Genomic DNA, 44,819 nt, shown 5'->3' with positions numbered 1-44,819 from the left:
TAGAAATTCCAGTTGGTGATGGTCGGGTTGTAGAGCTCAAATTCACAACTGATGAGGGTGCAATGAAACACCATAAAAACAGGCGCGGTAGTAAATGTATCCTTAGGGATAGGTATCATCTTGCTGGCGCTGAGGTGATCAAAGATCAATTCGATCCATATTATATATCTCGAGTTTGGGCCAATCCCAGAACCGGAGCTGAACCTGAGTTAGTTTTGCCTGGTTCGATGAGATCAAATAGTTCTTATGGAACAACAATTTTAGATGCGGCAATTATCACAAAAACACTCAATGAAGATGATTATAGGTTTATAGTGACAAAGCTTTTAGATATAATAATTAATCGCCGTACATAAAGGGCTATTGACATGAAGCTAGCAGATAAAAATTCTATCATGGAGCATGCTAAAATTTGGCATGATAAGCCTGTGCATATGTCTGCTGCTTCCCAAATACTCGCTCATCTGGTTGAGCAGCCATTATATAATTTACAACATATAAGTTTCTCTTCAATAAGAAGGATTACTAGCTCAGAGTTAAACGACTACGACCTTATGTCTATCGCAATGTCAATAGCTCTCTTTTCTGGACTTTTAGATATAAAGCATGAACTGATTTTTGATGATGACCAAATTGACATTGATGTCGACGATATAAAGTTGGCAGAGACGTCTGGTTATTTAGTTCATCCTGTTACTGGAAGGGAGGTTAAAGACTACAAAAGTCATATTTTCATTTATTTTGAATGTAGTCGTATGCTATATGAAATGAAAGAGAGTGGCCCTCATGAAAGTGGTAGTGTGGAGACGCTCATATGAATTGCAACATGTCTCTACAAGATATAGAGAGAATGGCACAGCATCCACAATATAAAAGTATGATATTTGAGTGGCGATACAAGACTATGGGCATTGAGCAAAGCTACTCTGATTTTGCGGACAGGATAGAATGTGAAATTGAAAATATAGTATTGGATATTGAGTCTAATAGACCATATTACACAGGAAGTGAGGAGGACCAAATATCTTCCCATATCGTCAGTATGCTTAAGCAAAAGTGCATAGATGCCACTCATGGCACTTTTTATGCGGGGTCTACAGACATTTTGGTAAAACATGGGAGTTGTCAGTGGATCGGTGAGGCAAAGTGGCACAGAAGCGATGACAATATTCAAGAAGGTATGAGACAACTATCTACAAGATATAGTAGTGGTTCTGATAAATGCTGTCGGGGTGGTCTGATAATATATAATAACACCTCTAATTTGAATGAAAAGATAGCCCGCCTCAAAAAACACTGGGAAGATAATGGTACTAAAGAGTACATAAATATGAAAGTGTGCACATGTCCTAAATCTTCTAGTGCATTTTTGACTACGCATGAACACTGCTCTTCTGGTCTTTCTTATCTAGTGAGACATCGCTGGATATCTCTTCATCATGACCCACAAGATAAAAGCGCCAAAGCTAAGAAAAAGTAGCATCGCAGGTACGCTTTTCGAAGCGTAATCGAACCTGCATACTCGTCCTCAATAAAAATCCTTTCCTGTAATCTTAAAGTGGCGATATATCTTCAGCAGTCTGAGGATGACCTGCTGTGTATCGACATAAGACAAAGCGATGATGCTTACTTAAAAAATATAAATTTGCACAATGCATATTGTTTTAGGGCCGTAGGTTCGATTAGCGAAGCGTAATCGGACGATCGCGTAATCGGACGTTCACCCTTGAGAAAAAGCCTGGGACATCCACCTTTCTGGGTAAGCCGTAGTCAGGTCGTTGGTGGGGTGACGGATGGTGGCTCTGGGGCCGGGTCGGGCGTAGCAAGATGACGGAGGAGCCTGGGAGGAGTCTGGGACACCCACCTTTTTGGGTAAGCCGTTGCCAGGCTGGTTGTCGAGAAAATCCGGGACACCCATCTTTTTGAGCAAGCCGTAGCCTGGGTGAGACAATGCGGGCATGGCATCTATATCTTGGTCAAATATGGCGTCGATATGGTTGAGTAAAATGTTGTAGTTGAGCATGGGTTCGGGTTTTTCAATATCAACCAACAGCCCTGGACGCCGCGCTACAGCTTGCTCATATAGCATATGGTTAAGACAGGATGGCAGGAAAAATGTTGAAAATATGCAGTGCCAACAGACATAGAAATGCTCCCGGTTCAGGAGCATAATTTCAATTTTCTATCTCAAAGTTAAATTGATCAGGACAAATTTCATCTAAGAGGTGTCAAATAACCCACTCCACACTAAGGACCAATCCATAGCATGCCCCAATGCGGATGTTGACTCGTATAGCTCTATTTTAAACGCAGATCGTTTTTGACGGAGGTGACACCGTTGACGCCTTTGGCGGCAACCACAGCCTTGTTGATATTGGCGCTATCCTTAACAAAACCGCTCAGCTGTACGACGCCTTTGAAGGTTTCCACATTGATTTCAGTCGATTTCAGGTTTGGATCATTGAATATTGCTGCAATAACCTTGGTGGTAATGACAGAGTCATCGACATATTCTCCAGTCCCTTCCTTGGTTGTAGTGGATGCACAACCTACCGCAGTGATCAGAACGGCGATAGCCAGTGGAATTGAAAATATATTTCTAGTTTTCATTTTAGGTTTTACTCCAAGTAATGTTAAATGCTCAAAATTAAAATATGAAATTCCCGTTCAATGAAAAATATCGTTTCCGTGAATGCTGTCGACTCGCATGAAATTACTGAAAATAATGACATCAACACACTTATCACATTAAGCTGCCAGTGCATTATGGATTGGCTTGTTACGTTCTAATCTACGGCTATGCAATATTGTTGTCTGTGCGCTAACGAACATGACTGTCAGTTATCTTGTGAGTCTGGTGGAGGTGTCTGGGACACCCACCTTTTTATGTAAGTCGTTGCCAAGCTGGTTGTCGATGCGGTGGTGGATAATGGGGCAGGGCTAGACGCAACAAGGTGACTGTTCTGGCACGAAAGCCTCCTTGTTCAGGCAGAACCATGCCCGGCATCGGATGACATGCCGGGGGGGGACATGAAATCGAGGCTATCGATTCAAAGTTGCGGCTGGTGACATCGCCGCTGGCCGCAGTGTTGCGCGAACTGTTGGCAATGCGCTCTGTCGCCCACGGCTCTGATGCCTTGCCGTTTAAACAGCGTCACTTGTCGCAACCATTGCGTTGCATCAAGACCCAGCCGTTGCAGGATGGGCGCAAGGTTAGCCGGAATATGACCCCGTTTGTCTGCTCTAATGGCTCGCCCTGTCCCGTCGACCAGTGCCAGATAGTCGATGAAGGCATAGGGCAGGTAATCAGGCTCGCCTTTACTGGAAAACGGCAGCAACAGTGGTGGTGAAGACGGGGCGGATTGTTCGGCATCAAGACGCTGCTTGATGCTGGTGTAGTCGCTCTCTTCGGGCCGGTCGGCAATCGCTGCCCGTATCGGATTGAGGTCAACGTAGGCCATGCAGGCCAGCAGTGCTGATTCGGTAAGCAGGGCCTGACTTTTAAAGCGCCCCTCCCAGAAATGGCCCTTGCAGCCATCTTCCTGATTGGCCTGTCGGGCCAGGTTTTCATTGAGCAGCCGAACAAACCAACTGATGGAATGCAGGCGCTCGCGCCATTTTCCTATCAGCTGTTCTACCACCACCCGTTCCGGTTCAATCAGTAATTCTCCCTGATACCAACGCCTCACCAGCAGCGGCCACTGAAACAGTGCCGCCCAGCGCTCGGCTACCTCCCGTTCACTCCATCGGTTAGCTGCATCCGGTTCAACCTTGAGCACCAGGTGGTAGTGGTTGTTCATCACCGCATATGCGCAAACACCGATAGCAAACAGCCGTGACAATTGACTCAGCTTGTCGACCACCCATTGGCGCCTGTGCTCATAGCTCTGGCCGGAATGGGTATCTTCACCGCACAAGAAGGCTCGCCGCACGCAGCGACTGACCACATGGTAGTAAGGCGTATCTTGCAGACTGATTTGACGGGAACGGGCAATGGTCATGGCAACCTCCTGCTATCTCTCCTTGAGTCAAGAACAGAGGTGCGACGCTGTCAAAAAGGTGGGTGTCCCAAGATGCTCGTCCCAAGATGCTCCCCAAGATGCTCTGTCTGTGTGTTTGCGTACAGACGGTGCTTGTGGATAGGTCGCATTATCAGGCGTGTCGTTTATGCAGCCCGCATAGAACGTTTAGGAGAAAGAGATGACCATGGGAACCGTTCTACTGATCGTGCTGATCCTGCTATTGGTCGGCGTCATTCCACGCTGGCCGCACAGCCAGGGCTGGGGTTACGCGCCAAGCGGCGCCATTGGACTGGTATTGATCATACTGCTCATCCTGATCTTGCTCGGCAAGATCTAGGCAACTTCACTGCGGAGAAATAAACAGATGCGACATCGCAACATCGTCCTCATTGCCATCTCGCTGCTCTGCACGTTCGGGCTGAGCGGATGCGACAAGCCCGGGTCGGCCGAACAGGCCGGCAAAAACATTGATGAAGCGGCCAGCGAGACTGGCAAAAAGGTGGATGAAACCATCGACAAGTATGAAAGCAAGGTGAGCGAACAAGGTGCCGAGAGTGCCCAAGTCTGGGCTGACACCGAAGTCACCACCAAGGTAAAAGCCGGACTCCTCGGCGAGCCCGGGTTGAAGTCACTGCAGATCAGCGTCGATACCGTCGGAGGCGTCGTCACCCTGACGGGTAAGGCCGATTCGCAAGCCAACAGCGACAAGGCCGGTGCCATCGCGCTGGCGATCGATGGTGTCGAGAATGTCGTCAATCAGCTGACACTCACCGCGACCCAGTAAGAGTCATTCACCCAAGGGGAATATCATGGAAGCGTACGAAGCCTATAGAGAAAAAATGAGCGCCCAGCTCAAGGAGTGGGGCAGCCAGATCAGCCTGCTGGAAGCCAAGATGGATAATCTTTCAGCCGACATGAAAATCAAGCGGACTCACGAAATCCAGGCCTTGCGTGCCAAGCAACATGCCGCTTCCGATCAGATGGAAGTGCTCGGCAAGGAGAGCGGCGAGTCCTGGGAGCAAGTCAAACTGACCGCCGACAAAATATGGAATGACCTGAAGATCGGCCTGGCGGACGCACAGTCGAAATTCAAGTGAGCCGGTCGCTTTGCGCCGCAGGGTCACTCTGATCCAGCGGCGAACACAAGGCATCAACCCATAGTTCCCGCGCAAGCGTAAATCAGGAAGAAAATAGCGAGCCCTCTCGTCATGTCTGCCTCAATGAGGCGGTTATCCATACAGGAAGGGCGACGAACGGCGTGGCCCGATCTCTTGGGGCGTAATGGGCACGGCTGTGCCCATTACGCCGACATCTTTATCGAGGCAGCTTTTCGCTGGCTCGGAGACGCCATCCGGCAGCACATGGCAAATGCGCGCTGGCGGGGTTAGGCGGCTAATTCGTTGCTGAGATCAGGCCCCCTGCCAGCGCTTGAATAGCACGCTGGCATTTACCCCGCCAAAGCCAAAGCCATTGGAGATGGCGTGCTGGATCTGCATGCTGCGGGCAGCCCCCCGTACTATGTCCACGCCGTTGGCGAGCGGGTCGGGTTGTTGCAAGTTGCGGGTTGCTGGCACTATCTGGTCGCGAATGGCCAGTGCGGTGAAGATGGCCTCTATGCCCCCTGCGGCCCCCAGCAGATGACCGGTGGCCGACTTGGTGGAGGTCACCGCAATCTGGTTGTCATCGCCAAAGACGCGTTTGATGGCGGCCAGTTCCCCCTTGTCACCCACAGGGGTTGAGGTGGCGTGGGCATTGAGGTGCTGGACATCCGCCGCCTGGATGCCAGCCTGATGCAGAGCCGCCGCCATGGCGCGGCGCGCCCCGTCGCCATCCTCGGGGCCTGCGGTCAGGTGATAGGCGTCGGCACTGGTGCCATATCCCACCAGTTCCACTATGGGGGTGGCGCCCCGGGCCAGGGCGTGTTCCAGGGATTCAATGACCAGGATCCCGGCCCCTTCGCCCATGACAAAACCATCGCGATCAACATCGAACGGGCGAGAGGCCGATGCGGGATCATCGGCATAGGCTGACGATAGGGCTCGGGCTGCGGCAAACCCGCCCAGACTGACGCGATCTATGGTGGCCTCGGCCCCGCCACAGATGGCGATGTCGGCTTCACCGCAGCGAATGAGGCGGGCGGCATCGCCAATGGCCTGGACCCCTGCGGCGCAGGCCGTTACCGGCGCTCCGAGCGGACCTTTGAAACCGAAGTTGATAGAGACATGACCCGCCGCCATGTTGACCAGAAACGAGGGGATGGTGAAGGGGGACAACCGACGCGGTCCTCGCTCGTCCGTAGTACGCACGGCATCAACGATGGCCGGGAAGCCACCGATGCCCGAGGCGATAATGGTGGCGGTTCGCTCCTGTTCCGCAGCTGTCGCGGGGGCCCAGTTGGCTTGCAGCAGAGCCTCCTTCGCCGCGGCAATGGCAAACAGGATGAAGCGATCCATCTTCTTCTGCTCCTTGGTCGACACCACCGCATCGGGGTCAAACCCCGCCACGGGATCTTCTGCCAGGGAGGGCACCATGGCGCCCACTTTGGCGGCCAGCCCCTCCGTGAATGGCTCCGGCAGGCGGCGCAAGCCGGACTGGCCCGCCAGCAGTCGCTGCCACACCGTCTCCACCCCATATCCAAGCGGAGTCACCGCCCCCATTCCTGTCACAACGATGCGAGTTGAGCTCATGATTCTGATTCCTGTTTCGAAGGGTTGTCGCCGCTCATCGCGCCATTGGCATGGCGCAGACGCTGCTTCATGCCGTCGCTGGCGGTCGGGCCTGGCACCAGTACATGGCGCGAGGGGGAAATTTTTTGACCCGTGCGGCCGTCTATCAGCAGGGGTTCGACCAGTTCGCCAGTCTGGGCATCCATCAACTGGATGCTTGCTCCCTCGGGAGCCAGGTGGTTATTGCCCCAGCTGAGCAGCGCGATCAGCACCGGGCTGAGCTCCTGGCCGCGGGGGGTGAGCACATATTGATAGCGAGGAGGGCGCTCGGAGTAGAGCTGCTTCTCCATCAGCCCCCCCTCGACCAGGGTGGTCAGGCGTCGGGTCAGTATATTGGGGGAGATGCCAAGACTTTTTTGAAATTCATCGAAGCGCGACAGGCCATGCATGGCATCGCGGATAATCAATAGACTCCACCACTCCCCGACGTGATCCAGGGTACGGGCGATGGGACACTGCTGTTCACTCAGACTCTTCTTGCGCATGCTTGATCATCATGTGACTTTCATTATGAAAGTTACAATAAGGCCCTTACTTCCATTATGCAAGTTACTCGTTCCATCCGCTGACTGTTGATGGTGCTTAACATCTTGGGAGGAGGATTTCCGACAGGCTCATGGATGTGATGCCTAGTTCCATAGGAAGCTCCTGTCTGGCATGCTGCACCACACACGCTGTGGGGAGGCTGAGATGTTTCGATGGAAGGTGAGGGGAGGACGCTGGGGGCGCCAGGCCATGTTGGCATTGCTTGCCAGCCTGTTGTTTACCCTCTCCTTTACCCTGTTTCAATACGCCTTCTGGTGGCCGGTGCTGACCGAGGATCCCACTCTGGCATGGGGTGGCATCTTTCAGAGGCGTACCTTTGCCGAACTGGTCATGCCCATGCTGGCGTTCGGTGCCTTGCTGGGCGGGGTCTTTTGGCCGCTGTTTCTGCTGACACCTTGCCTGCTATTGCCACCGCTCTTTGCCGTGCTCTGATTGTGGCAGACCGATGAGACCGCCTTCGTGACCGCCACAGCGTCGACCTGGCAGCCGCTGGAAATCCTTTATGCCTTTGTCCTGCCCCATGTTCATTGGTTGTTGGTGACCCTGGGTCTAGCCCTGTGGTTGATCTGGTCACTGGGTCGGTCGTTGCTTGTCCCCGCGGCAGACGGCCGATAGCTGTCTGGTATAACGACCCCACTCGACACTGGGGCATTCCCCCCTTGCTGATCCTGCATGGCTTCCATGAGGCGATTTGGGCGAACCCGTATTGGTCATTGCCGGCCATGGATGATCCCAAGAGCATGGCGGAGCTGCGCGCCCTGAATCTGCCATGAGTGCAGGGTGGTTGAATCGGCACAGAGCCCGCCATGGCGGCAGGCTCGGCGTTGGGCTATTCGCTCGGGATCTCGGGTTCGACCAGGGCGGCGAGCTGGGTCAGGGACTCCTGCCAGCCGAGATAGCACATCTCGACCGGTATGGCGTCGGGGATCCCGCTCTGTTCGATGGCAAGCTCGGTGCCGCACAGCACCTGGCTGAGGGTGATGGTCACCGCCATCTCCCCCGGCAGATTGGGATCGTCGAAACGGTCCGTGTAGCGCAGGCGTTGGCCCGGCTCCAGCTCGAGATACTGGCCGCCAAAGCCATGGCTGTGGCCGGTGGCAAAGTTGCTGAACGCCATCCTGAAGGTGCCGCCGACGCGGGCCTCCAGGCGCTCTACCCGGCAGGTGAAGCCATGGGGCGGCAGCCATTTGGCGAGCGCCTCCGCCTCAAGAAATGCCCGATAGACCCGCATCGGCGGGGCCTTGAGTACGCGGTGCAGCCGTACTGTTCCTGTTGTCATCATCTATGCCTCGTTGGGGGAGTCGCACCAAGAATAGCCGCCACATCCGGGCGTGCCGTCCAGTTTGGGGATTGGCTTGGCTAACACTGTGATTTTTCAGCAGATTGGCCAGGATTTGATCAAGGTTGCGGTTATTGCCAGCGTTCGCTCATATAATCGCCACCATGAAAATGATTCGGATGGATTCGACAATGCGGCTGATGGCGGCCCTGTGCGGCTTGCTCTGTTCCTGCCTGATCTGGGCGGAGTCCACCCCCTTTGTCCCCCGCCCAGGCGTGCCGTCAGAGGCAGCCCAGCCTCAGGCCAGTCTGGCACCCCTGCTTGACTGGTTTAGCGGCGATTTTGCCAATGCCGAGCAGGCCCGTGATGACGATCGCTTCGCCAGTGCCAGTTTGCGGTTGATGGAGATCTGGCCGGGCAGGCCTGGGGTGCGCTGGATCTACGCCGAGCAGAGCCTGGCAGAGCGCGCCCCGCGCCCCTTTCGCCAGCGCATCTACCGCTTCAGCGAAGCCTCTGGCGGGCGCATACTGATGAGCGAGCTGACCATGCCGCGCGCCACGGACTTTGCCGGTGCCTGGCGTCAGCCTGAGCTGCTCGACTCCCTCACCCCGCAACAGCTCTCCCTGCGCCAGGGCTGCGAGATCTGGTTGCACCGCCAGCCGTCCGGCGAGTATCAGGGGCACAGCGACATTGGCCGTTGCACTACCGATTTCGGCGGCGCCAGCACTCTGGTGCAATACCTCTGGATCGGCCCGGATCGGGTGCGTCTGCTCGATCGTGCCTACGATGAGGGCGGCAAGCTGCGCTGGGGCAGCCCCGGCGAGGGCTATCTCTATCTGCGCAAGATGACTGAGCGGGGGGAGTGAGCCGACCGGTGCTGCATCACGCCGGGATGTCCAGCTCCTGGCGGTGATCGCTGAGGTAGTCGATCAGCAGTCGCAGCCGCAGCGGCATGGGCTCCCTGGCAGGATAGAGCATGTTGACCAGGCGCGGGGCAGGCAGGGCCTCCGGCAAGATCTCCAGCAGGGCGCCGCTGGCCAGCTCCTGACTCAACAAGTCCCTGGGTTGCAGTGCTATTCCCGCATGATTCAGGGCCGCCACCTTGAGGGCGCTGCCATGGTTGCTGATGAAGGGGCTGTCCCACAGGTGCAGCTGCTCGAGGGGAAACTCAGTGGCCAGGCCCGACTGGGTCAACCAGGGCACGAAGCCCAGGCAGTGGTGACGGGCCAGATCCGCGAGCTCGAGCGGGGTGCCGTGCCGTTGCAGGTAGATGGGTGAGGCGCAGAACACCGAGGCCGAGTGGGCCAGCGGCCGGGCTATGTAGGCGGCGTCCTTGGGGGTGCCGACCCGGAAGATGAGGTCGAAGCCGTCGCCGATCACGTCGACCAGCCGATCACAGAGATCCAGCTCGATGCGGATCTGCGGATATCGCGCCATGAAGCGGCACAGCAAGGGGGTCAGCCGATAGCTACCGAAGGTGATGGGGGCATTGATGCGGATCTTGCCCGCCGCCTGGCCGGTGTGGGCCAGGGTGTTCTGCTCCAGCTCCCGGTAGTGTTGCAGCAGGCTCTGGCAACCGCCGAGGTACTCCCTGCCCGCCTCGGTCAGGCTCTGGCGGCGGGTATTGCGGTTGAGCAGGCGGGAGCCGACTCGGGTCTCCAGCCACTTGATGTACTTGCCGATCATGGCCGGCGTCATCTCAAAGCGGTCCGCCACGGCACTGAAGCTGCCCGCGCGTGCGACTTCGACGAAGATCTCGATGGCGGTCAGACGGTCCACTCTAAACTCCTGGTTTATAAAGCCGAGCGCCACTATGTCTGGCTGGCGAAGCGGCTGTCAATATACTGGGCGGCATCCAACCGACCGGGAAATGCCCTGCGATGAGTCTCGAATATTACGCCCTCTACCTGCTGCTCGCCCTGGGGACTGTGCTCAGTCCCGGGCCGGCTGTGATCTACACCATAGGCAACACCCTGACCCGGGGAAGCCGTCACGCCATCGCCGGTTTTGTCGGGGTGGCGGTGGGGATACTGCTGGTGGCGACCCTGGCCTCGCTGGCGGTACTCTGGTTTACCCACTGGCTGGCCGGGGGCCAGCAGATCCTCACCCTGGGTGGCGCCCTCTATCTGCTCTATCTGGGGGTGAACTCCTGGCGTCAGCGCGGGGTCAGCCTTGTGATGGGCGCGAGCTCGGATAGGGATTGCTGGCACAGCTTCGTCAAGGGGGCGCTCATCAGCTTGCTCAACCCCAAGGCGATCATCTTCTTCACCAGCCTGTTTCCCCAGTTCATCGACTTTCGCCAGGGGGCGCTGGGCCAGTGCCTGCTGCTGGCGCTGAGTTTCAGCGCCGTGGTGCTGGTGGTGCACGGCGGCTACTGCCTGGTGTTTCGTTGGGTGGGGCTGCAGGGCTATGGCGATCGCTTCGCCAGGGGCATCAACCGGTTGTCGGCGGTGATGTTTACCGGCTTTGCCCTGTTGCTGTTGGTCAGGGGGCTGAGATAGGCAAGCCTGGAAAGAATGGTGCCGCAATTTGCAGCCTTCGGACCGGGATAAAGAGGAGGGGTATTGACGGGATGGCGCCGTAAAGCACCATCCCGTGCTTGCATCAGAGTCTGAACAGCGGCCGCAGGCGGATGCCGATGAGGCTGCCCGCCAGGGCCATCAGCATCCAGACCCAGCCGTGCAGGCTGCCCGATGCCGTGCCGTCGAAGAAGCCGCCGAGGTTGCAGGCGCTGTACATGGCCCCCATCCCCATCAGCAGACCGCCAATGATGGCCGCCAGGCTGTTGCCTATGCGGATCGGGGCGAAGTTGCCGCCACCGCTCAGGCAGCGTGCCAGCATGGCCCCCAGGATCCCCAGCCAGAACATGCCGACCATGGGGTTGATGAACAGCGGCTGGGCCAGCTTGGGGTTGCCCTCGAACAGGCCGAACAGGGAGGCGCCGCGCAGCGCCATGTCATAGACGGCGCCGGTGATGGTCCAGGCCGAGCCGTGCAGGGCGACCACGGCGGAGTTGAGCAGGGCGATGAGGATGCCGCCGGTCAGCACGGTGAAGCGGCCGTCGCGCCAGAACAGGTTGCCACCGCCGAAGATGGGCTTGAGCTCACCGGTGCGCTTTAATTCACTCCTGCGAAACAGCATGAACAGCACGGCGACCAGCGCCAGGTTGAGCAGCATGCCGCTCCAGATATTGCCGGTCAGATCCTTGGCCAATACCACCTGGCTGGAGAAGGTGGCCTCCAGCTCGGGACGAAACTGGTTGCTGATGAGAGTGCCGATGCCGTAGCAGACCAGCACCAGCCAGAAGCGGGGTTGCCCCTCGCCGCAGCAGTAGAGGGTACCGGTAGCGCAGACTCCCGCTAGCTGCATGCCGATACCGAACAGGAAGGCGCCGACGATGAAGGGCACGCCGATGGCCATGACGTTGCCCACCATGGCATCGCCAAACAGGGCGTGAGTAAAGGAGAGGAAGCAGGTGAACAGCAGAATTTCGATGGCGATGGTAAGCAGGTGAATCCGCACGTAGTAGCTGTTTCGCCTGGTCAGCATCTCGCGCCAGCCGAAGACGATGCCGAAGCGACTGAAGGAGAGGGTGAAGCCGAAGCCGAATCCTAACAGGGCCATCAGGGCCCATTTCATACCGAAGCTGTTGCCGAGCCAGAATAAAGCTCCCCCCGCGAGAGCCACTATGGGGAGCGACCATTGTCGAGCCATGCCGATACATCCGTAACGTTACTGTGGTTAAGGCGTGCATCCTAATCCCACAATGAGTCCGATGCCAGCCATTCGGCGACGGGCGTGCCTGCGTGCCAGATCTAGGCACTCGCCTCGCGGGCCAGCTCCACCAGGATGGAGAGGCTGGGTGGGTGATACCAAACAGCAGGCCGTTGCACTCGGCCGAGCAGATGCTGGGTCCGCGCTATAGCGGAAGTCGTTGGCATGACTTAGATATAGGCACTCGCCTCGCGGGCCAGCTCCATCAGGATGGAGAGGCTGACGGCGCCAAACAACAGGCCGGTGACCAGATTGAGCGGGCGCTGCACCCGGTCGAGCAGGCGCTGCGCGCGCGGGGTGGAGAGGCTCCAGGCCAGCAGGCCGAACCAGGCGAGGGAGAGCAGGAAGAGCTCAATGACCAGCAGGCTGCGGGTCAGGCCGCTCACCTGGGGGGTGATCATGGCCGCCAGCAGACCGACGAAGAACAGCAGCGCCTTGGGATTGAGCAAGTTGGTGGCGAGCCCACGGCGAATACCCTGGGCCAGGCCGCCATGCTCGTTCCCCGCCTGCAATCGCAGGGTGGCACTGCCCTGCCAGGCGGCCTTGAGTGCACCCCAGCCGAGCCAGCCAAGATAGAGGGCGCCCGTCAGTCGCACCAGGTTGAACAACCAGGGGTGTTCGGCAATCAGCAGACTGATGCCGGTTAGGCTGAAGGTGGCGTGCAGCAAGATGGCGAGCGCTATGCCAATGGCGGCACCGATGGCGGTGGGCCTGTGCAAGCTGGTGCGCAGGATAAGCGCAAAATCTGGGCCCGGGCTCGCCAGGGCGATGAGATGGAGGAGTCCTATGGTGACGAACAGACTCTGCATGATGGTGCTTTCCTTACTGTGCTGCATTGAAGAGAGGGCAGCTTGCCACCCTAGCGGTGCGGGTGGCTTGTAAAAGATTGCATCTGCTGGCGGTAATCGGCGGGAGTGAGCCCGAAGGCTTGGCGAAAACCATGGTGGAAGTGGCTCTGATCGAAGAAACCCACTGCCAACGCCACCTCGCTCACCGCCATGCCTCGGGCGAGCAGGGCCTTGCTGCGCTCAAGCCTTAGCCGCTTGAGCCAGGCGTAGGGGGTCATGCCGGTCTTTTTCTTGAACTGGCGCAGGAAGGCGAAGCGATCCAGCCCGAACAGGGCGGCAAGATCCTCCAGGCTGTGGCGCTCGTCGAGGCGATCCAGCAGGTGGCCGCGCAGAAACCTGAGCTGAGGGTCCGCCAGTCTGTGCTCACTTGGCGCTAGTTGCAGCAGATCGCCGAGCAGGGCCAGCAGCGTGCTCTCGGCCAGCAGGCCATCGACCTTCGGCTCCTCGAGGTACATGTGCAGGCGGGCGAAGCCGGTGTAGAGATCCGGTCGCCGCTGCAGCCCTCTGTCGAAAAAGAGCTCGCCACCAGGCAGCCAATCGGCCAGCTGGTTCGGGTCTATGGAGAAGACCCGCACCTCGTACCCTTCCGGCAGCAGGCTCAGACCGTCGTGCATCTCGTCGGGGTTGACGGTGGAAAGCTCACCGCGCACCAGGGCATGGCTCTCTCCCTTGTGGATGAATTTCTGGCCACCGCGCTGCACCAGACCGATGTGATAGTCCAGGTGGACGTGACGGCCATAGCTGAACTCCCGGTGATGGGAGTGGGAGAGTTCCAGGCCCGGCAGATGGGGTGACTGCCAGTAGTGAATGGGGTGCGCGTGCTTCATCCCTGATCAATACCTCAGATTGGCGCAGGGCGCTTGTAGATTATTGCGATCCGGCCCTGGCACCGGTTTGGCAGGCCGCCGCGGGCTGGCCGGGACGGGATGAAAAACACCCGGCAAGTGCCGGGTGTCGGTAGGTTTATTGCGCCGCCGGCTGGGATCGTCGCCTGCTGCTGCGCAGGCCATCCAGGCTGAACAACACCAGGGCGCTCCAGATGCAGGCGAAGGTGATCAGCTTGTCGGTACGCAGCGCCTCGCCGTACAAGGTGACCGCCAGAATGAACATCAGGCTGGGGCCTATGTACTGGAAGAACCCCAGGGTGGAGAACTTGAGCCGGGTCGCGGCGGCGGTGAAGCAGAGCAGGGGAGCCGTGGTGACGGCCCCGGCGGCAATTAGCATCAGGTTGAGGTAGAGGCTGTTGTCCGCCATATGGCTGGTGGGGCTGTCGGCTATGCCCCACAAATAGATGGCCGCCGGGGGCAGCAGGATCAGCGTCTCCAGCAGCAGGCCGGTGAGGGCATCCAGGGCCAGCTTTTTGCGCACCAGGCCATAGAAGGCGAAGGAGCTGGCCAGCACCAGGGCAATCCAGGGCAGGGAGCCAAAGGCGATCAGCTGCACGGCCACCCCTACCACGGCGAGCCCTACCGCCCACCACTGCAAGCGGCGCAGTTTCTCACCGAGGAACACCATGCCGAGCAGCACGTTGAATAGCGGGTTGATGTAGTAACCCAGGCTGGCGTCGAGCATGTGGCCATTGTTGATGGCCCAGATAAACAGCAGCCAGTTGCCGCCCACCACGGTAGAGGTCAGCGCCAGAGTCATCAATACCTTGGGCTTGCGCAGCACGGTCTGCACCTTGGACCACTGGCGCCCGAGCAGCACCAGCACTGCCAGCAGGGCACAGGACCAGATGATGCGGTGAGTGAGGATCTCGGCGGCGGGGACTTCGGCGATCAACTTGAAATAGATGGGCGCTATGCCCCAAAGGGTATAAGCACACAGGGCATAAATGATCCCCTGGCGCTGGATCTGTTGTGACATCTGGCTAACCTTCGCAAAAGAGCGGATGTGACTGACACCGCCAAACGATCAGTTTAGCCATCCTTGCGATGGGAAAGAAGCGATTAAATAGTGATTAACAAGCGAGTGGCCGCCGGGTATGCGGCTATCTGGGCCCGCCTCGGCGGATCTTGTCGATATCCAGCAGCAGCCACAGCATGAGGACCAGGGCCGAGATCCAGGGGCCCCAGGTAACATAGGCTTCCCCTTGACCCAGCAGGAAAAACAGCAGTGGCAGCCCTATCACCAGCAGCAGCACGCTTCCCACGAGAAACAACATTTTTTCTTAATATTTAATGGTTTGTGTAGCTGATTATTATATCAGTCTCGCGAGGTGAGGGAAGGGTAAACATGACAAAGGGGGCCTTGGCCCCCTGTTTATCGACAAAATGCGTATTTTCAGGATTCGAGCTGGATCCAGGTGCTCTTGAGCTCGGTGTATTTTTCCAGCGCATGCAACGACTTGTCACGACCATTGCCAGATTGCTTGAAGCCGCCGAACGGCATCGTCATGTCACCGCCATCCCAATTGTTGACGAACACGGTGCCGGCACGCAGGGCCCGGGAGCCCTTGATCGCCTTGTTGAGATCTGCGGTCCAGATGGCGGCTGCCAGGCCGTAGTCGGTGTCGTTGCCCAGGGCGATCGCCTCCTCAAGGGTATCGAAGCCGGTGATGGCGAGCACGGGGCCGAAGATCTCCTCGCGGAAGATGCGCATCTGGGGGGTCACCTCATCGAAGATGGTGGGGGCTATGTAGAAGCCACCGCTCTCCTCCCGGGTACGCTGGCCGCCGAGCAGCAGCTTGGCGCCCTCCTGCTTGCCTATCTCTATGTAGCGCAATACCTGCTCCATCTGGATGCCATCGACCATGGCGCCGATGCGGGTGGCGGGATCCTGGGGATCTGCCGAGACCCACTCACGGGCATGGGCCAGCAGCCGCTCGATGAAGTCGCTCTTGATGCTGTTTTGCACCAGCAGGCGGGAGGCTGCGGTGCACACCTCCCCCTGGTTGTAGAAGATGGCGCCGGCCGCACTCTTGGCGGCAGCGTCCAGATCCGGAGCATCCGCCAGTATGATGTTGGGGCTCTTGCCGCCGCACTCCATGAAGGCGCGTTTCAGGTTCGACTTGCCGGAGCACTGCACCAGATGTTTGCCGACCTTGGTGGAGCCGGTGAAGGTGATGCAGTCCACGTCCATGTGCATGGCGAGCGCCTCGCCCACGGTATGACCAAAGCCCGGCAACACGTTGAATACGCCATCCGGAATGCCCGCTTCTTTGGCGATCCCGGCGATGCGCAGGGCGGTGAGGGGGGATTTTTCGGACGGTTTGAGGATGACGGAGTTGCCGGTGGCGAGCGCCGGGCCCAGCTTCCAGCATGCCATCACCAGGGGGAAGTTCCAGGGGACGATGGCGGCCACTACGCCCAACGGCTCGCGGGTCACCAGGGCCAGGGCGCCCTCTTCGACCGGGGCGACCTCGTCATACAACTTGTCGATGGCCTCGCCATTCCAGGCGATGCAGTTGGCGGCGGCGGGGGCATCGTAACCCATGGCGTCCGAGATGGGCTTGCCCATGTCCAGGGATTCCAGCAGAGCCAGCTCGACCCGGTGGAGCCTCATCAGTTCGGCGAAGCGCTGCAGTACCAGCTTGCGCTCCTTGGGGGACTGACCCGCCCAGCGCCTGTCATTGAAAGCGGCGCGGGCGGCGCTGACCGCCAGCTCCGCATCGGCGGCATCACAGGCGGCAACTTTTGCCAGCAACTGGCCATTGGCGGGGTTGATGCAATCAAAGGTGGCACCATCGACGGCATCTCTATAGTTGCCATCGATGAAAGCCTGGGTGGGGAGGGTCAACTGGGCCTGTCGGTACTGCCACTGGGCCAGGTTCATGTCACTCATGTTCGCTCCTTGAACGTGCAAAGGTTGTCCGCGTATCAATATGCTAAACATTTTGCCGTCTGTAAATCCAGGTTGTAACAATTCCTTAAACAGGGATGTTGACAGGTACCCGGCATAGCGGCCCACCCTGGCCCGAGATTGGGATCAGAAAGTGGCCGGGGTGTTGGCCGAAATCAGCACGCACTCCTGCTCATCGACGTTGCGAAAACGATGGGGGGTACGGCTGTCGAAGTAGTAACCATCACCGGCGCCGAGCAGGTGGATCTGTTCGCCTATGGTCACCTCGACCTGGCCCTTGATGATGATGCCGCACTCTTCGCCATCGTGACTGAGCATGTCGTCACCTGTGTCGGCGCCAGGGGGCAATATCTCTTGCAGCATGCCGATGGCGCGGTTGGCGCGACTGTGGCCGACCAGGCGGTAGCTGATGGGGTGGCTGCCAAGATCCGGCATGTCGGCGGCGCGAAATACCACCTCGGAATCCAGGGCCGTCTCGTCGGTGAAGAAGCTGGCCAGGGACATGGGAATGCCCGCCAGCACCTTGCGCAGGGAGGCGACCGAGGGGCTGACTTGATTCTTTTCTATCTGGGAGATAAAGCCATTGGTCACCCCCGAGCGTTTGGCGAGTTCACGCTGGGACAGGGCCGCCTTGGTGCGGACCGCCTTGAGGCGCTGACCTATATCCATCCTTCTGTTCTCCTCGAGTGTTTACTATTATTGAATTTGTGTTAAATATCTTATACCACCCTGGTCGGGGTGACACCATCACTGGGCAGCATAGCGCCCTTTTTTATGGATACAGGTGTTTAATTTAATAGGCGCTCGCCAAGAGTAGCTAAACACCTTAAGGATGAGGTGACCATGAAAGTTGTCAGTGACATCAATACGCCGGCGGACATGTCCGCGTTCTGGATGCCCTTCACCGCCAATCAGCAGTTCAAGGCGGCGCCACGCATCCTCAAGTCTGCCGAGGGCATGTATTATCGCGCAGAGGATGGCCGCAAGATACTGGACGGCACCGCTGGCCTCTGGTGTTGCAATGCGGGTCATGGTCGCCGTGAAATCGCCGAGGCGGTCTCCCAGCAGATCGCCCACCTCGATTTCGCCCCCACCTTCCAGATGGGGCATCCCCTGCCGTTCGAACTCGCCAACCAGCTGGTAGAGATAGCCCCCAAGGGCTTCGGCCATGTCTTCTTCACCAACTCGGGGTCCGAATCGGTGGATACGGCGCTGAAGATTGCGCTGGCCTGGCAACGGGCCCGGGGCCAGGGGACTCGCACCCGCCTGATTGGCCGTGAGCGCGGCTATCACGGGGTGGGTTTTGGCGGCATCTCGGTCGGCGGCATCCCCGGCAACCGCAAGTGGTTCGGTTCCCTGCTCGGCGGGGTGGACCATCTGCCCCACACCCTCGATATTGCCAAGAATGCCTTCACCAAGGGCCTGCCAGCAGAAAATCTGACCCTGGCCGACGAACTGGAAAAGATAGTCTTCCTTCATGATGCCAGCAATATAGCGGCGGTCATCGTCGAGCCCATCGCCGGTAGCACGGGGGTCATCATGCCGCCCAAGGGCTATCTCAAGCGGCTGCGGGAGATCTGCACCAAGCACGGCATACTGCTCATCTTCGACGAGGTGATCACCGGTTTCGGCCGCCTCGGCGCCCCCTTCGCCGCCCAGGAGTTCGATGTGTTGCCGGATATCATCACCTGTGCCAAGGGGCTCACCAATGGTGCCATCCCCATGGGCGCCGTGCTGGTACAAAGCCACATCTATGACGACATGATGAGTGCGGGCAAGGGAGCCATCGAGCTGTTTCACGGCTACACCTATTCGGGTCACCCGGTGGCCGCCGCTGCCGGGCTCGCCACCCTGGAAATCTACCGCAACGAGAACCTGCTGCACCGCGCCGCCGAGCTGGCCGATTACTGGCAGGAGGCCGCGCATTCGCTGAAGGGCTGCAAGCATGTCAAAGATGTGCGCAACTACGGTCTGGTGGCGGGTATAGAGCTGGAACCTATGGCGGGGGCACCTGGCAAGCGTGCCTATGAGGTGTTCGTGCGCTGCTTCGAGAAAGGGGCCCTGATCCGAGTCACTGGCGACATCATCGCCCTGTCGCCACCGCTGATCATCGAGCACAGCGAGATAGATGACCTATTTACCCTGCTGCAGGACGTCCTGCAGGCTCAGGAGTGATCAACACATAGTACTGAATCCACTGCCCGCGCGTGGCGAGCAGTGGCCTGCGCTCCGACTAGGCCGGGCGCAGGGAAAGGTTATTACCCATCACGGAGGATGCATGGAATACAGGGTCACCAACTTCATCAACGGCGAGCTCAAAGCCAGCCACAGCGAGCGCTTCGCCGCCATCTTCAACCCGGCCACCGGCCAGCAGCAGGGCCAGGTCGCGCTCGCCAGCGCCGCCGAGTGTAGCGAGGCCATAGCCATTGCCGAGACCGCCTTCGTCGCCTGGTCCCAGACCCCGCCGCTGGTGCGGGCCCGGGTGCTGTTTCGCTTCAAGGAGTTGATGGAGTTGCACAGAGACGAGCTGGCCGAGCTTATCAGCCGCGAGCACGGCAAGGTGTTCTCCGACGCCCAGGGGGAGCTGACCCGGGGGCTGGAGGTGGTGGAGTTTGCCTGCGGCATCCCTCACCTGCTCAAGGGGGAGCACTCCCTCAATGTGGGGCGCGGGGTGGACAGCTATTCCATGATGCAGCCGGTCGGGGTCTGCGCCGGGATCACGCCGTTCAACTTCCCGGCCATGGTGCCGCTGTGGATGTTCCCGGTGGCGCTGGCCTGCGGCAATAGCTTCATCCTCAAGCCGTCCGAGAAGGATCCCTCTCTTGCCCTGCGTATGGCCGAACTGCTCAAGCAGGCCGGACTGCCGGACGGGGTACTCAACGTGGTCAACGGTGACAAGGAGGTGGTCGATGTGCTGCTGACCGACCCGCGGGTGGCCGCCGTCTCCTTCGTGGGCTCCACCCCCATCGCCGAATACATCTATGCCACCGCCTCGGCCCATGGCAAGCGGGTGCAGGCCCTGGGCGGCGCCAAGAATCACATGGTGGTGATGCCGGATGCGGATCTCGAACAGGCGGTCTCCGCCCTGATGGGCGCCGCCTATGGCGCGGCGGGTGAGCGCTGCATGGCGATCTCGGTAGCCGTGGTGGTGGGAGAGACGACCGCCGATGCGTTGGTGGCCAAGCTGGCACCCCTCGTCGAGGCGCTGCGGGTGGGGCCCGGTCTGGGGGTGGTTCCGGAGAACGAGATGGGTCCCCTCATCAGTCGGGAACATCTGGCCAAGGTGCGTGGTTACGTGGATCAGGGGGTGGCCGAGGGTGCCCTGCTGCGGGTCGATGGCCGTGGCGTCAGCCAGGGGGAGGGCTACTATATCGGCGGCAGCCTGTTCGATCGAGTCAATCCCGAGATGCGCATCTATCGGGAGGAGATATTCGGCCCCGTGCTCGCCATAGTGCGGGCGCCGGACTATGAAACGGCACTCCAGCTCATCAATGAGCATGAGTACGGCAACGGTACCGCCATCTTTACCGGCGACGGCGATACGGCGCGGGACTTCACCACGCGGGTTCAGGTCGGTATGGTAGGGGTGAACGTTCCCATCCCGGTGCCCATGGCGTTTCACAGCTTCGGTGGCTGGAAGCGATCCATCTTCGGGCCGCTCAATATGCATGGGCCGGATGGGGTACGTTTCTATACCAAGATGAAGACGGTGACCGCCCGTTGGCCTCAGAGCCTGCGGGCCGGTGCCGAGTTCGCCATGCCGACCATGAAGTAGGGCCTTGGGCCGCTTTGGGTCGGCCCGCCCTATGGACGTATAAAGGAGTAAAGGATGCGACTGGGAATTCTCGATTGTGATCGGCTGGATCCGGAGTTCGAAGCCCGTTTTGGCCGGGTCTATTCCGGGATGTTTATCGAGGGATTCAGGGCCTTGGCACCGGATCTGGAATTTAGGGTCTGGTCGGCCCTGGATGGCGAGTTGCCGGCGGATCTGGATGAGTGCGATGCCTGGCTCATCACGGGATCGCGCCATGACGCCCATGGGGATGCGCCTTGGGTGGAAGCATTGCGGGAGTGGGTGCGGCGGGCAGATGAGGCCCGGGCCAAGCTGGCCGGGGTCTGCTTCGGCCACCAGGTGATCGCCCAGGCGCTGGGCGGCGAAGTGGTCAAGTCCGACAAAGGCTGGGGACTGGGGGTCGCCACTAATGCCATGTTGGCGAGCGAGCCCTGGATGCAGCCCGCCCTCGATCAGATCCGTATCCTGGCGAGCCATCAGGATCAGGTGGCGCTGCTTCCCCCCGGTGGGCGCCGGCTGGCAGGCAATGGTTTTTGCCCGAACTTCATGTTTGGTCAGGGAGAGCACATCGTCGCCATCCAGGGTCACCCGGAGTTCCCGGTCGACTATGACAGGGCGCTGATCGAGAAGCGGCAGCAGCACCTGGCACCCGAGCGTTACCAGGCCTGCCTCGACTCGCTGGAGCAGGAGGTGGATTCCACCATCATGATGGGTTGGTTGTTGCGATTTTTAGGGATACTGCCGAGTCGGCCCTGAGCGGCCCCGGCGGGATACAGGGATGAACGCAGGAGCATTGAGATGATCATTGGTGTACCCAAGGAAATCAAAAACCACGAGTACCGGATTGGCATGACCCCCTCGGGGGTGCAGGAGCTGACGGCTCGGGGCCATACCGTACTGGTGCAGGCGCGGGGCGGCGAGGCCATCGGTCTGTCCGACGAAGAGTACGGCGCTGCCGGGGCCGAGCTGGTGACCAGTGCTGCCGAGATCTTCGCTCGGGCAGAGATGGTCGTGAAGGTGAAGGAGCCGCAGGCAGAGGAGTGTGCGCTGCTGCGGCCGGGGCAATTGCTGTTCACCTATCTGCATCTGGCACCGGATCCGGTACAGACCCAGCTATTGGTTCACTCGGGAGCGGTGGCCATCGCCTACGAGACGGTTACCGATGATCGTGGTGGCCTGCCGCTGCTGGCGCCCATGTCCGAGGTGGCAGGGCGGATGGCGGTACAGGCCGGTGCTCACAGCCTTGAAAAGGCCCAGGGCGGCAATGGCACCCTGCTCGGCGGCGTTCCCGCGGTGGCACCTGCCAAAGTGGTGGTGCTGGGCGGTGGCGTGGTCGGGGTCAACTCGGCGCGCATGGCCCTGGGTCTGGGGGCCGATGTCACCATCTTGGACAAGTCGCTGCCAAGGCTGCGGGAGCTCGATGGCCTCTATGGCCCGGCCCTCAAGACGCTCTATTCGACCAAGGCCAACATCGAGGCCTGCATTGCCCAGGCGGATCTGGTGATCGGTGCCGTGCTGATCCCGGGGGCGGCGGCGCCCAAGTTGCTGACTCGCGCCATGCTCGGATTGATGCGCAAGGGCTCGGTGCTGGTGGATGTGGCCATCGATCAAGGGGGCTGTTTTGAGACCTCCAGGCCGACGACCCATGAAGATCCCACCTATGTGGTCGATGGCATCATCCACTACTGTGTCGCCAACATGCCGGGCGGTGTGGCGCGAACCTCCACTTTCGCGCTGACCAATGCCACCTTGCCGTTCGTGCTGGCCCTGGCAGACAAGGGTTACCAGCGCGCCCTCAAGGAGGACAAGCACCTGCTGGCTGGACTCAATGTCTATAAGGGCAGCGTCACGCAGCAGGCGGTGGCCGAGGCGCTCGGTTATGACTACGTCAGCGCGGCCACTGTGTTGGGGTGACGGGGTTGCGATGAACCTCGAGCGGGTTCACATTCTCACCGTCAGGGAGGGCCGTCATGGCCCTTTCTCTTTATAATGAGCCCTCGCACTTCTTGAGGATCCGCCATGTCCCGCATTCTGCTGCTCGCCAATCTCAACTGTGACCATGTGCTGTCCCTCTCCGAACCCTTGGTCGCGGGAGCTCGGCTGCAGTACCTGGATCGAGGGAGGCGACTGGGGGGCGGCGCGGCCAACACCGGCATAGGACTGGTGTGGGCGGGCCACGAGGTGGCCATCGCCTCGCGGATCGGCCTGGATGACACCGGAGACTGGCTGTTGGCCGAGGCGCGCAGTCATGGTCTGGATTGCAGCCATGTTGAGCGCTTCGGCGGTGAGACGGGGGAGCTGTTGATCCTGGTGGACTCCCTCGGTGAGCGCACCATATTGCGTCAGCCCCGCCGCCCTGATCTGCCCGGTAACCTGCCGAGTCAGGGAGTGGATTGCCTCTATGTGAACTACCCGGGGGGAGCGGTGGCGGACTACATGGGCCAGATGCAGGAGCACTGCATGGTCGTGGCCCAATATCCCAAGGGTGGCAGACACCCCAGACCCTGCCACCTGTTGGTGGCCTCGCGCTCTGATCTGGGTGAGATTGGGGCTCCTTGGGCCCATGCCCAGGGGCTGGCCGGCGATCAGCTGCAGTGGCTGGTGCTGACCGAGGGCAAGGCCGGGGCCGTTGCCATCCATGGTGAGGAGCGGATCCGGGTGGCGGCGCGCCCCGTCTCGGTGGTGGACACGACGGGGGCCGGGGATGCCTTCGCCGCCGGACTCATTCATGGTCTGGCTCGGGGCATGGCCATTGAGGATGCGCTGCAGTGCGCCGTGGACTGGGGCGCCTTTGCCGTTGCCAGCCAGAGTTCAATCCCCTCACAGGCGCTCAAGTCCTGGCTGGAGCAGGGCCACTGATCACACACCATCCGCAGCATGGTGCGGGGTGTCATTCAGGTTATTTCGAGGCTGTTTCGCACCCTTGGCATCCCCTGCCAGTTCGGGTTAAAACTGGCTAGAAGCGTGCTACAAGCCAGCAAGTTTGCGATCAATCAAAGAAAGTGTCGATTTATGTGCATCTTTATCGACACCCGCGAACGCTGCTCTTAACCTTGGCTCTCACCCTCAGGAACCCGGAGACTCTCCGTCGTTTCCCTTGGCTCTTGTTGTCCGATCCCGGCTGTAGTGAGAGGCAGTACCACCATGCAACTGACACGTTTTACCGACTATGCCCTGCGCGCTCTGACGTTTCTGGCACTCCAGCCGACGGATCGGCTCTCGACCATCACCGAAGTGGCCGATACCTTTGCCATCTCTCGCAACCACGTGGTCAAGATAGTGCACCAGCTTGGCATCAAGGGTTACATCGAGACGGTGCGTGGCAAGCATGGCGGCATTCGCCTCGGCCGCTCCGCTGTCTCCATCAACCTGCGTGATGTGGTAATGGACATGGAGAACATCCTCTGTCCCGCCTATTGCAAGACGGACAACTGCCGCTTGGCTGGCGGCTGCCGTATTCAAGGCATATTGCGCAAGGCGATCAATGCCTTCCTCGAGGTACTGGGCGAGTACACCTTGGCCGACGTGGTCAACGATCCGGCCCGGCTCTGTCATCTGCTTGGCATGGATCAGGATCAATTGCTGGCCGTGAGTTGAACCCATGCATCCGGCATGAACAAGAAGGGGCCTGCAGGCCCCTTCTGCTATTTGCTGCCAGCGGTCAGGGTTGGCGTACCAGAGTGATGGCGCCATAGAGGCAGGCGAGACCGCAGGCGCCGCAGCCATCGCAGGCGGTCATGTTGACCGTGACCCCATCCGGGCTGGCCTTGATCGCCTGCTGGGGACAGGCATCTTCACAGAGCAGGCAGTAGAAACCCTGCCTGGCCTGACAGCTGGCCTCTATCTTGACCCGGGTCTGCACCTGGCGGCCGTAGCGCAGGTCGAGGGCACCGCTCGGGCAGGCTCTCGCACAGCTGCCGCAATAGCTGCACTGGCCACAGTCGAGATCCAGGACAGGGGTGCCGGCAATGGGGCTGTTCTGGTACTCGGGGCCCGTGGCCGGTTTGATGAGGCCGTTTGGACAGGCCTGGAAACAGTTGCCGCAGCGTTGGCAGAGGGCGAGGAATTGGGATTCCTCTATGGCCCAGGGAGGGCGGGCCTCGCGGCAGTTGATGGCGCCCGGTCGACGTCTGGCCCAGAGCCGCGTCAATCGTCGACAGAGGAAATGCGCCATGCTTGGCTCCTGATACCTACTAGGGGGTAATTCTATGAGGTTTGTGTCTCGCAAGCCAGCGGAACTATCACAGCGGGATCGCAAGGCCACGCCCCCTTGTGTAAGCTAGGCGAGTCTTTTTTGCTGGGCTGACTCTATGTGGTTATTTCTGTGGCGGGCTTCCCTGCTCTATGTCTTCCCCCTGCTGATGTGGGGTTACTGCCGGTTCAAGGAGATCGAGTTCGATGAGCTGGACAGTGGCGTCAACAACCACAAGTGGGTGGTGCTGGCCGCCTATCTGCTCTATGTGGTGGTCTGGATCCTGATCAACCGCTATCTCTTGCTGTTCCTGCGCCAGCGGAGCCGGCGATGATGGAGCCGTTGCTGTGGCTCTGGCTGGCTGGGGCGGCTCTGCTGGCTCTTGGCCTCGGTTGGCTGTGGGGGCGCCAGGGTGCCCAGGCCCTGAGTCAGGCGCTGGCCTTGAGTCAGGAGCGCGCCAGTGCGTGGCAGGAACGGCTGACCGAGCTGCACGATGAGCAACTGCAGGCGCAGGATAAGCTGGAACAGCAGCAGAACTTCATCATCAAACTCACCGCCCGCCTCAAGGATGCCGAGGCCACCCTGCGCAGCGAGCGTCTCGCCAGTGCCGAGAAGCTGGAGCTGCAACAGCAGGCGGAGGCACGGCTCGGCCAGCAGTTCGAGAACCTCGCCAACCGTATCTTCGAGCAGAACTCGGGCAACTTCCGTGAGCTCAACCAGCACAGCCTGGATAGCCTGCTGGTCCCGCTCAAGGAGCAGTTGGAGGGCTTTCGCCGCCAGGTGGGTGAGACCCATGCCCAGGAGACGGCCCAGCGCCACAGCCTCAAATTTGAATTGGAGCGCCTGGCCGGGCTCAACGCGCGCATGACGGAGGAGGCCGCGGCCCTGACCCGCGCCCTCAAAGGCGACAGCAAGCAACAGGGCAACTGGGGCGAGGTGGTGCTGGCGCGCATTCTTCATGAGTGTGGCCTGCGCGAGGGGCACGAATACGACACCCAAGTGAGCCTTGAAACCGACAAGGGCAAGCGTTATCAGCCCGATGTCATCGTTCACCTGCCCCAGGAAAAAGACATCATCATCGACGCCAAGGTGTCGCTGACCGCCTATGAGCGTTGGTACAACGGCGAGGATGAACTGACCCGGGCCGTGGCGTTGAAAGAGCATGTCGCCTCGGTGCGCAATCATATCCGCGAGCTGGGCCGCAAGGATTATCAGCAGTTGCCAGGGGTACGCACCCTGGATTATGTGCTGATGTTCGTGGCGGTGGAGCCGGCCTTTCTGGCGGCGCTGGAGGCGGATCCCTCCCTGGTGCGCTATGGCCTGGATCACAATATCCTGCTGGTCAGTCCCACCAATCTGATGGTGGCGCTGCGCACCATAGAGAACCTGTGGCGTTACGAGCGCCAGAACCAGAACTCCCGTCAGATAGCCGAACGGGCCGGGCGCCTCTACGAGAAGCTGCGGCTGTTCGTGGAGGAGATGCAGCAGCTCGGTGGTAGCTTGAACAAGGCGCAGGAGAGTTATGACAAGGCCATGGGCCGACTCGCCAGCGGTCGCGGCAACCTGATAGCCCAGGCCGAGCGGTTTCGCGAGTTGGGGGTCGAGGTGACCAAGACGCTGCCAGAGCCGCTGGTCAATCGGGCCCTGGAGCGGGAAGAGTCAGGGGACTGAGCCAGTATCAACGTCATGAGAAAGGGCAGCCATTGGCTGCCCTTTTTGCTATCTGGCGGCGGCTTACTGCTTCCAGAACGAGGGGAAGAAGATGACGGCCACGGTCAATATTTCAAGTCGGCCCAGCAGCATACCGAATGACAGTATCCATTTGGCTGTATCTGGCAGGCTGGCAAAGTTGCTGCTTGGCCCTATCACGGGCCCCATGCCGGGACCCACGTTGGCCACCGCAGTGATGGACCCGGACAGGGCGGTAAGGGGATCCAGCCCTATCACCGCCAGCAGGGCGGCAATCAAGATGATGATGGCGACATAGGCCAGGACGAAGGCGATCAGGGAGCGCACTATCGCCTCGTTGACCGGACGGCCATTGTACTTCTGGGGGAAGACCCCCGAGGGGTGCATCAGTTGGCGCATTTGCCTCCTGAACAGGGAGAAAGCCACCTGTACCCGAAAGATCTTGAGGCCACCGGCGGTAGAACCCGAGCAGGCCCCCAGCCCCAGCAGGAAGAGGAAGAGGATGCTGGTGAGCGGCCCCCAGGTGCCAAAATCCCCCAGACCATAGCCGGTGGTGGTCAGTACCGAGACGATATTGAAGGCGCTGATCCGCAGCGCATCCATGAAGTCGAAGGTGCCGCGATGCCAGAGGTAGAAGGTCATGATCAGCGTGACCCAGACCACCAGCCAGAAGAAGCCGCGCACCTGGGCATCGCGCATCAGGCTGGTGTCGCGCCGGGTCAGACTCTGGACATAGAGCAGAAAGGGCAAGCCCCCCAGGAACATGAAGAGGGTGCCTATCCAGTGAGCCGCATGGGAGAAGTGGGACATGGATTGATCCGAGGTGGAGTAGCCCCCGGTACTGAGCGTGGTCATGGCATGGTTGATGGCTTCGAAGCTGCTCATGCCGCTTGCCCAGTAGGCGAGGAAGCAGAGCATGGAGAGCACCAGATAGACCTGCACTATGTTGTTGGCAACCGTCTTGGCGCGGGGGGCACTCTTGTCTGACCAATCCGAGCTCTCGGTCTGAAACAGCTTCATACCGCCCACGTTGAGGTAGGGCAGCACGGCCACCGCCATGACGATGAAGCCCACCCCCCCCAGCCACTGCAAGATGGAGCGCCACAACAGTATGCTGTGGGCCATGCCATCGAGCCCGGACAGCACGGTAGAGCCTGTGGTGGTGACCCCTGACATGGTCTCGAAATAGGCGTCGGCGAAGCCGATGTGGGTGATGAACACGAAAGGCAGGGCGCCAAACAGGCAGGCAACCGCCCACACCGAGGTGGTGAGCAGGAACATCTCCCGCACACCAAGGTGAAATTCGGCCTTGCGACCATAGTGCAGGCACCAGAAGGCGGCGAGGTGAGTGATCACCACGGATTGCAGAAATTCGACGAAACCCTCGGAGCCGGAAAGCAGTGCCAGCAGGGTCGGCAGCCACATGAAGAGGGCAAGTTTGGAGAGCACCAGACCCAGGGTGAAGACGATGGGACGCAGCTTGATCATGATGAATAGCCTGGTCGTTGATGAGCTGAACACCGGTCACCGCCAGGGGCAGCGAACCGGGTCTTGTCTGGCTGAAGCGTAAACATGGTCAGGTTACAGGAAGAAGGGGCTTGGTTGGAACAATCGCTCCACTTCCGGTATGTACTTCTTGTCGACCAGGAACATCACCACATGGTCATCTTGCTGGATCTGGGTGCGATCGTGAGCGATCAATACCTCATCCCCGCGCACGACGGCGCCTATGGTGGTGCCGGGCGGCAGCTTGAGTTCACCGACGGTGCGACCGACCACCTTGGAGGTGTTCTCGTCACCATGGGCGATGGCTTCGATGGCCTCGGCTGCGCCACGGCGAAGGCTGTAGACGTTGGCGATGTCGGCCCGGCGCACATGGGTCAGCAGGGCCGAGATGGTCGCCTGCTGTGGCGAGATGGCGATGTCGATGGAACCGCCTTGCACCAGATCCACATAGGCACTGCGCTGGATCAGCACCATGGTCTTCTTGGCGCCCATCTTCTTGGCGAGCAGGGCCGACATGATGTTGGCTTCATCTTCGTTGGTGACCGAAATGAAGACGTCGATCTGGTCGATGTGCTCCTCGGCGAGCAGTTCCTGATCCGCGGCGTCACCACAGAAGACGATGGTGTTTTCGAGTAACTCCGAGAGCTGTTCGGCCCGCTTCTGGTTACGCTCGATCAACTTGACGCTGTAACGCTTCTCCAGCTGACGGGCGAGCCCGGCACCTATATTGCCGCCACCGACGATCATGATGCGGCGATAGGGGCTCTCGAGCCGCTGCAACTCGGACATCACGGCACGGATATGGCCGGCAGCCGCGACGAAGAACACCTCGTCATCGGCCTCTATGATAGTGGTGCCCTGGGGACGGATGGAGCGGCCCTGGCGGAAGATAGCCGCCACCCGGGTCTCGATATTGGGCATGTGCTCGCGCAGGGTGGAGAGCGCGTTGCCGACCAGGGGGCCGCCATAGTAGGCCTTGACCGCGACCAGACCCACTTTGCCACCGGCAAAATCCACCACTTGCAACGCACCCGGATACTCAATCAGTCGGCGAACATAGTCGGTCACTAGCTGCTCGGGGGCGATCAGGTGATCCACCGGTATCGCCTCGGGCAGAAAGAGCCGATCCCGCTCAGCCAGATAGGAGGGAGAGCGAATGCGTGCCACCTTGTTCGGGGTGTTGAACAGTGAGTAGGCGATCTGGCAGGCGATCATGTTGGTTTCATCACTGTTGGTGACGGCGACCAGCATGTCCGCATCCTGGGCTCCCGCCTCGCGCAGCACCTTGGGGTGGGCGCCGTGGCCATTGACCACCCGCAGGTCAAATTTGTCCTGCAGCTCGCGCAGGCGTTCGCTGTCGGTATCGACCAGGGTGATGTCGTTGTTCTCCCCGGCAAGGTTCTCGGCCAGGGTGCCGCCAACCTGGCCGGCTCCCAGTATGATAATTTTCATAGGGAAGACGTACTCGCATCAGGGGGGAGGAGGGGGGCAGCAGGCTGACCCATGACCGCATTCATCAGGCTTCTTTCAACAGCTTGGCGTAGTAGAAACCATCCATGCCCGCCTCGCCCGGCAAGAACTGGCGACCCGGAGCTGCCGGGGTGTCTTGCTCGTGGAGTGGTACCAGACGGGCGCCCTTGGTGGCGGCCAGGAAGGCATGCACCTGATCGCGGTTCTCTTCGGGCAGTACCGAGCAGGTGGCGTAGAGCAGGGTGCCACCTTTCTTGAGCCGTGGCCAGAGTGCCGCCAGGATGCGGCCCTGCAACTCGGCCAGTTCGCGAATATCTTGATCCCGGCGCAGCCACTTGATGTCGGGGTGGCGACGGATGACACCGGTGGCGGAGCAGGGAGCATCGAGCAGGATACGGTCGAACTGCCCCTCTGGCCACCACTGGTCGGGGGTACTGGCGTCGCCGTGGATCAGCCGGGCCTTTAGGCCGATGCGATCCAGGTTCTCCTGCACCCGTTTGAGGCGGTTATCGTCGGCATCGACGGCGACGACACCGGCCAAGTCGGGCTGGCGTTCGAGCAGGTGTGCCGTCTTGCCGCCAGGGGCGGCGCAGGCATCCAGTATCCACTCACCCGGTTGCGGGTCGAGCAACTGGGCGGCGAGCTGGGCGGCGCCATCTTGCACAGAGCAGTCCCCCTGTTCGAAGCCGGGCAGTCTGGTCACGTCACAGGGGCGCTCCAGCAAGATGCAGTCAGCGCCCTCGTCACCGGCCTGTGCATTGATGCCCACCTCGGCCATGCGCGCCAGCATCTGATCGCGGCTCTGGCGTTGGCCGTTGTTGCGGATCCACATGGGCGGGCGCTGGTTGTTGGCCTCCATGATGAACTCCCAATCTTCGGGATAGGCCTGGCGCAGACGTTTGGTGAGCCACTCCGGGTGACCGAGACGTATGCTGGGCACCCTGTCGATACGGGCCAGGATCACCTCGGCGCTGCGCTGGAAGTTGCGCAATACACCGTTGATCAGGCCTCGCAGTGAGCTGCCTTTGAGCAGCTTGACCGCATTGACGGTCTCGGCCACGGCGGCGTGGGCCGGAATGCGGGTGTAGATAAGTTGGTAGAGCCCGACCAGGATCAGATAGTGGAAGATGCGGCTCTTGTTCTTGAGGGGCTTGTCCATCATCTCGTTGACGGCGGCATCCAGGCGCGGCATCCAGCGCAGGGTGCCGTAGCAGAGTTCTTGCAGGAGGGCGCGATCGCGGGGGGCGACTTTCTCCTGGGCAGCAGGCAGAACGGCGGAAAGAGAGAGCCCCTGATCCAACACCTGTTGAATGACGAGAGCGGCCTGTGCACGTGTTTTCATAATGTTACCTTAGATGCTCAAGTCGGGGCTGGGGCCCCGCTTGTTTCAATTCAATCCAGCTCAATTCAGTCGGATGCCGGGGGCAAACCAGTCACGGCGCGAGTTGAGCAGGTCCGAAGCGGACATGGCTTTCTTGCCGGGAGGTTGCAGGGTCAGCAGGCGCAGGATGCCATGGCCGGTGGCGATGTCGATCCCCTGCTTGTCGGCTTTGAGCAGAGTGCCTGCGTGCTGGCCATGTTCGGCCTCGAGCACTTCTGCCTGCCAGACCTTGATGGTCTGGTCTGCCACTTCAAACCAGCTGATGGGCCAGGGATTGAAGGCTCGAATGCAGCGCTCTATGGCGACGGCGTCCATGGACCAGTCGATGCGGGCCTCCTCCTTGGAGAGTTTCTGGGCGTAATTGGCCTGGGCATCATCCTGCTGTTCGGCGACGGCGTTGCCTGCGGCCATCGCATTGAGCGTCTCGACCAGTGCCTGGGGGCCCAGCTCGGCCAGCTTGTCATAGAGGCTGGCTGAGGTCTCGTCGGGGGCGATGGGGCAAGTGACCTTGCGGATCATGGCGCCGGTATCCAGGCCTACATCCATCTGCATGATGGTCACGCCGGTTTCGGCATCGCCCGCCCAGATGGAACGTTGGATGGGTGCCGCACCACGCCAGCGTGGCAGCAGAGAGCCGTGAACGTTGATGCAGCCCAGACGTGGGGCATCGAGTACCAGCTTGGGCAGGATCAGGCCATAGGCCACGACCACCATGAGGTCGGCGCCCAGCGCCTTGAGCTCGGCCTGGGCCTCTTCATCGCGCAGGGATGCGGGTTGGTAGACGGGCAACTGGTGCGCGAGCGCTAGCTCCTTCACCGGGCTGGCCATCAGCTTCTGGCCCCGGCCAGCAGGCTTGTCAGGCTGGGTGTAAACGGCAACGACCTCATGGTCGGAAGACAACAACGCCGCCAGATGACGGGCGGCGAAGTCGGGGGTACCGGCAAAAATCAGTTTCAATTTATTCAAAGGTGCAGATCCTTAACCGGCTTTACGGTCTTCGCGCGCCATTTTTTCCAGTTTCTGACGGATACGCTGGCGCTTGAGTGGGGACAAGTAATCCACAAACAGTTTGCCCACCAGATGATCCATCTCATGCTGGATGCAGATAGCGAGCAGATCGTCCGCTTCGAGCTCGAACGGTTTGCCGTTACGGTCTAGGGCGCGGATCTTGATCCACTCGGCACGAGGCACCAGGGCGCGGCTGCCTGGCACTGAGAGGCAACCCTCTTCAATACCGGTACTGCCTGACTGGGCAATGACTTCCGGATTGATCAGTACCAGGGGATCTTCTCGATCCTCAGAGACGTCGATAACTATGATGCGCTGATGTATGTCGACCTGGGTTGCGGCCAAGCCAATGCCTTCCTCCGCATACATGGTGTCGAACATATCATCTACAATGTGTTGTAACTCGGGTGTAATGGTCTCGACAGGGGCTGCAACGGTACGCAGACGTTCATCGGGGAAACGCAATACATCTAGAATGGCCATAGTCTTATCTTTAGTTTCGTATAATTGCAGTCAATATTGACGTAATTCTAGTCATTTACGCCGACAAAAAACAGCAACACTTTGCGCACAGAAATAACAGGGAGTGTTATGTATCTGAAGCAAACGACTTTTGCCTGTCTGCTGGCCCTGGCAAGCCAGGGCGCACAGGCCCAGACGCTGTCCCTCAAGAGCGGTTATCCCAGCAACTATGTGGTCCAGAAGGGCGACACCCTGTGGGATATTTCCGGTAAGTATCTCGATCAGCCTTGGCTTTGGCCCCAGCTCTGGAATATCAATGCGCAGATTGCCAATCCACACTGGATATACCCGGGGGATGTACTGCAACTGAGCTGGATCAATGGTCAGCCCCGCTTGGGGAAGGCGGTGCAGGGTGGGAAGCGGGTCATCACGCTCTCTCCCAAGAATCACTATGAGAGTAAAGCCAATCCCATCCCGACGCTGCCGCTCAGCGAAATAGGTCCCTTCATGCAGACCGATCATATCTTCGCGACGCGCCAGGAGAGCAAAGCCCTGCCCTATATCCTGGGGGAAAACGAAGGCCATATCGGCATGCTGGAGGGGGCAACCCTTTATGTGCAGGGTGATCTGACCCCGGGTCAGGATTATGGCATCTATCGGCCAGGTACCATTTATAAAGACAAGAAGACCCGTGAGCTGCTGGGACAGGAGGCTATCTTCGTGGGAACGGCCCATGCGCAGGCACGGCTGGCCAAGGATCGTAGCCGTATCACTCTCACCAGCAATCAGCGCGAAGTCTATCAAGGGGATAAGCTGATGCCATTGCCGGCTCAGGAGAGTCTCTCTGCCCTGTTTACCCCCAGGGCTGCCCCGGTCACCGGCCCTGGCTATGTGGTCGAGTTGCCGAGCAAGGCTCGTGGTGGTGGCAAGTTTGATATTGTCCTGATCAACAAGGGGGCTCGCGATCAAATGGCACCCGGCGATGTGCTGGATGTGCAGCGTCCGGGGATCCGTCTGACTGACAAATATGGCAAGGTTTCCTATCGAGACTTCTCCTCACTGTATGACAAGGGATTTCACTCCGCCGGTCGGACTCCCCTGCCTGACGAGTCCATAGCCCGCATCATGCTGTTCAAGGTCTATGACAAGTTGAGCTACGGCATGATATTGCAGAGCCAGGACATGGTGAGTACCGGCTACAAGGTCAGTAATTTCTGAGCGTGGCCATCATGGATGAGCTCAGAGCCTGGCTGATACTGGAAAGCGTACCCGGGGTTGGGCCTGTCACCGCATCGCGTCTGCTGAGCGCCCTGGCCGAGAGCGCCGACGAAGAAGATCCAGAGAGTGACATAACTGCGCTGTTTGATTGCAGTGATGGCCATCTCCATGATGTGGGCCTGAGTCGTGAGCAAGTCAGGGCCCTGCGCCATCCCGGCATCGGGGTGGAGGAGGCGCTCAGGTGGGCTGACGGCCCCGGCAACAGGCTCATCTGTCGTGACAGTCCCGAATATCCTCCCTTGCTGCGGGAGATCCCCGCAGCTCCCCTCTTGCTCTACTGTCGTGGCGAGCTCGACGTGCTATGTTTGCCGCAGATTGCCATGGTGGGCAGTCGTCACCCAAGCTATGCGGGCAAGGATAATGCCGCCAGGCTGGCCCGGGCATTGGCGGGTTCCGGATTGGCCATCACCTCGGGATTGGCCCTTGGCATAGATGGTGTCTGCCATCAGCAAGCGCTGGCCGTCGGCGGCATCACCCTTGCCGTGCTTGGCTCGGGGTTGGATCAGGTCTACCCCAAACGTCATCAACTCCTGGCTGAGCAGATCCTGATCAATGGTGGCCTGCTCATCTCCGAATTTTCGCCGGACAAGGGGCCATTGGCCGAGCACTTTCCTCGCCGTAACCGCATCATCAGTGGCCTCTCCCTTGGCACCCTGGTGGTCGAGGCGGCCGAGCAGAGTGGCTCCCTCATCACGGCGCGTTACGCACTGGAACAAGGTCGTGAGGTATTTGCTGTGCCCGGTGCCCCGCAAAACGAGCAGGCATTGGGTTGCAACAGGCTGATCCAGCAGGGTGCCAAGCTGGTACTCAATGCCGAGGATGTACTGGCTGAACTCAACTGGACACAGATCTGTATTCCACCAGGGGGGGCAGGTGCTGTCTCGAATGCCAACGCTGATGAAAATGCCGACGTCAATGCCGGTATTAATAGTGCATTGCCTTATGCCGATTTGTTGGATAACGTAGATTATGAGACCACGAGTGTGGATACCGTTGCCGAACGGACCGAGCTTCCTGTCGAGGTGGTACTGGGCAGATTAGTCGAGCTTGAGCTGGCAGGTGTTGTGATAGCGGTAGCCGGTGGATACGTCAGAGCGAGGAGGGCGAATCATGTTTGATGTACTGATGTACCTTTTCGAGACCTACATCCACAGTGATGCCGATGTAACGGTCGAACAAGATGAACTCACCGACGAGTTGACCCGTGCCGGTTTTGACCAGGACGAGATCAACAAGGCTCTCAACTGGCTGGAGCGGCTGGCCAATCTGCACGATAGCGAACGTGAAGTCTATGTCACTGCCAGTGCTCAGGGTTCGATGCGAATCTATGCCCCCGAGGAGCTGGTGCGACTGGGCACTGAATGCCGCGGTTTCATGCTGTTCTTGGAGCAAGCCCAGGTGCTCAATGCTGAGACCCGTGAGATCTGCATCGAGCGACTGCTCGAACTCGACAAACCCGACATCGAACTCGATGACCTCAAGTGGGTCGTTATGATGGTGTTGTTCAATGTCCCCGGTAGCGAGACCGCTTACCACCAGATGGAAGAGCTGGTGTTCGACGAGTCGGACGGCATACTGCACTGACAGCCAGGTGCCGCGCTGGTAGAATCTGGATCATCCGAATTCGAGGCGCGGCCCATGTCCAAGATCGACCATCAGCTCTTTTCTACCCACGAGCATGCGCTTGAGCGTGAGCCTTGCCCAGAGTGCGGGGCTGCATTGGTGATCCGCCAGGGCAAGCACGGTCCCTTTCTCGGCTGTGCCAGTTACCCCGCTTGCGATTATATCCGCTCCCTGACTCCGTCCAGTCGCGATATCGAGAAGGTGCTGGAAGGCTCGGCTTGTCCCGATTGTGGTCAGCCGCTGGCCATCAAGAAAGGGCGTTATGGTCTTTTCGTCGGCTGTACCCAATACCCCGCCTGTCAGCACATGGCCTCACTGCAGGAGAGTGACGATACCCAGATCCCCTGTCCTGCCTGTGGCAAGGGCCATCTGCTCAGTCGCACCTCCCGCTATGGCAAGCAATTCTACAGCTGTAATGACTATCCCCACTGTAAATATGTGGTCAATGACAAGCCGGTGGCCGTACCTTGTTCCAAATGTGGCTGGGGTATCGTGGTCGAGAAGCGGGTGAGGGGCACATTAAGATTGATCTGCCCGCAAAAGAAATGCGGTCATCAAAACGAGCAGGTATAATCGCGCCGCCGCCGAGCGAGCGAAACGTTTGCGGTAACTTCAACCCCCCACTTGGAGTAAGGAAATTCCCACCATGAATAAACCGTTTGTTGCTGTACTGATGGGTTCTGATTCTGATTTTCCCGTGATGCAGACCACCTTAGAAGTACTGAAGTCCTTTGATATCACAGTGGAAGTGAAAGTCACCTCTGCGCACCGTACCCCGGCTGCGACCCACCAGTATGTCACCGATGCCGAAGCCCGCGGTTGCAAGGTCTTCATATGTGCCGCTGGTTTGGCTGCGCACCTGGCCGGTGCCGTTGCTGGTATCACCACCCGTCCCGTGATCGGTGTCCCCATAGACGGTGGCCCGCTCAAGGGTCTGGATGCACTGCTCTCCACCGTGCAGATGCCAGGTGGCGTACCGGTTGCGACCGTTGCCATCGGCAAGGCGGGCGCCAAGAACGCAGGTTATCTGGCTGCCCAGATGCTGGCCGTGGCCGATGATGCTCTGGCCGCCAAGGTGCGTGCCGAGCGCCAGAAAAATGCCGAAGAAGTGATGGCCAAAGATGCCGCTCTTCAGGCTCAACTGCTGAAATAAGTCCCATGCGGCAGCTCGGCTGCCGCATTTTTTGATACAGAATCTCCTATGCAGAACGAATTCGAACAAGCCGTCGCCGCCCTTCGTGCTGGCGGCGTCATTGCCTATGCCACCGAGGCTGTGTTTGGCCTGGGGTGCGATCCTGATAACCAGGCCGCCGTGCAGCTGTTGCTTGCCATCAAGCAGCGACCGGTGGAGAAGGGGCTGATCCTGATTGCCGCCGATCTGGCCCAGTTGGAGGCCTATATCGATCTGGCCCAGTTGAGCGACGAGCAGCGCGCCCGGGTACTGGCCAGCTGGCCCGGCCCCTTCACCTGGATCATGCCGGCCAAGGCACATACCCCTGACTGGCTGACTGGCCGATTCGATACCCTGGCGGTACGGATCAGCGCCCATCCTCAGGTACAAGCCCTGTGTCGCGCCTTCGGCAAGCCGCTGGTATCGACCAGCGCCAATCTCACGGGTGAAGAGCCCGCCCGCAGCGTTTCCCAGATTGGGCATGAGCTGGCTGGGCAATTGGCCCATATACAGATTGGGGAGGTGGGCGGTCTATGTAACCCGTCCGAGATCAAAGATGCCCGCACTGGCGCCTTGATCCGTCCCTCCTGACATCGCGTTGGCCCCGTCGGCGACGTTGTGACAAGACTATAACGAGGCGGGACTTTGTGATCCCGTTGGCTGGAGAAGCAATGAGCAAACCTGATGTGGCCGCGGTCAAGGCCTTCCTGCTGGCGCTGCAAGACAGTATCTGCCAAGGACTGGAGCAGGCCGATGGCCTGGGCCGCTTCGTCGAGGATGCCTGGACGCGGGATGGCGGCGGCGGTGGCCGCACACGGGTGATGCGATCCGGCAAGGTGATAGAGCAGGGCGGCGTCAACTTCTCCCATGTCTATGGTGATGCCATGCCCGCTTCAGCCACTGCCCATAGACCCGAACTGGCCGGACGCCGCTTCGAGGCGATGGGGGTTTCGCTGGTGATTCATCCCCACAATCCCTATGTGCCGACCAGTCACGCCAATGTACGCTTCTTCATCGCAGAGAAAGAGGGTGAAGATCCCATCTGGTGGTTTGGTGGTGGCTTTGACTTGACCCCTTTCTATCCATTCGAACAGGACGTTCGGCACTGGCATCAGGTAGCCCATGGGCTGTGTCAGCCATTCGGCGAGGATATTTACCCCGAGTTTAAGTCCTGGTGCGATCGCTACTTCTATCTCAAGCACAGGGATGAGACTCGCGGTGTTGGCGGCCTCTTCTTTGACGATCTCAATCGTTGGCCATTCGAGCGATCATTCGCTTTCATGCAGGCGGTGGGCGAGGGCTACCTCGATGCGTACTTGCCTATCCTGGCTCGCCACAAGAACACGGCTTATGGTGAGAGGGAACGCCAGTTCCAGCTCTATCGTCGCGGTCGCTACGTCGAGTTCAATCTGGTCTATGACAGGGGAACCCTGTTTGGCCTGCAAACCGGCGGCCGTACCGAATCCATACTGATGTCCATGCCGCCCCTGGCGCGCTGGGAATATGATTGGCAGGCCGAGCCAGGTTCGGCGGAGGCCTTGCTCTACACGGATTACCTCAAGCCGCGGGAGTGGCTCTGATGGCAAGGGTCGCTACGGCGACCCTTTTTCATGGGGATTGAACTTGTTCCATACGGGGAAAAGCCGTTAAATCGGATCATTATCCTCAAGATGGAAACTCGTGATGGACAGGTATGCGGTATTCGGTCACCCGGTGCGACACAGCAAGTCGCCCTTCATTCACACCCTGTTTGCCCGGCAAACCCAGCAGCAGCTGGAGTATGGCCTGGCCGATCCTGAGCCGGACGAATTTGCCGCTGCGCTGCGCAGCTTCTTTGCCGAGGGGGGCAAGGGGTGCAATATTACCGTGCCTTTCAAGGAGCAGGCCTTCACTCTGGTCGACAGCCTGAGCCCGCGCGCCAAGCTGGCGGGGGCCATCAATACCATCAAACTGACCGATGATGGCCTGTTGCTCGGCGACAACACAGATGGAGCTGGCCTGGTTGCCGATCTCAAGGCTCAAGGCATTATCTTGGCCGAGAGCCGCATTCTGCTGCTCGGCGCGGGTGGAGCCGCTCGTGGAGCCCTGGCTCCCCTGTTGGCTGAAGGACCCAGAACCTTGGTGATCGCCAACCGTACCCATGACAAAGCGGCTCAGCTAGCCCAGCGTTTCACCAGCCTGGGACCTATAGTCGCGGCGCAATATGATGCGCTCACGGGGCCTTTCGATCTGGTGATCAATTCCACCTCTGCCAGCCTGCAGGGTACTCTTCCGGCTATTTCGCCCACACTCATCCATGATGACATTGCCGTGTACGACATGATGTATGGCGTCAATGACACGGCATTCAATGCCTGGGCCAGGGAGAGAGGGGCGCGAAAGATCATGGATGGTCTCGGCATGCTGGTGCAGCAAGCCGCCGAGGCCTTCACCATCTGGCGGGGCATACGCCCCGGCACCGCTCAGGTACTGCGGGAGCTGAAGCGTAACCTGGGGGCATGAACCAGAGCATGCAAGTCCCAGACTTGGTGCTATGGCAGGGGGCCAGCAGCGACTCTACTTTTCTGCTTAGTAGCTGGGGCTGCGCTCCCTTGTTACATCCGTCGTCATCGACTGGAGAAGCTGGCCAATCTCTCCTTACTGAGGGAAGAAGGCATGCTCAACGCCTTCGAAAGTCTGCGATTTTACAGAGAAGAACTTTTTGTAAAACTCGTTTAAAAACAAAATCTTGTCGATAACCTGGCGATCTATCTCTAGATCCTAAAAGTTTTTTTTCAGAAGACTGGAACTTTGTCATTATCGCGCTGACTAACTAGATAGTTGAGGAAGTGCTAGTTAGTCACCTTTATAACACCCCGGTATTCGTACTGGGGTTTTTTTATCTTATTGAAAATAATAGGAAAAATCTATCTTGCATTGACGTGAAACTTTGTTACATAAATTACTTTCACTTTTTTGCCGGTTTGATGTACAGTTATTGACGTAGGGTACAGAGGTAAGATGTTCTATCTTTCAGACCTTTTATTTCACGTAATTGAATGTGGCTGAATAGCTGCCCCGATGAGTTATCGTCGGGGTGTTTTTTTATGTACATAATTTAGAGTAAAAGCTTTAAAAGTGGCAATTCCTTGATAAAATAGGAGGGTTTCTTGGGTAAACTCAGTTGTCATTTATTCTCAAGACCCATTTCTTCCCAATTTTGAACTGCTTCTTCAGGCCGGTTTCCCACCCAGGGAACTGGCCTCATTTTTAAGTCTGCTTCGCTCCTGTCGTGGTTTTACTTGGTAATTAAATTACATTTAGCTGTATAGAACTGTTTTTTATTGTCCGCGATCAGTGGGGAGCTGAAAACGTTATCATGTTGCCAGTTTGTTTATTCTTTAAGAGAATTAAATATTTTATCTATTTAAAATAATGAGTTGCGTCATAGCATGCGAATGGAGTTCATCGCGCAGGCAGGCAGGCAGGCAGGCAGGCAGGCAGGCAGGCAGGCAGGCAAGGTGTGCAGAAGAGAGGTAAAGGGGTTTCAATTAGCGGAGCCTGCTCCGCTAATTGAAAAATGGCGGTGTTAATCGGCGTCTTGTTCGGCGTCGATGGTTCCTTCAGCGGCTTCGCCCGCGAGGTACCAGCCAGTCAGGGTTTGAGCCAGCTTTTCCAGCCCGATCTGGTTGAGGGAGGAGAAGGCCTCTACCTGGATCTGAGGGCCCAAATTGGCGACCGCTTGACGCACCTTGATCACTTGGGTGTTACGTGGACCCGGACTCAGCTTGTCCGCCTTGGTCAGCAGCAGCATGACCGGCAGTTCGCGGTGGGAGCTCCACTCCAGCATGTTCATGTCGGTTTCCTTGAGCGGGTGGCGGATATCCATCAGGATCACCAGACCTTTCAAGGACTCACGGCGTTGCAAATATTCGGCCAGTGACTTTTGCCACTTTAGCTTCATTTCCAGTGGAACCTGGGCATAACCGTAACCCGGCAAGTCGACCAGACGCTTGCCTGGTTCTAGCTCAAACAGGTTGATCAATTGGGTCCGGCCGGGGGTTTTACTGGTCCGGGCCAGGTTCTTGTGCTTGGTTAAGGTGTTCAATGCTGATGACTTGCCTGCGTTGGAACGCCCGGCAAACGCAATCTCGACACCCCCATCATTTGGTAGGTGACGGATGTCGGGTGCGCTGGTCACAAAATGCACCTTATTGAAATTCAGAGTTTGTGTATCCAACGTAAATTCCCCATGGAGAGAGAGGGTTATAGAGTTACTTTTTTGTGAAATCGTGTAAAATGGCGTCGCTTAAACGCGTTTATTTTAACATGCCTTCAGCGGCATGGGATCGGAAGCCTAATAACGAGAAGTTGGAACGCCATGAAGAACCTAGTCATTACTCTTGCTCTGATGGTTGGCGTAACGGGGATGGCACAAGCCACAGGCGATGCCGCTGCGGGACAAACCAAGTCGGCGGTCTGCGCTGCATGTCATGGACCGGACGGAAACAGCCCTGCTGATATTTACCCCAAGCTCACTGGCCAGCACGCATCATATATTAAAAAACAATTAGTGGAACTGAAGGCTGCCGCTTCTGGTAACACTGGTCGCGCTTCTCCCATCATGGGAGCCATGGCTTTGCCCTTGTCAGAGCAGGATATGGATGACTTGGCCGCCTACTTCTCAAGCCAGCAAATTACGCCTGTAGCCGTTCCTGATGAGGTCGTTGCCGCGGGCAAGGCGCTCTATATGGGGGGTGACATGAGTCGTGGGCTGCCAGCTTGTGCTTCTTGCCATGGCCCCCGTGGTGCTGGCGTAGAGCAGGCCAAGTACCCAAGCCTGTCTGGTCAACACCCGGCTTACATCAAAGCCCAATTGGAAGGTTTCCGTGCCGCTACTCGCGATAATGATCCCAATGGCATGATGCGAGACATCGCCAAGAAGCTGACTGACCAGGACATAGAAATTTTGTCCAAATACGTGCCAGGTTTGCACTAACCACCGCGAATTACCGCACGCCTGAATATGTTGCTGTGATTGCATCAGCAGATCCAGACGGGGAGCCCAAGGGCTCCCCGTTTTGTTTTGCGTTGGCTTTGACCGTCCTCCCTGTGCGAGATCCACCATTTTGCTCGACGGCCTAGGCTGAAAAAGTTGTATTAAATAAAATAAAGTTATTATTTTTTAATTGGTTATTCACTTCCTATGCTGTCTGTCCTCCTACTTTAAGGCTGCAATCGGATTGAGCCGGTAACCGAACTTGATAGAGTGGTGACAAGGAAATGGCCCAAGGATTGGGTCAAGGCTTCACCAAGGGAGTGGTGAGGGCAAGGATGTCGGGAGTGGCTGGGAGCCAGGCAAAGGAGTGAAATACCAGGATGGTGACCTCTCGGGAAGGGAGGGCGATGCGGGAGGCAACCACCTTGACGTGTTACAGCCGAGTAGAGCGTCGAGTCAAGCAAGCACACGCACATTCAGGAACGATCAATAAGGTCAGGATGACCATATAAAGATATGAAGTGAGGCATCAGGGAAGGGCGATCTCGACAGGTATAGGACTCGCACAAGCATATCGGGGCAGCTTCGGCTGCCTTTTTTCTATTGGATGATTAACCCGGGCCGACATTTTGTGTCAAAATACCAGCAACATGCCCAGAGGATACCGATCCTGCGGTGTTCAGCTGCCTTGCGAGGCACAAATGATGCTGGATCCTGTGCTCGTCCTCATTATTCACTGTCAGCATCCTATCCCGCCAGACGCCCAAGGTGTCTCGTGACGGGTTTTATATATCCAGCAATGTCCCGGAGTCATTCATGTCGGCCAAACAACCCACTCGCAAACCCACCGGTAAGCGCAAAGAATCAGATACCAGCGCCCTGGAAGGCCGCGAGCGTAAACGTGCTGCCAAGCGCAAAGGCTTGAAGGCAGGGACTCGCCAGCAGGTTGCCGAGCCCAAAAACAATGGCAATAAACAAGTGCAGGATCCCCGTTTGGGCTCCCGCAAGCCGGTCGTCTTGATCGTCGATGACAAGCAGAGCAAGCCGAAGCCAGCCAAGGCCCCCAGAGAGAAAATCCTCACGCTGACTCCCGAACAGGAGCTGGCCGCCATCGAGAACGATGATCGCCTCAATGATTTCCTCGATCGTCTGGATGAGGGGGAGACCCTGAGTGCCGCCGATCAGGCTTGGGTTGATCAGCGCGTCGATCGCTATCAGGAGCTGATGGACGAACTCGGCATCATAGATGACGAGGATGAAGAGGAACCGGCGCTCATGGCTGATTTCGAAGAGACGCAGGCCCCGGCCACTGAAGAAGATCTGTGGGATCGTTTCAACAAGGCTGACTATCAGCCGCAACCTGTTGAGCCCAAGAAGAAGTGAGCACAACACTGATACTGGCTACCCTGGCGGGTAGCCTTATTTTACTGGGGCTGGCCATCTATGCAGGCATGCTGCTTGCACGGGTGCGTCGTCAGGGCGAGCTGCAGGCAAGGGCCATACGCGAGCGCAACGAACGTATCCTTGACAGCGTGCGACTCATCGCCCATGCGGTGCGTGATGGTCAGTGTGACTACTCGGAAGGGGCCATACGGCTGACCAACCTGCTCAATGCTTTGCAGATCAAAGAGGGGCGTGCTTTCGCCGCAGAGTTCCCCGGTTTGTACGATCTGTACGAGAAGGTAAAGGAGATGCCGACCCATGAGGCCCGCAAGGCGCTCAAGCGTAACGAGATCATGAAGATGGATCTGGAACGCAGTGGCTACGAGGTCGAATTGGAGGCGCAGATCCTCAAGGATGTCGCCCTGTTGAAGGATTTCCAGCTGGGTCACTGATCCCGGCCAATCGATGAGGAAACAAGTGTGCGAGTCGAACCCCTAGTGTGGGATCAGGCGCTGATCGAGAAATACAATCACAGCGGCCCCCGTTATACCTCCTATCCCACCGCCCTGGAGTTCAACGAAACATTCGGGTATCCGGACTTCGTGCACGCCGCCGGCCAGTATCCCGAGCGCAACCTCTCGCTCTACGTTCACATCCCCTTCTGTCACAAGCTCTGCTACTACTGCGGCTGCAACAAGGTGATCACCCGTCATCAGCACAAGGCCGATCAGTATCTCGATTATCTGGAGCGGGAAATTGCCGCCCAGGCCCCGCTGTTTGCCAACCGTACCGTGACCCAGCTGCATTGGGGTGGCGGCACGCCGACATATCTGGACGAGGCCCAGAGCCGGCGCCTGATGGGCATGTTGCGCGAGCATTTTCATTTCGCCGATGCGGGGGAGATCAGCATCGAAGTGGATCCGCGCGAGATTGAGCTGCATATGCTGGATGTGCTGCGTGAGCTGGGCTTTAGCCGCATCAGCTTAGGAGTGCAGGACTTCAACAAGCAGGTACAACAGGCGGTCAACCGCGAGCAGGACAACGATTTCATCCGAGCCATGCTGGAGCGAGCCCGTGAACTGGGTTTCCGTTCCACCAACCTCGATCTGATCTATGGTCTCCCGCATCAGGATCGTGACAGCTTCCATCACACTCTGGAGGAGGTGCTCAAGACGGATCCGGCTCGCCTTTCCATCTTCAACTACGCCCACCTACCGAGTCGCTTTGCCGCCCAGCACAAGCTGAAAGAGGCGGACATGCCAGCGCCTCGGGAAAAGCTGGCCATGCTGCAAGACACCATCTCCTTCCTGACCGGCCAGGGTTATCAGTTCATCGGCATGGATCACTTCGCCAAACCTGACGACGAGCTGGCGGTGGCCCAGCGGGCGGGCAAACTGCATCGCAACTTCCAGGGCTACACCACCCAGGGGGATTGCGACTTGCTGGGGCTGGGGGTTTCCTCGATCAGCATGATGGGAGATGCCTACTCCCAGAATCAGAAGGAGCTCAAGGCCTACTACGCCCAGGTGGAAGAGCTCGGCCATGCCCAGTGGAAAGGCTGCGCGCTCAAGCCCGATGATCTTATCCGCCGGGAGGTAATCAAGCGGCTCATCTGCGATTTCTCTCTGGAGTTTGCTGCCGTCGAGCAGGCCCATGGTCTGATCTTCAGGGAATACTTCGCCGCTGATCTCAAGTTGCTGCAGACCTTCGTCGATGACGGTCTGGTGCGACTGACCGACACCGGGCTGGAAGTGATAGGCACGGGCCAACTGCTCATTCGCAACATCTGCATGTGTTTCGATGTTTATCTGCGCAATATGGCGCGGGCTCAGCAGTTCTCCCGGGTGATCTGATCGCGACCTTGACCGTGTTGGCCAATCCATAAAAAA

The 44,819-nt window shown here is 58.7% G+C and carries 49 protein-coding genes and 2 pseudogenes; 30 read left to right on the top strand and 21 right to left on the bottom strand.

Features of this window, described 5'->3' with window-relative positions; all coding sequences use genetic code 11:
• From G113_RS20910 to G113_RS20905, 3 genes are all read left to right on the top strand, one after another.
• A partial coding sequence (locus G113_RS20910; RefSeq protein WP_236611708.1) for a hypothetical protein occupies nt 1-356 on the top strand: 356 nt, incomplete at its 5' end.
• 12 nt (nt 357-368) lie between these two features.
• A complete protein-coding gene (locus G113_RS03390) occupies nt 369-818 on the top strand; it encodes a hypothetical protein (RefSeq protein ID WP_005893536.1) in 450 nt (149 codons plus the stop codon).
• An 8-nt stretch (nt 819-826) separates the two neighbouring features.
• A complete protein-coding gene (locus G113_RS20905) occupies nt 827-1,480 on the top strand; it encodes a hypothetical protein (RefSeq protein ID WP_152435937.1) in 654 nt (217 codons plus the stop codon).
• 240 nt (nt 1,481-1,720) lie between these two features.
• On the opposite strand, the gene G113_RS03385 is transcribed toward G113_RS20905, so the two are convergent.
• The 3 genes from G113_RS03385 to G113_RS03375 form a co-directional block, all read right to left on the bottom strand.
• Nucleotides 1,721-2,170: a hypothetical protein gene (locus tag G113_RS03385; RefSeq protein WP_005893534.1), complete on the bottom strand. Its 450-nt coding sequence runs from the start codon at nt 2,168-2,170 to the stop codon at nt 1,721-1,723.
• A gap of 128 nt (nt 2,171-2,298) precedes the next feature.
• Complete coding sequence (locus G113_RS03380; protein ID WP_005893531.1) at nt 2,299-2,610, bottom strand: BON domain-containing protein; 312 nt, start codon at nt 2,608-2,610, stop codon at nt 2,299-2,301.
• 440 nt (nt 2,611-3,050) lie between these two features.
• Nucleotides 3,051-4,001, bottom strand: a complete 951-nt coding sequence (locus G113_RS03375) for a transposase (protein ID WP_005893529.1) — start codon at nt 3,999-4,001, stop codon at nt 3,051-3,053.
• A gap of 205 nt (nt 4,002-4,206) precedes the next feature.
• Between G113_RS03375 and G113_RS20380 the strand changes: the two genes are divergently transcribed.
• Genes G113_RS20380 through G113_RS03365 form a run of 3 tightly spaced genes read left to right on the top strand, consistent with a single transcriptional unit; the run spans nt 4,207 to nt 5,119 of the window.
• Complete coding sequence (locus G113_RS20380; protein WP_201764981.1) at nt 4,207-4,359, top strand: DUF3309 family protein; 153 nt, start codon at nt 4,207-4,209, stop codon at nt 4,357-4,359.
• A 27-nt stretch (nt 4,360-4,386) separates the two neighbouring features.
• Nucleotides 4,387-4,806: a BON domain-containing protein gene (locus G113_RS03370; RefSeq protein WP_005893525.1), complete on the top strand. Its 420-nt coding sequence runs from the start codon at nt 4,387-4,389 to the stop codon at nt 4,804-4,806.
• A gap of 25 nt (nt 4,807-4,831) precedes the next feature.
• Nucleotides 4,832-5,119, top strand: a complete 288-nt coding sequence (locus G113_RS03365; RefSeq protein ID WP_040318859.1) for a sll1863 family stress response protein — start codon at nt 4,832-4,834, stop codon at nt 5,117-5,119.
• 312 nt (nt 5,120-5,431) lie between these two features.
• Here the strand turns inward: G113_RS03365 and fabF are convergent, their stop codons facing one another.
• Together fabF and G113_RS03355 are read right to left on the bottom strand one after the other, a co-directional pair.
• Complete coding sequence (gene fabF, locus G113_RS03360) at nt 5,432-6,709, bottom strand: beta-ketoacyl-ACP synthase II (RefSeq protein WP_005893520.1); 1,278 nt, start codon at nt 6,707-6,709, stop codon at nt 5,432-5,434.
• Complete coding sequence (locus G113_RS03355; protein WP_005893518.1) at nt 6,706-7,233, bottom strand: winged helix-turn-helix transcriptional regulator; 528 nt, start codon at nt 7,231-7,233, stop codon at nt 6,706-6,708. Before G113_RS03355 ends, fabF begins: the two co-directional genes overlap by 4 nt.
• A gap of 205 nt (nt 7,234-7,438) precedes the next feature.
• Between G113_RS03355 and G113_RS21690 the strand changes: the two genes are divergently transcribed.
• A complete protein-coding gene (locus G113_RS21690) occupies nt 7,439-7,726 on the top strand; it encodes a hypothetical protein (RefSeq protein ID WP_236611707.1) in 288 nt (95 codons plus the stop codon).
• Between the two features lie 397 nt (nt 7,727-8,123).
• Here the strand turns inward: G113_RS21690 and G113_RS03345 are convergent, their stop codons facing one another.
• Nucleotides 8,124-8,573 carry an SRPBCC family protein gene (locus tag G113_RS03345; protein ID WP_040318863.1) on the bottom strand — a complete coding sequence of 150 codons (450 nt, stop codon included), beginning with the start codon at nt 8,571-8,573 and terminating at the stop codon, nt 8,124-8,126.
• Nucleotides 8,574-8,752: 179 nt separating this feature from the next.
• On the opposite strand from G113_RS03345, the gene G113_RS03340 reads away from it, so the two are divergent.
• Complete coding sequence (locus G113_RS03340) at nt 8,753-9,439, top strand: chromophore lyase CpcT/CpeT (RefSeq protein ID WP_236611706.1); 687 nt, start codon at nt 8,753-8,755, stop codon at nt 9,437-9,439.
• A 16-nt stretch (nt 9,440-9,455) separates the two neighbouring features.
• On the opposite strand, the gene G113_RS03335 is transcribed toward G113_RS03340, so the two are convergent.
• Complete coding sequence (locus G113_RS03335; RefSeq protein WP_005893512.1) at nt 9,456-10,352, bottom strand: LysR family transcriptional regulator; 897 nt, start codon at nt 10,350-10,352, stop codon at nt 9,456-9,458.
• 101 nt (nt 10,353-10,453) lie between these two features.
• Here G113_RS03335 and G113_RS03330 point away from each other — a divergent pair, with 101 nt between their 5' ends.
• Complete coding sequence (locus G113_RS03330; RefSeq protein ID WP_005893510.1) at nt 10,454-11,074, top strand: LysE family translocator; 621 nt, start codon at nt 10,454-10,456, stop codon at nt 11,072-11,074.
• Nucleotides 11,075-11,177: 103 nt separating this feature from the next.
• Here the strand turns inward: G113_RS03330 and G113_RS03325 are convergent, their stop codons facing one another.
• From G113_RS03325 to G113_RS03300, 7 genes are all read right to left on the bottom strand, one after another.
• Complete coding sequence (locus G113_RS03325; protein ID WP_236611705.1) at nt 11,178-12,287, bottom strand: YeeE/YedE thiosulfate transporter family protein; 1,110 nt, start codon at nt 12,285-12,287, stop codon at nt 11,178-11,180.
• Nucleotides 12,288-12,517: 230 nt separating this feature from the next.
• Entirely contained in the window at nt 12,518-13,159 is a 642-nt protein-coding gene (locus tag G113_RS03320) for a LysE family translocator (RefSeq protein WP_161618901.1), read from the bottom strand.
• Between the two features lie 47 nt (nt 13,160-13,206).
• Nucleotides 13,207-14,022: an AraC family transcriptional regulator gene (locus G113_RS03315; protein WP_005893503.1), complete on the bottom strand. Its 816-nt coding sequence runs from the start codon at nt 14,020-14,022 to the stop codon at nt 13,207-13,209.
• A 136-nt stretch (nt 14,023-14,158) separates the two neighbouring features.
• The gene (gene rarD, locus G113_RS03310) at nt 14,159-15,061 is read right to left on the bottom strand and encodes an EamA family transporter RarD (RefSeq protein ID WP_005893499.1); all 903 of its coding nucleotides are present in this window, start codon (nt 15,059-15,061) and stop codon (nt 14,159-14,161) included.
• A gap of 124 nt (nt 15,062-15,185) precedes the next feature.
• Nucleotides 15,186-15,359: a hypothetical protein gene (locus G113_RS21440; protein ID WP_005893497.1), complete on the bottom strand. Its 174-nt coding sequence runs from the start codon at nt 15,357-15,359 to the stop codon at nt 15,186-15,188.
• A 119-nt stretch (nt 15,360-15,478) separates the two neighbouring features.
• A complete protein-coding gene (locus G113_RS03305; RefSeq protein ID WP_005893495.1) occupies nt 15,479-16,978 on the bottom strand; it encodes an aldehyde dehydrogenase in 1,500 nt (499 codons plus the stop codon).
• A gap of 144 nt (nt 16,979-17,122) precedes the next feature.
• The gene (locus G113_RS03300; protein ID WP_005893493.1) at nt 17,123-17,665 is read right to left on the bottom strand and encodes a cupin domain-containing protein; all 543 of its coding nucleotides are present in this window, start codon (nt 17,663-17,665) and stop codon (nt 17,123-17,125) included.
• A 174-nt stretch (nt 17,666-17,839) separates the two neighbouring features.
• Between G113_RS03300 and G113_RS03295 the strand changes: the two genes are divergently transcribed.
• The 6 genes from G113_RS03295 to G113_RS03270 all read left to right on the top strand — a co-directional run bounded on the left by G113_RS03295 (nt 17,840) and on the right by G113_RS03270 (nt 24,386).
• On the top strand, nt 17,840-19,171 hold the full coding sequence (locus G113_RS03295) for an aspartate aminotransferase family protein (protein WP_005893491.1): 1,332 nt from the start codon (nt 17,840-17,842) through the stop codon (nt 19,169-19,171).
• 103 nt (nt 19,172-19,274) lie between these two features.
• Nucleotides 19,275-20,771, top strand: a complete 1,497-nt coding sequence (locus G113_RS03290) for a CoA-acylating methylmalonate-semialdehyde dehydrogenase (protein ID WP_005893489.1) — start codon at nt 19,275-19,277, stop codon at nt 20,769-20,771.
• A 54-nt stretch (nt 20,772-20,825) separates the two neighbouring features.
• Nucleotides 20,826-21,545 carry a glutamine amidotransferase-related protein gene (locus G113_RS03285; RefSeq protein WP_005893488.1) on the top strand — a complete coding sequence of 240 codons (720 nt, stop codon included), beginning with the start codon at nt 20,826-20,828 and terminating at the stop codon, nt 21,543-21,545.
• A 42-nt stretch (nt 21,546-21,587) separates the two neighbouring features.
• Nucleotides 21,588-22,703, top strand: coding sequence for an alanine dehydrogenase (gene ald, locus G113_RS03280; protein WP_005893486.1), 1,116 nt, complete (start codon nt 21,588-21,590; stop codon nt 22,701-22,703).
• 105 nt (nt 22,704-22,808) lie between these two features.
• Nucleotides 22,809-23,648, top strand: coding sequence for a PfkB family carbohydrate kinase (locus G113_RS03275; protein ID WP_005893483.1), 840 nt, complete (start codon nt 22,809-22,811; stop codon nt 23,646-23,648).
• A gap of 285 nt (nt 23,649-23,933) precedes the next feature.
• Nucleotides 23,934-24,386: an Rrf2 family transcriptional regulator gene (locus G113_RS03270; RefSeq protein WP_005893480.1), complete on the top strand. Its 453-nt coding sequence runs from the start codon at nt 23,934-23,936 to the stop codon at nt 24,384-24,386.
• A gap of 64 nt (nt 24,387-24,450) precedes the next feature.
• Here the strand turns inward: G113_RS03270 and G113_RS03265 are convergent, their stop codons facing one another.
• Nucleotides 24,451-24,963 (bottom strand): ferredoxin-type protein NapF, encoded by a 513-nt coding sequence (locus G113_RS03265; RefSeq protein ID WP_005893478.1) that lies wholly within the window; start codon nt 24,961-24,963, stop codon nt 24,451-24,453.
• A gap of 136 nt (nt 24,964-25,099) precedes the next feature.
• On the opposite strand from G113_RS03265, the gene G113_RS03260 reads away from it, so the two are divergent.
• A complete protein-coding gene (locus G113_RS03260) occupies nt 25,100-25,315 on the top strand; it encodes a hypothetical protein (protein WP_005893476.1) in 216 nt (71 codons plus the stop codon).
• Nucleotides 25,312-26,652, top strand: coding sequence for a DNA recombination protein RmuC (gene rmuC, locus G113_RS03255; protein ID WP_005893474.1), 1,341 nt, complete (start codon nt 25,312-25,314; stop codon nt 26,650-26,652). Before G113_RS03260 ends, rmuC begins: the two co-directional genes overlap by 4 nt.
• 63 nt (nt 26,653-26,715) lie before the next feature.
• Here rmuC and G113_RS03250 read toward each other — a convergent pair whose 3' ends face one another.
• From G113_RS03250 to def, 5 genes are all read right to left on the bottom strand, one after another.
• Entirely contained in the window at nt 26,716-28,158 is a 1,443-nt protein-coding gene (locus G113_RS03250) for a TrkH family potassium uptake protein (RefSeq protein WP_005893472.1), read from the bottom strand.
• A gap of 93 nt (nt 28,159-28,251) precedes the next feature.
• Complete coding sequence (trkA, locus tag G113_RS03245) at nt 28,252-29,628, bottom strand: Trk system potassium transporter TrkA (RefSeq protein WP_005893470.1); 1,377 nt, start codon at nt 29,626-29,628, stop codon at nt 28,252-28,254.
• Between the two features lie 64 nt (nt 29,629-29,692).
• The gene (gene rsmB / locus G113_RS03240) at nt 29,693-30,988 is read right to left on the bottom strand and encodes a 16S rRNA (cytosine(967)-C(5))-methyltransferase RsmB (RefSeq protein ID WP_005893467.1); all 1,296 of its coding nucleotides are present in this window, start codon (nt 30,986-30,988) and stop codon (nt 29,693-29,695) included.
• A 60-nt stretch (nt 30,989-31,048) separates the two neighbouring features.
• Nucleotides 31,049-31,993, bottom strand: coding sequence for a methionyl-tRNA formyltransferase (gene fmt / locus G113_RS03235; RefSeq protein WP_005893464.1), 945 nt, complete (start codon nt 31,991-31,993; stop codon nt 31,049-31,051).
• Between the two features lie 12 nt (nt 31,994-32,005).
• Nucleotides 32,006-32,518 carry a peptide deformylase gene (gene def, locus G113_RS03230; protein WP_005893461.1) on the bottom strand — a complete coding sequence of 171 codons (513 nt, stop codon included), beginning with the start codon at nt 32,516-32,518 and terminating at the stop codon, nt 32,006-32,008.
• 108 nt (nt 32,519-32,626) lie between these two features.
• Here def and G113_RS03225 point away from each other — a divergent pair, with 108 nt between their 5' ends.
• From G113_RS03225 to G113_RS22135, 9 genes and pseudogenes are all read left to right on the top strand, one after another.
• The gene (locus tag G113_RS03225) at nt 32,627-33,715 is read left to right on the top strand and encodes a LysM peptidoglycan-binding domain-containing protein (protein WP_005893459.1); all 1,089 of its coding nucleotides are present in this window, start codon (nt 32,627-32,629) and stop codon (nt 33,713-33,715) included.
• Nucleotides 33,716-33,726: 11 nt separating this feature from the next.
• A complete protein-coding gene (dprA, locus tag G113_RS03220; protein WP_040318860.1) occupies nt 33,727-34,893 on the top strand; it encodes a DNA-processing protein DprA in 1,167 nt (388 codons plus the stop codon).
• Nucleotides 34,886-35,359 carry a DUF494 family protein gene (locus tag G113_RS03215; RefSeq protein ID WP_005893455.1) on the top strand — a complete coding sequence of 158 codons (474 nt, stop codon included), beginning with the start codon at nt 34,886-34,888 and terminating at the stop codon, nt 35,357-35,359. The genes dprA and G113_RS03215 overlap by 8 nt, the downstream gene beginning before the upstream one ends.
• 54 nt (nt 35,360-35,413) lie before the next feature.
• Nucleotides 35,414-35,971, top strand: a complete 558-nt coding sequence (locus G113_RS03210) for a DNA topoisomerase family protein (protein WP_005893454.1) — start codon at nt 35,414-35,416, stop codon at nt 35,969-35,971.
• A gap of 73 nt (nt 35,972-36,044) precedes the next feature.
• Nucleotides 36,045-36,551 carry a 5-(carboxyamino)imidazole ribonucleotide mutase gene (gene purE, locus G113_RS03205; protein ID WP_005893452.1) on the top strand — a complete coding sequence of 169 codons (507 nt, stop codon included), beginning with the start codon at nt 36,045-36,047 and terminating at the stop codon, nt 36,549-36,551.
• Nucleotides 36,552-36,596: 45 nt separating this feature from the next.
• Nucleotides 36,597-37,160: pseudogene (locus G113_RS03200) on the top strand (Sua5/YciO/YrdC/YwlC family protein); the annotation flags it as partial.
• 80 nt (nt 37,161-37,240) lie between these two features.
• On the top strand, nt 37,241-38,149 hold the full coding sequence (gene hemF / locus G113_RS03195) for an oxygen-dependent coproporphyrinogen oxidase (protein ID WP_005893447.1): 909 nt from the start codon (nt 37,241-37,243) through the stop codon (nt 38,147-38,149).
• Between the two features lie 103 nt (nt 38,150-38,252).
• Nucleotides 38,253-39,071: a shikimate dehydrogenase gene (aroE, locus tag G113_RS03190; protein ID WP_005893444.1), complete on the top strand. Its 819-nt coding sequence runs from the start codon at nt 38,253-38,255 to the stop codon at nt 39,069-39,071.
• A gap of 75 nt (nt 39,072-39,146) precedes the next feature.
• Nucleotides 39,147-39,287: pseudogene (locus G113_RS22135) on the top strand (DUF1488 family protein); the annotation flags it as partial.
• Nucleotides 39,288-40,137: 850 nt separating this feature from the next.
• Here the strand turns inward: G113_RS22135 and yihA are convergent.
• Complete coding sequence (gene yihA / locus G113_RS03185; RefSeq protein WP_040318858.1) at nt 40,138-40,788, bottom strand: ribosome biogenesis GTP-binding protein YihA/YsxC; 651 nt, start codon at nt 40,786-40,788, stop codon at nt 40,138-40,140.
• Nucleotides 40,789-40,929: 141 nt separating this feature from the next.
• On the opposite strand from yihA, the gene G113_RS03180 reads away from it, so the two are divergent.
• From G113_RS03180 to hemN, 4 genes are all read left to right on the top strand, one after another.
• A complete protein-coding gene (locus G113_RS03180) occupies nt 40,930-41,547 on the top strand; it encodes a c-type cytochrome (RefSeq protein ID WP_005893441.1) in 618 nt (205 codons plus the stop codon).
• A gap of 816 nt (nt 41,548-42,363) precedes the next feature.
• On the top strand, nt 42,364-42,930 hold the full coding sequence (gene yihI / locus G113_RS03175) for a Der GTPase-activating protein YihI (protein ID WP_005893439.1): 567 nt from the start codon (nt 42,364-42,366) through the stop codon (nt 42,928-42,930).
• A gap of 11 nt (nt 42,931-42,941) precedes the next feature.
• Nucleotides 42,942-43,382: a DUF2489 domain-containing protein gene (locus G113_RS03170; RefSeq protein ID WP_051106557.1), complete on the top strand. Its 441-nt coding sequence runs from the start codon at nt 42,942-42,944 to the stop codon at nt 43,380-43,382.
• A 27-nt stretch (nt 43,383-43,409) separates the two neighbouring features.
• Complete coding sequence (gene hemN, locus G113_RS03165) at nt 43,410-44,783, top strand: oxygen-independent coproporphyrinogen III oxidase (RefSeq protein ID WP_005893432.1); 1,374 nt, start codon at nt 43,410-43,412, stop codon at nt 44,781-44,783.
• Nucleotides 44,784-44,819 lie beyond the last annotated feature (36 nt).

Source organism: Aeromonas molluscorum 848 (assembly GCF_000388115.1).
GTDB classification, from domain to species: domain Bacteria; phylum Pseudomonadota; class Gammaproteobacteria; order Enterobacterales; family Aeromonadaceae; genus Aeromonas; species Aeromonas molluscorum.
Note: the sequence above shows the minus strand (reverse complement) of the source record. Positions and strands in the feature narration are given on the sequence as shown.

Coding starts and splice junctions, on each gene's coding strand:
- G113_RS03390 (WP_005893536.1), top strand. CDS start 369: ATGAAGCTAGCAGATAAAAATTCTATCATGGAGCATGCTAAAATTTGG.
- G113_RS20905 (WP_152435937.1), top strand. CDS start 827: ATGTCTCTACAAGATATAGAGAGAATGGCACAGCATCCACAATATAAA.
- G113_RS03385 (WP_005893534.1), bottom strand. CDS start 2,170: ATGCTCCTGAACCGGGAGCATTTCTATGTCTGTTGGCACTGCATATTT.
- G113_RS03380 (WP_005893531.1), bottom strand. CDS start 2,610: ATGAAAACTAGAAATATATTTTCAATTCCACTGGCTATCGCCGTTCTG.
- G113_RS03375 (WP_005893529.1), bottom strand. CDS start 4,001: ATGACCATTGCCCGTTCCCGTCAAATCAGTCTGCAAGATACGCCTTAC.
- G113_RS20380 (WP_201764981.1), top strand. CDS start 4,207: ATGGGAACCGTTCTACTGATCGTGCTGATCCTGCTATTGGTCGGCGTC.
- G113_RS03370 (WP_005893525.1), top strand. CDS start 4,387: ATGCGACATCGCAACATCGTCCTCATTGCCATCTCGCTGCTCTGCACG.
- G113_RS03365 (WP_040318859.1), top strand. CDS start 4,832: ATGGAAGCGTACGAAGCCTATAGAGAAAAAATGAGCGCCCAGCTCAAG.
- fabF (WP_005893520.1), bottom strand. CDS start 6,709: ATGAGCTCAACTCGCATCGTTGTGACAGGAATGGGGGCGGTGACTCCG.
- G113_RS03355 (WP_005893518.1), bottom strand. CDS start 7,233: ATGCGCAAGAAGAGTCTGAGTGAACAGCAGTGTCCCATCGCCCGTACC.
- G113_RS21690 (WP_236611707.1), top strand. CDS start 7,439: ATGTTTCGATGGAAGGTGAGGGGAGGACGCTGGGGGCGCCAGGCCATG.
- G113_RS03345 (WP_040318863.1), bottom strand. CDS start 8,573: ATGACAACAGGAACAGTACGGCTGCACCGCGTACTCAAGGCCCCGCCG.
- G113_RS03340 (WP_236611706.1), top strand. CDS start 8,753: ATGGATTCGACAATGCGGCTGATGGCGGCCCTGTGCGGCTTGCTCTGT.
- G113_RS03330 (WP_005893510.1), top strand. CDS start 10,454: ATGAGTCTCGAATATTACGCCCTCTACCTGCTGCTCGCCCTGGGGACT.
- G113_RS03325 (WP_236611705.1), bottom strand. CDS start 12,287: ATGGCTCGACAATGGTCGCTCCCCATAGTGGCTCTCGCGGGGGGAGCT.
- G113_RS03315 (WP_005893503.1), bottom strand. CDS start 14,022: ATGAAGCACGCGCACCCCATTCACTACTGGCAGTCACCCCATCTGCCG.
- rarD (WP_005893499.1), bottom strand. CDS start 15,061: ATGTCACAACAGATCCAGCGCCAGGGGATCATTTATGCCCTGTGTGCT.
- G113_RS21440 (WP_005893497.1), bottom strand. CDS start 15,359: ATGTTGTTTCTCGTGGGAAGCGTGCTGCTGCTGGTGATAGGGCTGCCA.
- G113_RS03305 (WP_005893495.1), bottom strand. CDS start 16,978: ATGAGTGACATGAACCTGGCCCAGTGGCAGTACCGACAGGCCCAGTTG.
- G113_RS03300 (WP_005893493.1), bottom strand. CDS start 17,665: ATGGATATAGGTCAGCGCCTCAAGGCGGTCCGCACCAAGGCGGCCCTG.
- G113_RS03295 (WP_005893491.1), top strand. CDS start 17,840: ATGAAAGTTGTCAGTGACATCAATACGCCGGCGGACATGTCCGCGTTC.
- G113_RS03290 (WP_005893489.1), top strand. CDS start 19,275: ATGGAATACAGGGTCACCAACTTCATCAACGGCGAGCTCAAAGCCAGC.
- G113_RS03285 (WP_005893488.1), top strand. CDS start 20,826: ATGCGACTGGGAATTCTCGATTGTGATCGGCTGGATCCGGAGTTCGAA.
- ald (WP_005893486.1), top strand. CDS start 21,588: ATGATCATTGGTGTACCCAAGGAAATCAAAAACCACGAGTACCGGATT.
- G113_RS03275 (WP_005893483.1), top strand. CDS start 22,809: ATGTCCCGCATTCTGCTGCTCGCCAATCTCAACTGTGACCATGTGCTG.
- G113_RS03270 (WP_005893480.1), top strand. CDS start 23,934: ATGCAACTGACACGTTTTACCGACTATGCCCTGCGCGCTCTGACGTTT.
- G113_RS03265 (WP_005893478.1), bottom strand. CDS start 24,963: ATGGCGCATTTCCTCTGTCGACGATTGACGCGGCTCTGGGCCAGACGT.
- G113_RS03260 (WP_005893476.1), top strand. CDS start 25,100: ATGTGGTTATTTCTGTGGCGGGCTTCCCTGCTCTATGTCTTCCCCCTG.
- rmuC (WP_005893474.1), top strand. CDS start 25,312: ATGATGGAGCCGTTGCTGTGGCTCTGGCTGGCTGGGGCGGCTCTGCTG.
- G113_RS03250 (WP_005893472.1), bottom strand. CDS start 28,158: ATGATCAAGCTGCGTCCCATCGTCTTCACCCTGGGTCTGGTGCTCTCC.
- trkA (WP_005893470.1), bottom strand. CDS start 29,628: ATGAAAATTATCATACTGGGAGCCGGCCAGGTTGGCGGCACCCTGGCC.
- rsmB (WP_005893467.1), bottom strand. CDS start 30,988: ATGAAAACACGTGCACAGGCCGCTCTCGTCATTCAACAGGTGTTGGAT.
- def (WP_005893461.1), bottom strand. CDS start 32,518: ATGGCCATTCTAGATGTATTGCGTTTCCCCGATGAACGTCTGCGTACC.
- G113_RS03225 (WP_005893459.1), top strand. CDS start 32,627: ATGTATCTGAAGCAAACGACTTTTGCCTGTCTGCTGGCCCTGGCAAGC.
- dprA (WP_040318860.1), top strand. CDS start 33,727: ATGGATGAGCTCAGAGCCTGGCTGATACTGGAAAGCGTACCCGGGGTT.
- G113_RS03215 (WP_005893455.1), top strand. CDS start 34,886: ATGTTTGATGTACTGATGTACCTTTTCGAGACCTACATCCACAGTGAT.
- G113_RS03210 (WP_005893454.1), top strand. CDS start 35,414: ATGTCCAAGATCGACCATCAGCTCTTTTCTACCCACGAGCATGCGCTT.
- purE (WP_005893452.1), top strand. CDS start 36,045: ATGAATAAACCGTTTGTTGCTGTACTGATGGGTTCTGATTCTGATTTT.
- hemF (WP_005893447.1), top strand. CDS start 37,241: ATGAGCAAACCTGATGTGGCCGCGGTCAAGGCCTTCCTGCTGGCGCTG.
- aroE (WP_005893444.1), top strand. CDS start 38,253: ATGGACAGGTATGCGGTATTCGGTCACCCGGTGCGACACAGCAAGTCG.
- G113_RS03180 (WP_005893441.1), top strand. CDS start 40,930: ATGAAGAACCTAGTCATTACTCTTGCTCTGATGGTTGGCGTAACGGGG.
- yihI (WP_005893439.1), top strand. CDS start 42,364: ATGTCGGCCAAACAACCCACTCGCAAACCCACCGGTAAGCGCAAAGAA.